The sequence below is a fragment of the Amnibacterium sp. genome, from assembly GCF_051956055.1.
In the GTDB taxonomy this organism is placed as follows: domain Bacteria; phylum Actinomycetota; class Actinomycetes; order Actinomycetales; family Microbacteriaceae; genus Amnibacterium.
In genome coordinates, this window is the sequence record NZ_JBQCGC010000072.1 from 1 (window position 1) to 53,967 (window position 53,967).

Consider the following 53,967-nt stretch of genomic DNA (forward strand, 5'->3'; position numbering starts at 1 on the left):
CCACCCCCTCCCGCGCCCGCCCCCCCCCCACCGCCGTGCTTGTTTCAGATCTTGTGCGGGCCCGCCGGCCGTCTCCCCCCCACGACGAAGGTCAGGCGAGGAGCGCGCGGGTGCGGCGGACGCGGTCCGTCCACCACGCGACGCGGTCGGCGGGTGCGGCCCAGCGGTCGAGCAGCGCCGCGGACGGCACGACGCGGCGGACGGGGATCGCGCCGTCCACGGGCAGCAGCGGCTCCTCCACCACGTCCGCGGCCAGCAGCGCCGCCGTGCCGAGCCCGCAGTCGTAGGGCAGCCGCGGCAGGGCCGCGGCCAGGTGGGCGCCCATCGACAGGCCCACGGAGGTGTCGAGGGCGGAGGAGACGACCGCCGGCCGCCCGAAGCGCTGCGCCATCCCCAGCGCCGCCCGGATCCCGCCGAGCGGCGCGGCCTTCACGATCACCACGTCCACCGCGGCGGCCGCCGCGTCCGGGCGTTCCGCACGCCGGATCGACTCGTCGGCGGCGATCGGGATCCGGAGGTCCTTGACCCGGTGCCGCAGCTCGTCGAGCTCCGGCACGCTCGCGCACGGCTGCTCGACGTACTCGAGGTCGGAGGGGGCCAGCGCGCGCAGCGCCCGCTCGGCCTCGTCGACGTTCCAGGCGGCGTTCGCGTCGATGCGGACGCGACCGAGCGCGCCGAGCGCGGCGCGGACGGCCCGCACGCGCGCCACGTCGTCCGCGAGCGTCGAGCCGGGTTCGGCGACCTTCACCTTCGCGGTGCGGCACCCCGGGAAGCGCGCCAGCACCTCCGGCACCCGATCCGCGGGTACCGCGGGCACCGTCGCGTTCACCGGGATCTCCGTCCGGTGCAGCGCGGGGGTGGGGGACCAGCCGTACTCGATCGCCGCGGCGAGCCAGCGCACCGCCTCCGCGTCCCCGTACTCCGGGAACGGGGCGAACTCCGTCCACCCCTCCGGCCCCTCGAACAGCGCCGCTTCCCGGACGGTGATCCCGCGGAACCGCGTCACCATGGGCAGCGCGACCACCCGCAGGGTCGACAGCAGGTCCTCGGTCTCCGGCAGCACCCCCTCATCATGTGCCCGTAGCCTGAGCCGCATGCCCGTCTCGGAACTGTTCGACCCTGAGGCGTGGGTCGCATCGGACGTCGCGCGGGACTTCACCGACATCACCGCGCACCGCAGCCCGGACGGGCGCATCGTGCGGATCGCCTTCGACCGCCCGGAGGTGCGCAACGCGTTCCGTCCGCGCACGGTCGACGAGCTGTACCGCGCGCTCGAGGACGCGCGCACGGACAGCCGTGTCGGGGTCGTCCTCCTGACCGGCAACGGGCCGAGCCCGAAGGACGGGGGCTGGGCGTTCTGCTCCGGCGGCGACCAGCGCATCCGCGGCGACGACGGCTACCGCTACGAGGGGGAGGAGCAGGCGGCCTCCGGCGGCCGGCTGCACATCCTCGAGGTGCAGCGCCTCATCCGGTTCATGCCGAAGGTCGTCATCGCCCTGGTGCCCGGCTGGGCCGCGGGCGGCGGCCACTCGCTGCACATCGTCTGCGACCTCACGATCGCCTCGGCTGAGCACGGCCGGTTCAAGCAGACCGACGCCGATGTGGGCTCGTTCGACGCCGGATACGGCAGCGCGTACTTCGCGCGCCAGATCGGCCAGAAGGCCGCGAGGGAGATCTTCTTCCTGGCCCGCGAGTACTCGGCGCAGCGCGCGTACGAGCTCGGTGCCGTGAACGCGGTCGTGCCGCACGCCGACCTCGAGCCGACCGGGATCGAGTGGGCGCGCGCGATCCTCGGCAAGTCGCCGACCGCGATCCGGATGCTCAAGTACGCGTTCAACGCCGTCGACGACGGCCTGGTCGGGCAGCAGCTCTTCGCCGGCGAGGCCACCCGCCTCGCGTACGGGACGGAGGAGGCGCGGGAGGGCCGCGACGCGTTCCTCGAGAAGCGCGACCCCGACTGGTCCGGTCACCCGTACCGGTTCTGATGCGCGACCTGGCTCCGGTCCCGGACGATCCGGCGACGCTGGTCCCCGCGGTGCGCGCCGCGCTCGACGGCACCGGCCCCGCCGTGCTCCCGCTCGCGCCGGGAGACGCGCCCGACGGGGTCCAGGAGCGCGTGCCGCTGCCGGTCGCGGTCGTCGTCCGGACCTCGGGGACGAGCGGGGTGCCGAAGGCGGTCGCCCTGTCCGCGGGTGCGCTGCTCGCCTCCGCGGCCGCCACGGAGAGCGCGCTCGGCGGCCCGGGCGAGTGGGTGCTGGCCCTGCCAGGGCACTACATCGCGGGGGTGCAGGTGATCGTGCGCGCCCTCACGGCGGGGACCGAGCCGGTGCCGCTCCCCGCGGGCCGCTTCACCGCATCGGTCTTCGCGGAGGCCGTGCTCGGGCTGCCGGTGGACCGCCGCCGCTACACGGCGCTGGTGCCCACCCAGCTGCACCGGCTCGTCGAGGCGGCGGAGGCGGGCGACCACCGGGTCCGGGAGGCGGTGCGCGCCCTCGACGCGGTGCTGATCGGCGGGGCGCGGCTCTCGGCCGACCTCGCCGAGCGGGCGGATGCTGCCGGGATCCGCGTGCGCCGCACCTACGGGGCCTCGGAGACGGCCGGCGGGTGCGTCTACGACGGCGTCCCGCTCGCGGGGGTCGAGGTCCGGGTGCACGAGGGGGAGGTGCAGCTCTCCGGCCCCGTGCTGGCGGAGGGATATCTCGGGGATCCGGAGCGGACGGCCGCGACCTTCCTCGAGGAGCCCGGTCGCCGCTGGTACCGGACCGGTGACGCCGGGGAGTGGGACGGCGAGCGGCTCACGGTCACGGGCCGGCTCGACGACGTGGTCATCACGGGCGGTGAGAAGGTGTCGCTCGGCCTGGTCGAGCGCGCGGTGCAGGCGCTGCCGGGGATGGGCGATGCGCTGGTGGTGCGCGGCAGCGACCCGGAGTGGGGTGACGTGCCCGTCGTGATCACGACCGCGGACGCGGATCTCGACCGGTTGCGCGACGCGGTCGGCCGGCGCCTCGGGCGCGTGGCGGCGCCCCGCCGGCTCGTCGTGGTGCCGGTGATCCCGCTGCTCGCCTCCGGCAAGCCCGACCGGCGCGCGCTCGCGGCGCTCGCCGCCGATGCGACGCCTCCTGCTGCCCTCCCCGGCGACTCCTGACCCGCGGCGCCGGAGGGCACGCGTCGCCGAGCGGGGCACGAGCACGGCGCGTCATACGGACGATCCCTAGGATGTGCGGCCGTGGCGAAGGCGAGTGCGACCAGACGACCTCCGGTGCGGCGGCGGCCGGGCGCCCCCGCGAAGGCGGCCGCCGCGCGTCCCGCAGGGGTGCGTGGGTGGATCGGCGCCTCCCGCCCGAGGACCCTCCCGCTCGCGATCGCGCCGGTCGCGCTCGGCACCGGCGCGGTGTGGGCCCAACGGCTCCCCGGGCAGTACTGGCTCGCGTTCCTCGCGCTCGCCGTCGCGCTGCTGCTGCAGATCGGCGTGAACTTCGCGAACGACTACTCGGACGGCGTCCGTGGCACCGACCGCTACCGCGTCGGCCCGGCGCGGCTCACCGCCTCCGGTGCCGCGAAGCCGCGGACGGTGCTCGCGGCCGCGATCGTGTGCTTCGCGCTCGCGGCGGTGGCCGGCCTCGTGATCGTGATCGTCACCCGGCAGTGGTGGCTGCTCGCGGTCGGTGCGGCCGCGATCGCCGCCGCCTGGTTCTACACGGGCGGCAAGCGCCCGTACGGCTACGCGGGGTTCGGGGAGATCGCCGTCTTCCTCTTCTTCGGCGTCGCGGCGACCGCGGGCACCAGCTTCGTGATCGCCGGTGTCGTCACCGCAGAGAGCTGGTTCTGCTCCCTCGCGATCGGCTGCATCGCCTCCGCCGTCCTGGTGGTCAACAACCTGCGCGACATCGAGCAGGACGCGGCCGCGGGCAAGCGCACGCTCAGCGTCCGGATCGGGGCGACCGGCAGCCGGATCCTGTTCGGCGTCCTGATGGGGATCCCGTTCCTGGTCGTCGGGTACCTCGCGATCTTCTACCCGCTGGCGTCGCTCGTGTTCCTCGTGCTGCTGCTCGCCGCGCCTGCGGTCCTGATCACGGCGACCGCGAAGACGGCGCGCGAGCTGATCCTCGCGCTCAGCCTCACCGGCCTGACCGCGCTCGTCTACGGCCTGGGGCTCGCCGCCGCGCTGTCGTTCTGACCGTCGACGGCCTCGTCCTCGGTCGTCTCGTCGACGGCCTCGTCCTCGATCGCCTCGTCGGAGATCGTCCGGCGGGAGTCGCTGCGCTCGGCGAGCCCCGTCGCCATGGAGGAGCGCTGCCGCACGAGCAGGATCATCGAGAGGGCGAAGCCGATCACGGCCGCGATGACAGCCGACAGGATCGGGTTGCCGCTCAGCGCGTAGATGACGACGAGGGGCACCACGAACACGAGCAATCGCAGCGCCGTGTAGGCGGCGAAGGCGAGCGCGAAGCTGTTCCGGTTCCCTGCCATGACGGGAACGAGTGTAGGCACCGGTCCGGCGGCCACCGGCACGGGGCGGTCTCAGCGGATTCGAATCCGCGGGGCGGGATCCGCACGCAGCACACCCCTCGCGCGCACGTACAGTTGCCGCCATGGCGCGGGTGCTGGTGTTCGCGGTGGTCGCGGCGGCGGTGCTCACCGTCTTCGCGGTCGTGGACTGCGCCCTCACCGAGCGGGCGAGGGTGCGGGCGCTGCCGAAGTGGGGCTGGCTGCTCGTCGCGCTGCTGCTGCCGGTCGTCGGACCCCTGCTGTGGCTCGTGATCGGCCGCGGCCCGTCCGCGCGACGCCGCGCGATGCGGGTGATCGGCCCGGACGACGACCCGGACTTCCTCCGGCGGCACGGCGCCCGCCCGCTGCCAGCGCCGCGGCCCGACGAGGCGCGGTGGCGGGAGCTCGAGCAGGAGCTCGCGAACCTCGACTCGGACAGCGACGACGAGGGCGACAGCGGGCGTCGCTGAGCACGCGACTACGCTCGAGGGCGGCATGACTGACCCGTCTCCCGCCGGTGCCGCCGCGGCCCGGCTCCTCGCGCGGCTGACCGGTCTCGGCCTCCGGCACGTCGTGGTGTCGCCCGGGTCGCGTTCGCAGGCGCTCGCGCTCGCGGCCGCCGCGCTCGAGCGGCGGGGCGCGCTGCGGATGCACGTCCGCATCGACGAGCGCGTGGGCGGGTTCACCGCGCTGGGGCTCGCGGCCGAGTCGGGGGCACCGGTGGCGGTCGTCGTCACCTCCGGCACCGCCGTCGTCGAGCTGCATCCCGCCGTGCTCGAGGCCCACCACGCGGGCGTCCCGCTCCTCCTGCTCACGGCCGATCGACCCGCGGAGCTGCGGGGCACGGGTTCGAACCAGACGACCGTCCAGCCCGGCGCGTTCGGGGTGGGCGCCGTGGAGGTGCTCGACGTCCCGGCCCCGGAGGGGGAGGCCGACGTCGCCGCGGCCGAAGGCGTCGCGGAGCGCGCCTGGTCCATCGCGGTGGCGATGCGGCAGCCCGTGCAGGTGAATCTCGCGTACCGCGAGCCGCTGTCCGGTGCCCAGGAGGCGGTGGGGCCGCTGGGCGGCCCGATCGCCGACCCGGCCCCTCCTGCAGCGCCCCTGCCCGTCGAGCCCGGCCCGCGGACGGTGGTGATCGCGGGCGACCGCGCGGGCGAGCAGGCGGAGGCCTTCGCGCGCGCCCTCGATGCGCCGCTGCTCGCGGAGGTGTCGAGCGGCGCCCGGTTCGGGCCGCAGGTCGTCGGCGCCTACCGCGCCCTGCTCGACGAGCCCGAGTTCGGGGGCCGCGTCGAGCGGGCCGTGGTGTTCGGCCACCCGACCCTGTCGCGGCAGGTCCCCGCGCTCCTCGCGCGACCGGACGTCGAGACGGTGCTCGTCGGGCCCCCGGGCGGCGAGTGGTTCGATCCGACCCGCGGCCGAGCCGTCCGTGCGGCAGCGGTCGTCGCGACCGCCGCCGAGAACGACCGGTCCTGGCGCGGCACGTGGGTGAGCGCCTCGCGGCGGCTGCTGGAGGCGACGGACGACCTGCCGTACGCCGGCCACCCGGAGGCTCCCGGGGCCCGCGAGCTCCGGGAGCATCAGCGCGCGGAGCTCGCAGCGCTCCGGGCCCCGATCACCCGCCGCGTGCTCGTCGATGCGCTGTGGCGCGCGACGTGGCCGCACGACCGGCTGGTGCTCGCCGCGAGCCGCCTCATCCGCGAGCTCGACGCGGTCGCTCCCGGGAAGCGGATCCGGGTGCTCGCGAACCGCGGGCTCGCCGGCATCGACGGCACGGTCTCGACCGCGACCGGGGTCGCGCTGGCGCTGGCCGAGTCCGGGCGCCCGGGGACGACCCGGGTGCTGGTCGGCGACCTCGCGCTGCTCCACGACGCGGGAGCGCTGCTCCGGGCGCCGGGGGAACCGGAGGTGCGGCTGCAGGTCGTCGTCGGGGATGACGGAGGCGGCTCGATCTTCGACTCGCTCGAGGTCGCCGGGTCGGCGCATCCGGCCGACTTCGAGCGCGTCCTGCGCACGCCGCGCCAGGTCGACTACGCGGCGCTCGCCGCCGCGTACGGCTGGGAGCATCGCCGCATCGAGAACCGCGGCGATCTCGACCGCGCGCTCACGGCTCCGGCTCCCGGCCGTAGCCTGCTCCACGTCCCCCTCGCCTGATCTCGGCGGGTCCTGGGGGTTCGGGACCACCTCGCCGATCAGTGCGGAGCGACGACCGCCGCGCGCAGGGCCTCCTGGATCGGCTGGAGCTTCCACGCCGTCTCCTCGAGCTCCTGGTGCGCCTCGGAGGCGGCCACCACGCCCGCGCCCGCGTAGGCGCGCACGCGGTCCGGCCCTTCGATCTCCGCAGACCGGAGCGCGATCGCCCACTCGCCGTCGCCGTTGCCGTCGATCCAGCCGACCGGGCCGGCGTAGCGGCGGCGGTCGAACGGTTCGAGCGCCCGGATCGTCGCGAGCGCCTCCGTGCGGGGTGCGCCCGCGACCGCCGCGGTCGGATGCAGGAGCGCCACGAGGTCGAGCGCGCCGGCGCCCGCCCGGACCCTCGCGGTCGCATCGGTGGCGAGATGCCAGACGTTCGGCAGCGCGAGCGCGAACGGGCGCCCGATCATCAGGTCCTCCGTCGTCCCGCCGAGTGTGAGGAGCAGGCTGTCGACGGCGAGCGCGTGCTCGAAGCGGTTCTTGGGGGAGTCGAGCAGCGCGGCGCGGTTGAGGTCGTCGACCACCGGGTCGTCCGAGCGGGGCGCCGTGCCGGCGAGCACCCGGGAGGTCACGAGACCGCCGGTCACCGTCGCGAGGGTCTCCGGGCTCGCGCCGAACACGCCGTCCACCGCGAAGACCCACGCGCCGCGATACCGCTCCGCGAGCGCGTCGAGCGCGGCGCCGACATCGAAGCCGTCCGCCTCGATCCGCACGTCGCGGGCGAGCACCACCTTCTCGAGCCCACCGCCTCGGATCCGGCGCACGGCCTCGGTGACCGCTCGCTCGTAGGCCTCGGGCGCGAAGGCGGGGGCGTCGACCTGCGGCGTTCGGGAGGAGGAGGGCAGCCCGAGGTCGGGCACGTCGACGCGGAAGGCGCCGCCGGGCAGCTCCACGACCACGACCCTCGGCACGAGCAGCACGCTGTCCGCGGCCGAGTCGTCGGCGAACGCGAACGCACCGAACGCGAGGAGCGCTGCGCCCGCGACGTCCGACTCGACCTGTGCGGCCGCGACGAGCGCGCGCCAGCGGCCGATCGCCTCCTGGATGCGGGCGGGTCCGCGGAGCACCAGCCGCGCGGCGGTCCCGAACCCGGTGCGGGACGCGCCCTCGTGTCGCCACACCGCGGTCGGGGCACCGAATCGGGCGGCCGCCAGCTCCCGCTCGTCGGCGGCCGAGGCGACTCGCCTGATCGTGACGGGGAATGGGGTCACCGCCTCCGCCAGCATCCGCTCAGGCTACTTGGGTGGCTCGACTACCATCTGCAAGCGTGTCCGCGGCCGATCTGAGCAAGACGCCGGCCGATGTCGCAGCGATGTTCGACCAGGCCTCGCGTCGCTACGACCTCATGAACACGCTGCTGTCCGGCGGCAATGCGCAGCTGTGGCGCGCGGCGACCGTCCGAGCGGTCGCGCCGAAGGCGGGCGAGCGCATCCTGGACCTCGCGGCCGGCACCGGCACGTCGAGCGAGGCCCTCGCCCGCACCGGGGCCCGCGTCGTCGCCGCCGACTTCTCCAAGGGGATGCTCGCCGTCGGGCGCGCCCGGCACGCGGACGACCAGCGCATCGAGTTCGTGTTCGCCGACGCCCAGGCGCTGCCGTTCGGCGACGACGAGTTCGATGCGGTCACGATCTCGTTCGGCCTGCGCAACGTCGCCGAGCCCCATCGGGCGCTCGCCGAGATGTTCCGCGTCGCGAAGCCCGGCGCCCGCATCGTGATCTGCGAGTTCTCGAAGCCGCCCGTCGCCCCCGTCCGCGCCGCCTACTTCGCGTATCTCGACCACGTGATGCCGACGGTGTCCAGGATCGCATCGTCCAACGCTCCCGCCTACGGCTACCTCGGCGACTCGATCAAGGCGTGGGCGGACCAGACGACGCTCGCGGCGTGGCTGCGGGAGGCGGGGTTCCGGCAGGTCCGGTATCGGAACCTGACCGGCGGCATCGTCGCGCTGCACCGCGGGGTGAAGCCCTCCGCCGGCGTCTGGGCGAGCGAGTGACGGCCCTCGGCAGCGCGGCCGGCCGCAGCGCGGCGCTCGCAGCGCAGCTGCGCTTCTCCGAGCGCCTGTTCGCCTCCCGCGACGACCGCGCCATGGCCGCGCGCATCGATGCCGGCCTCGAGCAGGTCGAGGCGGGCATCCTCGAGCAGGTCGCCTTCCACGACCAGGTCGCCGACGTGCGCTCGCGCTACCTGCTCGCCGCAGGGGGCAAGCGGGTCAGGCCCCTCCTCACGCTGCTCACCGCCCAGCTCGGTGACGGCGTCACGGACGACGTCGTCACGGCGGCGCAGGCGGTCGAGATCCTGCACGTCGGCTCGCTGTACCACGACGACGTCATGGACGAGGCGCCGGAGCGGCGGGGCGTGCCCTCCGCACAGCACGTGTGGGGCAACTCCGTGGCCATCCTCACCGGCGATCTGCTGTTCGCGCGGGCGAGCAAGCTGATCGCGGGGCTGCAGGGTGACGGGATCCTCGCCCAGGCGGCGGTGTTCGAGCGGCTCGTGCTCGGGCAGCTGCATGAGACGGTCGGGCCGCAGGCGGACCAGGATCCGGTCGACCACTACCTGCAGGTGCTCGCGGACAAGACGGGTGCGCTCATCGCCGCGGCCGCCGAATGGGGCGCCTCCTACGCGGGTGCCCCCCGCGAGTACCGCGCGCCGCTGTCCACCTTCGGACGCCGGATCGGCGTCGCGTTCCAGCTCATCGACGACGTCATCGACCTCGCCCCGGATGAGGCGGACACGGGCAAGAACCCGGGCACCGACCTCAAGGCGGGTGTCCCGACGCTCCCGCTGCTCCTCCTCCGGCGCCGCGCGGCCACGGACGGCGAGGCGCGGGAGCTGCTGGCCCGCGTGGACGGCCTCGACGCCGACACCCCGGACGACGTCGTGGCCCGGGTCGTCGCGGAGCTGCGCGCGCACCCGGTGACCGAGGAGACGAGGGCGGAGGCGCTGCGCTGGTCCGCCTCCGCGAAGGCGGCGCTCGACGTGCTGCCGGCCGGGACCGTCCGACGCGCGCTGGTCCGGTTCGCGGACCTGCTCGTCGACCGCTCGGCCTGACCGCCCACCCGGCGGCGCAGGATCGCAGCGCCGCCCGAAAGGAACCCCGAATGACGACGCTGCGCCTCGCGATCGTGGGCGCCGGCCCCGCCGGCATCTACGCCGCCGACATCGCGAAGAAGGCCGAACGCGGCTTCGACGTGTCGATCGACCTGTTCGAGCGCCTCCCGGCGCCGTACGGGCTCGTCCGGTACGGCGTCGCACCGGACCACCCCCGCATCAAGGGCATCATCGGCGCCCTGCGCGAGGTGCTCGACGGCGGAGCGGTCCGGCTGTTCGGCAACGTGGACTTCGGCACTGACATCACGCTCGAGGACCTGCAGCAGCACTACCACGCCGTGATCTTCGCGACCGGCGCGATCCGCGACGCGGGGCTGGACGTGCCGGGCATCGATCTGCCCGGGTCCTACGGCGCGGCCGACTTCGTGTCCTGGTACGACGGGCATCCCGACGTCCCCAGGGAGTGGCCGCTCGACGCGAGGGAGATCGCGGTGATCGGCAACGGCAACGTCGCGCTCGACGTCGCCAGGCTCCTCGTGAAGCACCCCGACGACCTGATGCCGACGGAGCTCCCGGCGAACGTGGAGGCGGGTCTCCGCTCCTCCCCGGTCACCGACGTGCACGTGTTCGGCCGCCGCGGGCCCGCGAACGTGAAGTTCACGCCGCTCGAGCTGCGCGAGCTGGGCGAGGTCCGCGACGTCGACATGGTCGTGCACGACGAGGACTTCGACTACGACGACCAGGCGCGGACGGCCGTGGCCGCGAACAAGCAGGTGATGGTCATGGACCGGATCCTGCAGGGCTGGCGGAAGCGCGAGACGGGCGCCGCGAGCCGGCGGCTGCACTTCCACTGGTGGGCGAAGCCGGTGGAGATCCTCGGTGACGGGAGGGTCGAGGCGATCCGCTGGGAGCGCACGGAGCCGGACGGCCGCGGCGGTGCGCGCGGCACGGGCGAGTTCCGTGAGCAGGCCGTGCAGGCCGTGTACCGCGCGGTCGGCTACTTCGGGTCGCCGCTGCCGGGCATCCCGTTCGACGAGCTGCACGGGGTGATCCCGAACCACGAGGGCCAGGTCCTCGGCACCGACGGCGCGCTCCTCCCCGGCGTCTACGCGACGGGCTGGATCAAGCGCGGCCCGGTCGGGCTGATCGGGCACACCAAGTCCGACGCGATGGAGACGATCGAGCACGTCCTCACCGACCAGGGCATGTGGTGGAGCCCGGCACACCCCGACGAGCAGTCGGTCGTCGACCTGCTCGCGTCCCGGGGCGTCGAGTACACGACGGTCGAGGGCTGGCATGCGCTCGACCGGGCGGAACTCGCGCTCGGTGAGCCCGCGGGGCGCACCCGGATCAAGATCGTCCCGCGCGACGAGATGCTCGCCGCCTCCCGCGGCTGATCCCCCTCGCGGATCCGGATTCCTCGCGCGGATCCGGAGATGCTGCTCGACACGCCGCAGCGGAGGCGCTCGCCGCGGGGTGTCGCCGAGGATCTCCGGATCCGCGAGGTCAGCCGGCGACGGTGTCCGAGGTGTCGGCGATGCGGTCGACGCGCTGGTATTGGGAGGCGCCGTCCGTGCCCTCGCCGACCAGCGACCAGGTGCCAGGGAAGTCGACGTGCGGGTTCTCGAGGATCTGCGGGACGCCGACGACCTCGTCGGGCAGGGAGACGTCGTGGATCTGCGTCTCCGGCGCGACGCCGTCCACCATGTCGACGGGCAGGAACTCGACTCTGAGCGACCGTGTCATGCTCGGACGCTAGGGCCCCTGCGCTGCGCGCTCGCTCGGAGTCCTTCGGACCCCGCGAGCACCGACTCCGCCCGCATCGAGTCCTTCGGCAGGACGGAGGAGCATGAGCAGGACACGACGCGGCCCTGGATCCTGCCGTTGCTCGACGGTCCTGCTCATGTGCTCCACGGCTGACGCGGCGGCGCTGCGTCTCAGCCCAGCAGGTGCTCCGCGAGCAGATCGGCGAGGTTCGGCGGGAACACCGTCTCCGCCGTCGCGCGCAGCTCCTCCAGGGTCCACCACCGGAGGCCGAGCAGCGCGCGTCGCTCCAGCTCGGTCCAGCCGTCTCGGGACGGCGCGAACGCCGGCACCCGGGCGACGAAGAACTGCTCCCGCTGCTCGATGAGGCGTCCGTCGAACGGGAACACGGAGGACCGGCGCGCGACCGGGCCGTGCAGCACCGCCACCCGGTGCCCGGTCTCCTCCAGCGCCTCCCGGGACGCCGCTTCCTCCGCGGTCTCGCCCGGTTCCATCCCGCCGCCCGGCGTGAACCACCACGAGCCCGCAGCCGGATCCGCCGGATCGCCGCCCTGCACGAGCAGCACGCGACCGCCGGGGTCGATGAGCAGCAGCCGGGCGGCGTTCCGCACGACGGGTCGCGGCGGCGTCTTCATGCCCTCAACGCTACGGGGGCCCTCCGCGGCTCATGGGGCTGCGCGCACCGGAGGATCAGCCGCGGACGGCCCCCGGAGGGGCATGCAGCGCTACTGGAGGGAGGCCGTGAGGCGCGCGACGTTGTCGAGCACGGCGGTGCGGAGCGGCCGCGCCTCCCACTCCTCGAGCGTGAGGCGACGGCTCTGCTGCCGGTACCCCTCCTCGAGCTCCCGCAGCTCGTCGACGAACTCGCGGCCGTGGATCATCAGCGAGACCTCGAGGTTGAGCGTGAACGAACGCATGTCGAGGTTGCTGGACCCGATCACGGCCACGTCCTCGTCGATCGTGAAGTGCTTGGCGTGCAGGATCGTCGGCTTCCGGTACAGCCAGATCACGACCCCGGCCTTCAGCAGCGTCTCGTAGTAGCTGCGCTGCGCGTGGAAGACGACGGCCTGGTCGCCGATCTCGCTCACGAACAGCTCGACCTGCACCCCGCGCTGCGCCGCGGTGGTGACCGCGTACAGCATCGAGTCGTCGGGCACGAAGTAGGGGCTCACGAGCACGATCCGGCGCTGCGCCGCGTAGATGAGGCCGTTGAACAGCCGCAGGTTGTTCTCGCCCTCGAAGCCCGGCCCGCTCGGCACGACCTGGCAGTCGAGGTCCTGATCGCCGACGGGGCCCACCACCTGGCGGGCCGCACGCTCGAGCAGCACATCGGTCTCGGTGAACCAGTCGGTGAGGAAGATCGTGTTCAGCTCGGCGACGACGGGGCCCTCGAGCCGCACCATGAGGTCCTTCCAGCGCAGGCCCCTCCTCCGGTTCGTCCACCGGTCGTACGTGCGGTCGATCATGTTCTGCGAGCCCATGAAGCCGACGCGCCCGTCGATCACGAGGACCTTGCGGTGGTTGCGCAGATCTGGCCGCTGGTAGCGCCCGCGCCACGGCTGCACGGGCAGCAGCAGATGCCATTCGGCGCCCATGGTCTTCAGCCGCCGGAGGGTCCGGCGGTATCCGCGGACCCGGAGGGACGCGATGTGGTCGAGCAGCACCCGCACGGTGACGCCGCGGGCGACCGCCTCCTCGAGCGCGTCGAAGAAGGACGCCGTCGTCGCGTCGAGGGACAGGATGTAGAACTCGACGTGCACGAACGTCTCGGCCGAGCGCACCGCCTCCGTCATCTCGGCGATCGAGCGCTCGTAGTCGCCGAGCAGTCGGGCGCAGTTCCCGCTGAGCAGCGGCATCGCGCCGAGCCGGCGGTTCAACGCCGTCAGGGACGCGAACCATGTCGGCCAGCTCGGGCGCTCGGTCGCGAGCTCGATGCCCTCCGTCGCGTTCATGACGTACCGGTTGATCTGCGCCTGCTTCCTCCTGCGGCGGAGCGGGAGGCGCGTGCTGCCGAACAGGAGGAACGCGATCAGACCGACGTACGGCACGAAGAAGATCGCGAGCAGCCATGCCGCGGCCGTGGCGGGGCGCCGGTTCTTCGGCACGAAGACGACGGCGAGCACGCGGATCGCGATGTCCACGACGACGATCACGGAGGGGATCGCCAGTGACAGACCGGCACCCATGCCCCGGATCCTATGGGCCGCCCCTGCGCAGGTCGGCACCCGAGAACGGGCGCCACGAGAGCACTTCAGCAGGAAGAACCGAGCCCGTCGGCAGGAAGAATCCGCTTCAGCAGCAACGGCGTGCCGAATCCTTCCTGCCGGACGTGATTCTTCCTGCTGTCGTGCTCGGCCCGCAGCCGGGTCAGCGGAAGTTGATGAACTGCAGGTCCAGGTCGAGATCGGCCCGCTTCAGGAGGGCGATCGTCGCCTGGAGGTCGTCGCGGCTCTTCGACGTGACGCGCACCTCGTCGCCCTGGATCTGCGACTTCACGCTCTTCGGTCCCTCGTCGCGGATCAGCTTCGTGACCTTCTTGGCGTTGTCGCTGTCGATCCCGTTCTTCAGCTTCGCCTCGATGCGGTACTCCTTGCCGGAGGCGAACGGCTCGCCGGCGTCGAGCGACTTGAGCGAGATGCCGCGCTTGATGAGCTTCGACTGGAGCACGTCGAGCACCGCGCGCACCCGCTCCTCGGTCGCGGCCTTCAGCAGGAACTGCTCGCCCTTGAGCTCGAGGGAGGCGCCGACGCCTTTGAAGTCGTAGCGCTGGTCGATCTCCTTGCGGGCCTGGTTGGCGGCGTTGTCCGCCTCCATCGGGTCCACCTTGCTGACGACGTCGAACGAGCTATCGGCCATGGGACCAGGAGTGTAGGAGGCTGACGGGATGAGCGACTGGATCGAGCTGAACCGGGCGAACTGGGACGAGCGCGCCGCACCGCACGCGGCCTCGCCCGACTACGCCGTCGACCGGTTCGTCGACGACCCGGCATACCTCTCGCACGTGGTCCGGTTCGACCTGCCGCGGCTGCCGGACCTGCACGGTCGGCGCGCGCTGCACCTCCAGTGCCACATCGGCACGGACACGCTCTCGCTCGCGCGGCTCGGTGCGGCCATGACCGGGCTCGACTTCTCCGCTCCCGCGCTCGCGGAGGCCAGGGCGCTCGCCGCGCGGGCGGGCGCGGACATCCGCTACGTGCGCTCGACCGTCGGCGACGCGCTCGGGGTGCTCGAGCCCGGCGCGTTCGACGTCGTCTACACCGGCATCGGCGCCGTGTGCTGGCTCCCCGACATCGCCGAATGGGCGCGGATCGTCGCAGCGCTCCTGCGCCCGGGCGGCGAGCTGTTCCTCCGCGACGGGCACCCGATGCTGTGGGCGATCGACGAGACCCGGATGGACGCGCTGACGGTCCGCTACCCGTACTTCGAGACCGCCGAACCGGTGGTCTTCGACGAGCCCGGTACCTACGTGGCGACGGAGCACGAGTTCGCGCACACGAGAAGCGCCTCCTGGAACCACGGGCTCGGCGAGCTCGTGTCGGCGGTCCTGGGGGCAGGGCTGCGCCTGACGCTGCTGGAGGAGCACCGCAGCGTGCCGTGGGAGGCGCTGCCTGGCCGGATGGTCCGCACGGAGCTGGACGAATGGCGGCTCGCGGAGGGGCAGGACCTCCTCCCGCTTACCTACACCCTCCGGGCGGTGAAGGAGGGCTGACGCCCCGCCCGGCGGCGTGGTTTCAGGAGGCTCTCCGCGTCGCGTATCCTGCTTGGGCGCCTCGGGTCAGCCTGCACATGGCTGGCCCGAGCAGCCAGGCGGGTTACCCAAGCGGCCAAAGGGATCTGACTGTAAATCAGCCGGCTCAGCCTTCGGGGGTTCGAATCCCTCACCCGCCACTGCGGCCCTGTGCTCCGATCGAGCGCAGGGCCGCAGTGCGTTCCGAGGTCAGTCGTCGCCGTCGACCGGGTCGAACTGCTCGACCAACGGCTTCTTGTGGTCGGGATCCTCGCCGAAGGCGTCCGGGAGGCCCTCCGGGTTGCCCGTCACCGGGTCGTTCTCGGATCGCGATGCCTCGTCGCGGTCAGGTGCGTCGCTCATGGCCCGGACGGTACGCCGCCGCCCCGAGCGCGCGATGGGTGCGCGGTTCAGCGCCGCGGGCGGCCCAGGAGGTAGGAGACGGTCATCCCGACGCTGAACAGGAGGGAGGTGACCCCGATCCGGTTCCGCCACACGTCCGCGGACCGTTCGCGGTACGAGTAGGACAGCTCCGGATGCTCCTGCCGGTCACGGGAATGGTCTGCCGCGGACCATAAGGGTACGGAATCCGGCGAGGCGGTCGCCATCAGCCGGGCCGGACCTCGGTGACGACATCGGTCGGGTCCGTGAGCAGCGTGATGCGGTCGGGCCGGAACTCCAGGGTGAGCATCTCGTCCGGACCGGCGATGCGGGCGTGGAGGCCGGCCGCGGCCACCTCCTGCTCGGCGGCCCCGGACGGCAGCCCGACGAGGGCGGCGGAGTGCTCCGCCGCCCAGGCCCGGGTGTCGATCGGCATCAGTTCGCCGGTCCCTCCGTCAGCGTCACCGTGATCGTGTGGCTCGACCCGGCGGTGTCCGTGTAGGTGACGGTCACGTGGTCGCCGGGGGCGTGGCGCGAGATCACCTTCGAGAGGTCGGATCCCGAGGTAATCGTCGTGGTCCCGACCTTCGTGATGGTGTCCCCGGCGCTCAGACCCGTGCCCGCCGCGGCGGTCCCGGGCAGCACCTGGCCGACGACCGCACCGCTCGTGCTCGTGCTGCGGGTCGACTCCGTCGAGATCGAGACACCGAGGAAGGCGGGCAGGCCGATCGTGATCTCGGCGGTGCGGTCGCCCGCGATGATCTGCTTGGCGATGCCGACCGCGGTGCTGATGGGGATCGCGTAGCCGGTGACGTCGGCGCTCCCGGAGGAGGCCGCCGTGGTGACCCCGACCACCGCGCCGTTCGCGTTCTCTACGGCGCCACCCGAGTCGCCGGAGACGACGTCGGCGTTGATCTCGATCAGCCCGTGGAGCGTCTCCCCGGCCGTCGCCCCCTCGCTGGCGGTCGTGATCGTCTGGTTCAGGGCGCTCACCGTCCCGGCCGCGGCGCTCAGGCTGCCGGTGCCGTTCGCGTTCCCGACGGCCGTCACGGCGTCGCCGACCGCCGCGGGGCTGGAGGACAGGTCCGCCGGGGTGAGGCCGGACGCGTTCTGCAGCTGCAGGACCGCGATGTCCTTCGTGGCGTTGGTGCCGACGACGTCCGCGGTGTAGGTCCTCCCGGTCGACTGCACGGTCACCTGGATGGACGTGGCGCCGTCGATGACGTGGTTGTTCGTCAGGATCCGGCCGTTCGAGGTGAGGATGATGCCGGTGCCGGCGGACTCCCCGTTCTCGTACTTCAGCTGCGACACGATGGTGACGAGCCCGACCGCCTGGCTTGACGTCGCCGCCGTCGAGCCGGTGCTCGCCTTGGAACCGGAGCCGCTCCCCGCGCCGCCGAAGCCGCCCTGGGAGCCGAAGCCGTTCCCGCCGAAGCCGCCCTGAGGGCCGAAGCCCCCGCCGAAACCGTTGGAGGTGCCGCCCTGCTGGGGCTGCGACTGCGACTGACCGGCGTCCGCGCTGGTCGCGGTCGTGCTCCGCGCGAGGGCGAGCGAGGCCGCGGCGCCTCCTCCCGCCCCTGCCGTGAAGATGACGGCGGCTGCGACGCTGAGCGCGGCGATGCGGTGATGCTTCCGCCTGGCGCGCAGCGCCGCGTCGTCGTCGGGCGCGGCGGCGTCCTCGCCCGGCGCGGAGGAGGGGGTGTCGGTGGGCACGAAGGGAGCGCGCGGCTCCTGCTCGTCGTGCTCGGTCTGTCCGGGGTCGACGGGGCGGCGCTCGTCGTCGGGCGTGACGTCGAAGGGGTGCTGATCGTTCACGTGGACCATCAAACGCCTCCTGCCGAAGAGCGCCGTCTGGGCGGCCCAAGGGAATCGCTGGAGTCGGCTGGGAACAGTCTATGAGGGCGGGCGGCGATGGGCGGGCGGTCGGGCAGGCTGGGCGCATGGCGCATGAGGACCTGCTCGAGATCGCACGGGACGTGGCGAGGGAGGCGGGTGAGCTGGCGGCGCGCCTCCGGCGGGAGGGCGTCGAGGTGGCGGCGACCAAGTCGTCCCCGATCGACATCGTCACGGCCGCCGACCGGGCCACCGAGGACCTCATCCGATCCCGCCTCGCCGACCTCCGCCCCGGCGACGGCTTCCTGGGCGAGGAGTCCGGCGCCGAGCGCGGCACGACGGGGCTCACCTGGGTGGTGGACCCGATCGACGGGACCGTCAACTACCTCTACGGCCTGCCGAACTGGTCCGTCTCCATCGCGGTGGTCGAGGGGGACCCGGACCCGACGACGTGGACGGCGCTCGCCGGAGCCGTCGATGCGCCGGCGCTCGGTGAGCTCTACACGGCTTCGGCCGGGGGAGGCGCATGGCTCGAAGGCCGGCCGCTCCGCGTGCGCGAGGCCGTGCCGCTCGACCGCGCCCTGGTCGCGACCGGCTTCCACTACACGCAGGCGATCCGTGCCAACCAGGCGCGGGTGGCGCAGCCGCTGCTCGCCCGCGTCCGCGACCTCCGGCGCGCCGGCGGCGCTGCGATCGACCTCGCCTACCTCGCCGCGGGGCGCCTCGACGCGTACTTCGAGCAGGGGCTCAACCCGTGGGACCAGGCGGCCGGTGCGCTGCTGGTCCAGGAGGCGGGCGGCGTCGTCCGGGGGCTCGACGAGGAGCGGCCGACGAACCGCATGACGATCGCCGGCAGCGCCGGAGTGGTCGAGGAGCTGCGTGCGGCGCTGCTCGAGCTCGGCGCGTGACGGGCGTCGGAGGAGGGTCCAAGGCGCCCGCCGTAGCGTCTGGGCGATGAGCAGGAACGCGGACGATCCCGTCCAGTCCGACCCGGAGGTGGACCCGTCCGAGCGGCTGGACACCGACTACAGCCCTTCGAGCGAGCGGGAGACCGAGGCGCTCCAGGACGACCAGGGGGGCAGTCCCGCGCTGGACGACCCCGACATCGACCGCGATGCGATCCGCGTGCTGCCCGGGACTGGCGACTACACCGACGACGGCGATGTCGACGTCGACCCGGGCGAGATCCACATGCCCCGGATGCCCGGCCGCAGCGACGCGCGCCCGGAGGGCTGAACCGGCCCGGATCCTCAGCGGACTCTCGAGAACGCCGGTGCATGATGCAGGGTCATCCGTCGCGTGAGGGGGTGCCGTGGGCTCGGAGGATCTGACGGTCGCCCGGCTGCGCCGTCCCGGTCCCAACGAAGCCCGCGTCCTCCTGGTCGCCGGCCGGTCCTGGCTCGACGCGGGCTCCGCTCCGGATGAGCACCGCGTGCCGGTGAGACTGCTCGACCGGCTGTGGCTGTCCGCCCGCCGCGGGATCGAGCTCGACGTCGTCTGCGACGTGCGACGCGTGCTGCGGGTGCTCGACTCGTTCGCCCACGCCTGGGACGTCGCGGCGTACGACGCGGTCGTGCTGCTGCCGGACCTCGGCCGCCCGCCGCTGCCCCCGAAGCTCCAGCGGGTCGTCGAGCGCGTCGCCTCGGTGACGCGCGTCCTCGTGGTGAGCGACGCCACGGCCGGATCGGGCGCCTTCTCGGCTCCCGCCTCCGCACGGTCGGGCAGGCAGGAGATCCGGATCGCGCCCGAGCCGGGGGCGTGTCCGGCGACGATGGTCGCCGAGACCGCCGGTGCCGCGCTGCTCGACCTGCTCGACCCGACCGCGGGCATGCGGGTCCTCGAAGCGCGGGTTCCCGAGACGGCGGCCCAGCACCTGCAGCGCATCGCGATGCTCGCCTCCTCCGCGTTCGCCGTCGGCTCCGCCGCGATCGCGGTGCTGACCGGCGGGCGTGCGCGGACGCTGGCGGCCGTCGGCCCCGTGCTGGTCGATCAGGCGTGCGTCCGGGCCGCCGCGGTGCGGCCGGTCCTCGTCCTCGACGCCTGGCACGACGCGCACCTCGCCCGCGACGCGCGACCGCCGAGCGAGGTGCGGTTCTTCGCCGCCCACCCGCTCGAGCTCATGGACGGCTCCGCGATGGGGACGCTGTCGGTGTTCGACACCGAGCCGCGGACCGCGGAGGAGTTCGACGCCGAGATCCTCCGCGACCTCGCAGTGCTGGCGAGCGCCGAGCTGCAGTACGCAGGGGCCGGCGCCTGACCGAAGGGGGTGCGCATCGCCGTCGCGGCGGTGTGCCAGCATGCCTGGACCGGGTGCTGCCCGCCCGGTGATCCGCCCCGTCGAGGAGCCCGATCCGATGCCCGAGGTCACGCCGCCCGCTGTCGCGGGCCGGTACCGCATCGGCGAGGTGATCGGGCGCGGCGGTCGCGCGACGGTCTACGAGGCGCAGGACCCGCTGCTCGGGCGGAAGGTCGCGTTGAAGCTGTTCACCGCCACGGCGACGTCGCCGGACGAGGTCCGGCTGCAGGAGGCGGAGGCGCGTCTCGTCGCCGGGCTCGACCACTTCGCGCTCACGACGCTGTTCGACGCCGGAGTCGACGTCAGCGATCCGGCCGGTCCGCGCATCTTCCTCGTCATGGAGCGGGTGGCGGGCGCCGACCTGCGCAGACGACTGCGTGAGGGGCCGCTGACCGCCGGGCAGGTCGCGACGCTCGGATCCGATCTGGCGCAGGGGCTCGAGGCGGTGCACGAGGCCGGGTTCCTGCATCGCGACATCAAGCCGGCGAACGTGCTGCTCGCCCGTCGCGGGCCGTCGTCGCGCATCCGCGGCAAGCTCACCGACTTCGGTATCGCGACGATCATCGGCGCCGCGGGCGACGGGGAGTTCACGACCGGTACCGTCGCCTACCTGAGCCCGGAGCAGGTGCTCGGAGGGGACCCCGCGCCCGCCTGGGACGTGTACGCGCTCGGCCTCGTGCTGCTCGAGGCGCTCACCGGTGCGCCCGCGTTCCCCGGCGGGGTCGACGAATCCGCCCTCGCGCGCCTCGAGCGGGATCCCGAGATCCCGGACTCGGTGCCGGAGGTGCTCGCGCGGGTGCTCGCGAGGATGACCGCGCGCGATCCCGCCGACCGGCCCAGCCCCGCGGAGGCGTCGGTCGCGCTGCAGGACGCCTTCGTGGACGGGCTGGTGCAGGCGAGACGCGTCGACCCGGAGGTGCTGGGGGACGCCGAGCCGGAGCGGCTCGCCGCCGTGCGCCGGGTCGCCGTGCTCGACACCAGGACCGACGAGTCGATCGAGCGCATCGTCCGGCTCGCCAGGCGACTGCTCGACGTGCCGCGCGTGCTCGTCTCGATCGTCGACGGGGACCGCGAGTGGTTCCTCTCCCACAGCGGCCTCGACGTCGCCCAGGTGCCGAGGAACGCCTCGTTCGCGGCCGAGACCGTGTCCACCGGGACCTCGTGGAGCACCGACGACCTGCGCGAGGACGCGCGGGCGGCCGGCCATCCGCTCCTCGAGGCGGACGCGGACCTGCGGGCCTACGCCGCCGCGCCCCTCACCACCTTCGACGGCTTCACGGTCGGCGCGCTCGTCGCGCTCGACCGCCGCGTCCGCGCCTTCACCGAGGCGGAGCTGGCGGACCTGGCCGACCTCGCGGCGGTGACCATGCGCGAGCTGGACCTCCGGGTGCTCGGGCGCCGCGTGCTCTTCGACCGCTGACCGAGGGGCCGCGGATCACGGGTTGCAGACGTCGCACCGATCCGCGCTCATCCGGAGCGCACCTCGTGGCCGGCTCGCGCGCTCGCCGCAGCGCCCGCAACCGAGGACGTCGGCTCGGATCCCACGGGTGGGCGAGCCGCAGACGGCGCACGGGAGGCCGCGCTCGACGTCGACCACGCCCCACCCGGGCGCGTCGCAGGCCGGGCACGGCCGGGTGAGGCGGTCGGCCATCCGATCCGCCAGGTCGGCCAGCACTGCTCGGCGATCCGGGTCGGCGAAGGCGCGGCGGTCCCGTTGGATGCGCGCCCCCGTGCCGAGGCTGAGCAGCTCCTCGAGCACGTCGGCGATCGCGGCGCGATCGCGGAGGCCGCCACGGTGCACGGCCGCGCCGTCCGCCAGGGTGCTGATCGTCACGGCGGCGTCGGGTGCCCCGAGTCGCGCGGCGGCCGCCAGCCCCTCCGGCACGCTGCCCACGTCGCTGAACGGGGAGGCGACGCGGGTCATCGCCGACTCGACGACCGTCATCCCGCGGACGCCGTCCTGGAACAGCAGCAGCTCGTGATGGTCGGCGAAGGGGCCGAAGTCGGCGAGGTAGGTCGCTTCGCTCGCGAGCGCGAACGGCTGCCCGGTGATCTCCATCGCCAGTGCCGCCTTCGCGGCAGCGGCGTCGGCGGGCGCGAGCAGCCGGGGGACCGTGCCGGTGAAGGTGCCGAACCGGTCGGTGTCGATGCCGTCCGCCGCCACGACCTGCGCCCCGAGACGGTGCTGGAACGGCGCCCGAGCCGTGGCCTCCTTGCCGTGCATCGTCCCGTAGGCGACGCGTGCTCCGCTGTACGGGCGCGGGCTCATCGGAAGTACTCGGGTCGGGAGACCTGGGTGTCCGAGACGAACATCACTCCGCTCGTGCCGATGAGCAGGGTGCGGAGCGCCTCGATCAGGTCGGGGGCGCGCTCGACGGGCAGCACGGTGATCGTCATCCCCAGTGCGTCGTGCTCGTTGAAGAGGTGCGGGCCGTTGTGCGGACCCGCATGCCCGAGCCCGGATACGCCGGCGATCGAGGTGTACCCCGTCGCGCCCGCGCGGACCACCAGGTCGCGCACCTCCGGGCCGAGCGTCGCGGGTGCGACGACCTCGATCCGCGTCATCGGGGTCAGCAGGGTCATGCGTCTGTCCTTTCCGGCGTCGAGAATCCGTACGTTCCGTACTCCTGCCACGGGTCCTGCGCGCCCGCACGGGCGTGGAGGGTGATCCAGTCGTTCGCGAGCAGGTCCCGGAGCACGTCGGTGCGGGCCACGATCGTCGCGACCCGATCGAGCGGCGCCTGGATCAGCACGCTGAGGCGCAGCGGGACGTGCAGCAGGCGGTCCCCGGCGGCCACCGACTGCCAGGGCAGCCCCGTGCGCAGGTCCCCGGTGCTCCCGGTCAGCACCCCCAGCGCGCCGACCGGGTTGTGCAGGCTCTTGTGCCCGGCGCCGTGCCGCTCCGGCTCGACGGTGGAGCAGTAGTACTGCGCGTTGATCCACTGCGCGACGATGAGGGGCGCGGTCATGATCGCCTCGAGCGCGCCGCCGTCGGGATCCGCTTCGGGCTCGTACGAATGGAGGAAGACGCGTCGGCCGAGGTCGGCGCCCCGGCTCACCGAACGGGGAGCGATGAGCATGGCGGCGTTGCCCGCGAGGCCCAGCTCCGGGTACATCTCCGCCCAGTCGCGGGCGCGCCGCCGCACGCTCCCGAGCGGCGTCCGCGCGTCCGCGCCCGGGAGCTGGAGCGCTCGCTCCCGGGTGAGCGCGTCGCCCGCGGCCTGCGCCATCCGGGCGAAGCGGTCGATCGCGGCCCGATGGGTCGGCGGGATGAGGTGCGGGTCGAGCACGGTGATCGCGTCGGTCGTCGTCTCGTGCTCCGCGGCGATGAACCAGGTCGATCCCGGGACGGTGATGCCACGGCGCTCGAGGCCGGCGCGCACCTCCGGATCGTTCAGGACCGCGGCGGCGGCCCTGGCGTTGGGAGCGCCCCCGTTGCCCCCGCACGCGCCGCAGTCCAGCGCCGAGCGGTACAGGTTGTTGGCCGTCTCGGAACGGTGCGCGGTGAAGACGACGAGCGGCGCGAACCGCGTCATCCCCATCATCCGGAGCGAGGCCTCCGCGAGGCGGATGCGATCCTCCGGGCCGAGCCGGTCGCCCAGGTCGAGCACGGTCTGCAGCGGGCGCACCGTCCGGCTCCGGACGGCGGCGCTGAGCCGCGCCGCGGTCGCCGGCGCGACGGTACGGGCAGTCGCCGCGTCGGCGCTGACGGCCCCGGCCGCCTCGGCCCAGCTCAGCGCCGCGGCGGGGGTGGCGCTCGCGGCTTTCACGCCGGAGGCTGTGGCGGCGCTCGTGCTGAGTGCGTCGACATGACGTCGGCGCTCCGCCTCGTGGACGGGCGCCTCCGTCGCGGGGGCCCCATCGGTGAGCAGGGCGGGGTACTGCGCGCGGTCGGCGCTGCCCGCGAGCGGCCGATAGCGCAGGGGGACCCCGAAGAATCCCGCGAAACCGAAGGTCTCAACGTCCGCGTCCCGCTCGAGGAGGCGCCGCAGCCCTTCCGACCGCGCGTCGATGCAGCACACGACCTGGACCCCCGGTGCTGCTCCGGCACGGTGCGTTGCGTCGGCGAGCGTCCGGAACAGCTGGTCGCGGTAGGTGATCTCGGTCGCGGTCTGCCAGAGCAGCAGGCGGGTCGCAGGGTCGAGCAGCGCGGCGACCCGCAGCACGGTGCCTCGTGCCGACGCCGCGAGACGGAGGGAGGTCGACAGCCGGGTGGTGATCCGCCGAAGGTCCTCGCTCGGCGCTTCGAGTGGTGCCGGTTCAGCCTCGGGCACGATGCCGAGCGCCGCAAGGAGCGCGAGTCGGATCGCGACGACGTCCGTGAGCGTGATGCCCCGCGTGGCCTCGGATCGCTGGGCGATGAGCGAGCTCCAGCCCGGCAGCGCGTGGATCTGAGCCTGCAGCACCGGGTCCGCGGCCTCCAGGGGGAGCCCGATGCCGTCCAGAACGGCGGTGATGGCCGCCTCCGGGTCGGGCGGGAGCGCAGCGAGCCTGCGGCGGCCGGCTGCGGACAGGCGTCGATCCCGTGTCGCGAGGCGGAGGAAGGCGCTGAAGGCGGGCTGATCCGCGTCGCGCGGCGCCCAGGGGGCATCCCCGAGCAGCACGGACAACCAGCTCGAGGTGAGGTCGTCCACGGCGCTGAACGCACGCGGGATGGACCTCGGCGTCGCCGCTTCAGCCTCCAGCAGGTGGGCGACGGCGATGTCGAGGGCACTGACGTCGCCGCCCGTCCGAGACACCGCGGGGATGGCGAGCAGCTCGGGCACGACGCGTCGGATCGCCTGCTCGATCGCCTGCCGGTCGAGCGAACCGGCCTGGAGGGCGTTGCGGTAGTCGCTCTCCGCTCGGGTCATCGCCGGGCCGCCGACGAGGCTCTCGGCGACGAGTTGCTCGACCGGACGGTGCGTGTGCGCCCCCATGGGATTGACCGCGATGAAGGATTCGAGCGGCCAGGTGGGAGTGAGGGCGTGCGCTGCGCGCCCGATCCGGGCACGGACGTCCAAGGGATGTGCAGTCGTCATTCCGCGTCCTTCGGTACGAGGTGGTGGGTGAGGGCGGCCAGCGCGGGGCGGGCGCGGCGAGCGCGGCGGACGGGAGGCAGGTCGCTCCCCGCGACGCGGATCAGCAGCCCGTAGAGCGGAGCCGCGTGGCTGGGGCGAAGGAGCGGGAGTGCGCTGAGCGCCACGACCAGCGCGGCCACGGGCAGCAGGAACCACCACGGCACGGCCGGTCCCTGCGCGGGCGCACCCGCGGCGAGGAAGCGCTCCATGGCGTGAGCGGCGAACGCGTAGGCGATCCCGGCGGAGGCCGTGGCGATCGCGGCGAGCAGCCGGCGGCCGGCCGGCGTCCTCCGGATCAGGATCGGACGGAGCACGACCGTGCCCGTCACGCTCCCGAGCGCGGCGAGCACGAGGGCGCTCGCATCCTCGGAGCCGGCGAGCAGGATCCCGGTACCGACCGCGCCCGTGGCCACGATCGCGGCAGCCGCGGTACCGACCGTGCGCCCGACCGGCGACAGCGGTGCAGCACGCGGGCGGGCGTCTCGGACGCGGATCGCGTCGATCTGGCTGCCGGCCCGGAGGAAGAGCTCCGCCTTGTACCAGCCGTGCCCGATCAGGTGGATGAGCGCGGCGGCGGGAGCACCGACGGCGAGCGCCAGCACCATGAACCCCATCTGCGCCGTCGTCGAGGCCACCAGCCGGCTCTTGAGGTCGGGCCGGACGAGCATGCCCGCTGCGCCGAGGAGCACGCTGAGCGCGCCCGCGACGAACAGCAGCGGGAAGGCGAACCCGGCCTCCGCGAGCACGACCCCGAACCGCACGACGAGGAACGTCGCGGCATTGACGACGCCCGCGTGCATGATCGCCGAGACCGGCGTCGAAGCCGCCACCGTCGTCGGCAGCCATCGGTGGAACGGCGCCTGCGCCGAACGCGAGAGGGCGGTGAGCACCAGTGCGAGGCCGGCCGCGGTGATCCCTCCCACCGGCAGCTGCGCCGCCGTGGCCGGCAGGTCCCGCCAGCCGAGGTCACCGCCGTGGAGCCGGACCAGGACGAGGGTGGGGGTCCACAGCGCGGCGTCGCCGACGACGAAGGCGAGCGCGGTGCGGCGGATGCCGAGCACGGCCTGCGGCACCGGCCGATAGGTGGCCAGCAGCAGGACGAGCGCGGCCCCGGTGACGCTCCAGCCGACGGCGAAGGTCAGGACCGTGGGGGCGACCGCGACCGCGAGCGCACCTGCGGTCAGCACGTTCACCCAGCCGATCCACCAGCGCTGGCGCGGGTCGGCGCGGAGGTGCCGCAGAGCGAACCCCTGCACCACCGCGCTGAGCGCCGCCACGAAGCCCGCCGCTGCGAGGCCGAACCGGTCCGACGCCCCGAGCGGACCGGCGAGCGCCTGCGGAAGCGCGAGCGCCGCGGTCGCCAGCACCGCGGCCGTGGCGACGAGGGTCACCGCGGTCCGTGCGATCGGGTCCGGCCGGGTCGGGATGGCGGCGGCGGCCGCACCGATGAGTGGCGGGAGGACGAGGACGAGAGGGGTGATGGTCATGCCGGCTCCGCTCAGTCGGGAGATCGAGTAGGACGACCGTATCCGGAAATAAATGTCCGGAAAAGCGTGACCGGCGTGTCGCGGTACAATCGGTCGGTGGCTGGCTGGACGTTCCTCACCAACCACGCGCACGTGCTGCTCTGCATCGCGAAGCAACCGGATGCCCGGCTGCTGGACATCGCCGTGACCGTCGGCATCACCGAGCGGGCGGGTCAGCGCATCGTCACGGAGCTCGAGGACGCGGGCTATCTCCGCCGGGAGCGGGACGGACGCCGCAATCGGTACGTGCTCGAGCCGCGCATGCCCATGCGGCACCCGATGGATCGGGAGCACGACATCGGCGAGCTCCTCGGGCTGCTGGGCGACATGGACCGGCACGGGCCGACCGCCGACGCGTGAGCGCCCCCTGCCCCGGCATGCCGAGTCCGGGGCAGGAGGCTCCTCCGCGCGGCGGCGTACTGTCGACGCAGCGGGCCCCGTTCCGGGAAGGGGCGGCGGGGAGGCTCGGACGTGACGCCCTCGGTGGACCCGGACCGCCTCCTGCCCGTGGACCCGGCGACCCGGGCCGTCGCGCGTGACCTCTACGCGGCCGTCGCCGACGCGCCGATCCTCTCCCCGCACGGGCACGTGCCCGCAGGCCTCCTGCTCGAGGACCGCCCGTTCGGCGACCCCGCCGAGCTCTTCATCACCCGGGACCATTACGTGACCCGGCTCCTGCATGCGAACGGCGTCGACCTCGACGCCCTCGGGCTCGGCGCCGCCGCCGATCCGCGGGCGGTCTGGCGTGCCCTCGCGGCGCACGCCGACTCGTTCGCCGGCACGGCGTCGGCCTACTGGATCCGCGACGAGCTCGCGACGGTCTTCGGGATCGATTCGGCGCTCGAGGCGGACACCGCGGACCGGATCTACGACGAGGTCGTCGCCCGTCTCGCCGAGCCGGCGTTCCGTCCTCGGGCGCTGTTCGACCGGTTCCGGATCGAGGTGCTCGCCACGACGGACGACCCCCTCGACGACCTCGCGGCGCACGCGGCACTGCGAGCGGATCCGTCGTTCCGCGGCCGGGTGCTCCCCACCTTCCGCCCGGACCGGTACCTCGACCCGGACGTCGTCGGCTTCGCCGACGCCGTGGAGCGGCTCCTGGCCGTCACCGGCGAGCCCGACTCGTTCGCGGGCTACCTCCGCGCGCTGGAGCAGCGCCGCGCGCACTTCGTGGCGCACGGTGCGGTCTCGCTCGACATCGGGGTGGCCGAACCATGGACCGTCGATCTCGACCCGGGAACGGCGTCCGCCCTGTTCGACCGGGTCCGCGCCGGAACGGCGTCGTCGGAGGACCGGCGCGCGTTCCGCGGGCACCTGCTCGTCGAGATGGCGAGGATGTCCGTCGACGACGGGCTCGTGATGACCCTGCACGCCGGGGTCCTGCGCAACCACAGCTCGGCGACGTTCGCCGCGTTCGGCGCCGACACGGGCCATGACATCCCGATCGCGACCGAGTACACCCGCGGCCTCCGCCCGCTCCTGGAACGGTTCGGGCTCGAACCCGGCTTCCACCTCGTGCTGTTCGCCGTGGACGAGACGGTCTACTCGCGCGAGCTCGCACCCCTCGCCGGGTTCTACCCCAGCGTGTACGTGGGCGCGCCCTGGTGGTTCCTCGATGCGCCCGACGCGATGCAGCGCTGGCGCTCGGCGGTCACCGAGACCGCCGGGTTCTTCCGCACCTCCGGGTTCGTCGACGACACCCGGGCCTTCCTCTCCATCCCCGCGCGGCATGACGCCGCCCGGCGCGCGGACAGTGCATTCCTCGCGAGGTATGTGCAGGAAGGCCGGATCGATCTCGGCACCGCCCGGCGCATCGCCCGCGCACTCGTGGACGACGTGCCGCGGACGGCGTTCAAGCTGGGCGACCGCCGGTGAGCGCGAGCCCGCCCAGGCTCTCCCGGTCCGTCGTCCCGATCCCGGCCCCGCCCGTCCGCATCGTCCACCTCGGACTCGGCGCCTTCCACCGCGCGCACCAGGCCTGGTACACCGCGCACGCCGGCGACGCTGCGGCATGGGGGATCGCCGCGTTCACCGGACGACGCCCGGACGTCGCCGCCGTGCTCGCCGAGCAGGACGGGCTCTACACGCTGATCGAGCGCGGACCCCTCGGTGATCGCGACGAGGTCGTCGGCAGCGTCGCGGCGGCGATCGACGGTGCCGACACCCGCCGCTTCGTCGAGCTGCTCGGCCGTCCGACGACGGCCGTCGTGACGCTCACCGTGACCGAGGCGGGGTACCGCCTCGACCCGGCCGGCATCCCGGACCCGGACGACGCCGAGCTCGCCGGGGACCTCGCCGCGCTGCGCCGAGCCGTCCGGACCGCCGCGGCCCTCGACGGTCTCGCTCCGGCGACCGTGATCGGCCGGCTTCTCGTCGGGCTGGAAGCGCGCAGGCGGGCCGGAGCCGGACCGCTCGCCGTCGTGCCGTGCGACAACCTCCCGGGCAACGGTGCGGTCGTCCGCCGGGGTGTGCTCCGGGCCGCGGAGGAGGTCGGCGCCGAGCTCGCCGCCTCGGTCGCCGCGTCGGTGTCCTTCGTGAGCACGTCGGTCGACCGGATCACCCCGCGGACGACGGAGGCGGACGTCGCGGCGCTCAGCGCCCGCGCCCGATGGGTGGACCGGTCGCCCGTCGTGACGGAACCCTTCTCCGACTGGGTGCTGAGCGGGGAGTTCCCCGCAGGGCGACCGGCATGGGAGGACGCGGGTGCGCGCTTCGTCGACGACATCGAGCCCTGGGAGCGGCGGAAGCTCTGGCTGCTGAACGGTGCGCACACCCTGCTCGCACTCGCCGGGCCGCCCGCGGGCCACTCGACCGTCGCGGCCGCCATCGGCGATCCCGTGCTCCGCTCCGCGGTCGAGCGGTTCTGGGACGAGGCCGGCCGTCACCTCCCCGAGTCGTCGGATCCCGCGGCGTATCGGGCCGCGCTGCTCCAGCGCTTCGCGAACGCCCGCATCGAGCACGGGCTGGCGCAGATTGCGGAGGACAGCAGGCGCAAGGTGCGGCTGCGGATCGTCCCCGTCGCGGAGGCGGAGCGCACGGCGGCCCGCTCGGCAGCCGGGTGCGCCTTCGTGCTCGCCGCGCTCCTCGATGCCGAATCGAGGGACCTGGCACCCGTCCCGACCTCGCAGCTCGCCGAGCTCTCCCCGCGGCTCGCCGCGGACCGCCCCTTCGTCGACCTGGTCGCCTCGCTCCGGCGCCGCTGACCGCGGCGGGCTGCTGGATCCGCTTCCGGAGACCGCGCCGCCCCGCGCGCCCTCAGCCCCGAGACGCGGCCCGGACCCCGGGCGCCCGGCCGCCGACGAAGGCCTCCTCCGCGGGCTCGACGTCGTCGGCGTACACCTCCGCGTCGTCCTCGGGCAGGAATCCGATCGCCGCCGCCTCGTCGAGGGACCACCACCTGCGGGTGTTCCTCGAGATGCCCCACACCACGCGGTGCCCGGTCCACTCCGCAGTCATGGCGGCGACCGCGAGCCGGACGAGGTCGTCCGGCGACAGCCAGGTCGCGAGCATCCGCGAGGACGTCGGGCGGGGGAAGCAGGAGCCGATCCGGAGGCTGAGGGTCCGCATCCCGAACTCGTCCGCGTAGTAGGAGGCGAGGGCCTCCATCGCGACCTTGCTCACGCCGTAGAAGCTGTCCGGCCGAGCGGGGACGTCGGCGGGGAGGACGCCTGCTCCCCTCCGGGTGAAGCCGACGGCGTGATTGCTGCTCGCGACGACGACACGTCGGACGCCGGACACGCGCGCCGCCTCGAGCACCGTCCGCGTGCCCACGACGTTGGCGGCCAGGCACTCCTCCCACGACGCCTCCGGGGTGGACGCACCGGCGAGGTGGAGGACGCCGTCCACGCCGCTGCACGCCTCCGCCATCCGCTCGGGCGACGAGACGGACCCGAGCAGGAAGTCGGGCTGCGGTCGTGTCGGCGGCACGACGTCCATCCCGCGGGTGGCGAACCCCGCCGCCGCCAGCCCGTCGAAGGCGAGGGAGCCGAGCGCACCGGCGGACCCGGTGATCAGCACCCGCCCTCGTGTGCTCGAGCCCGATGTCGTGTCGACCGCTTCCGGCATCGCTCGAACCTAGCGCCGAGCCCGCACCTCCGGCCCTCGCGAGGTCAGACCTCCGGGATCGTCAGGGGCGCGCGCAGCGCCTGCTGGGCCGGGAGCGGCGCCCCCAGGAGAAAGCCCTGGGCCGCGTCGCAGCCGAGGGCTCGGAGGGTCGCGAGCTGCTCGCGCGTCTCCACCCCCTCGGCGATGATCTGGAGGCCGAGGCTGTGCCCGAGGGCGAGGATCGCGCGCAGCATCGACGTGCCCACCGCGCCTTCCCGGCGGATGAAGGACTTGTCGATCTTCAGCTCGGTCGCGGGGAGCTCCTGCAGCTGCGAGAGGGAGGAGTAGCCACTGCCGAAGTCGTCGATGGCGACTCCGACGCCCTGGGCTCGCAGGGCCGTCAGCGCGTCCTGCACCCGCGGCCGGTCGACGATCAGCGAGGACTCGGTGATCTCGAGCCCGAGGAGCCAACGGCGCGCGGGCGACGCTTCCAGCCGCGACAGGACGGCCGCGGGGTAGTCGGGTCTGGCGAGCTCCCTGGTCGACACGTTGACCTGCAGGCGCAGAGGGTCGGGGGCCCTCCGCTGCGCCTCCTCGATGAACGTAGTCGCCTGCTCGAGGATCTGCGCGCCGATCGGGTGGATGAGGCGGTTGTCCTCCGCGAGCGGGATGAACGTCGACGGCGGAACCGGGCCGAGCTCGGCGTGCTCCCATCGGGCGAGCGCCTCGTACCCGCACAGCGCGCCGGTCCGGAGGTCGTACTGCGGCTGGAACTGCGGGACGATCCGGCCGTTCGCCACCGCGTCGTGCAGGTCGGTGTCGAGCCGGAGGGCGAACTCCCCCCGGAGCATCCCTTCCTCCGCGCTGCCGTGGCGCCGCCGCTTCGCGTGGTACATCCGCGAGTCTGCAGCCATGAGCAGCTCGGCGGCGCGCGCGGACGGCTGCGGTCGGCCGGTCGTCGTGGTCGCCCAGCCGATCGACATCGTCGCGTAGACCTTCTGCCCGCCGGCATCGATGGGCGCCCGCAGCGCTTCCTCGAGCCGGCGGACGAATGCTTCGACCTCGGCGTCGTCGCCGACATCCGAGAGGACGACGATGAACTCGTCGCCGCCCGCCCGTCCCACAAGGTTTCCGGGACCGGCGATCGCCTTCAGGCGCCTTCCGATCTGCCGCAGCAGTTCATCCCCGCCGTGGTGACCGCGCACGTCGTTGACCCGCTTCAGATGGTCCACATCGCCGTAGACGACCGCCACGCGAGCGCCGTCGTCCCGCGAGAGTCGTTCCTCGAGCGCGCGCTCCAGCGCTGCCCGAGCCATGAGCCTTGTCAGGCCGTCCTCGTCGGCGTCCCGCTGGATCTGCTCGATCAGCGAGGCCTTGTCGAGCGCCACCGCCGCGAGGGCCGCGATGTCCGTGAGGCGGTCGGCGAGCGTGGGTGGGAGTACGGCCGGAACGCCCGCCCTCCAGTACGCCAGCAGGAGGCCGTGCGGAGGCCGGTTCCCGGCCACTACCGGGGTGGCCACGTACCCGGCGATCTGGAACGTCTCGAGATCCCGTCGCGCGAAGTCCGATGCCGTCTCGTCGTTGACGACGAGCTGACGTGGGAACGCGATCAGATCCGCCAGCTCCGGGTACTCCGTCGGCGTGGTCGTGTACGACTTGGCCGCAGCTTCCAGGTCGGCGGGCCAGCCGGCGGTGGCCGCCATCCGCAGCTGCACGCCCCGGGTCCCGAGCAGGGCGACGGCCGATCGATCGAATCCCAGCTCGAGCACGATCTCCGCGAGCATCGCCGCGACGTCGTGCCGGAGCGTCGCCGTGGCGAGGCGGCGCGCGACGTCCAGGAGGAGCTCGGTCGTCTCCCGTCGTTCCTGGTCGGACCGGCGACGGAGCACCTGATCGGTGACGTCCGTCTGCGAGCTCACGAACTGCGTCACGGTGCCGGTCTCGTCCATGAGCGGGCGGATCGCGATGTGGTTCCAGAACGGCTCGCCGTCGGCCCGATAGTTCAGGATCTCCGCGTCGAACGGGCGAGCGGCGTCGAGCGCCGACCGCATGTCGGCGACGACAGCGGGGTCCGTGTCCGGCCCTTGGAGGAGCCGACAGTTCCGACCGAGCAGATCCGACACGCGGTACCCGGTGGTGTCGAGGAACGCCGAGTTCGCGTACAGGATCCGCTGGTCGGCGTCGGTGATCAGCGATGCGTCCGGGAACTGGTCCAGCGCCCTCGCGACGTCACCGTCGGGGAGCCGGTGCTGCTCCTGCCGCGAAGCCATGCTCCTCCTCTCGTCCTCGTCTTCGCCCTCGTCCCCGGAGCCGGAATGGTTCCGTCCCGGGGTGGATCGTGTCGCGCTCCTCGCCGCGTGAAGGTGGGCGTTCCTCCCGCGTACGCGCGGCAGGGCTGCAGCCCCCGCCCGGCTCGGCCGCGACCCGCGTCCGGGACGCCTGCCTCCGGCGGCCGGCAGTCACCCCGCACGTCACACGAAATGGTGACATCGGTCCGATCTCGTCGTCGACTATCTTCTGCTCGCGACGAACGGCAATGGTGTCGTTCCCGCTTTCACGAATCGGCAAACCCAGCGCGAGCTGGCGACGCAAAGCCACGGAACCCTCGAGGTCCGCCGGGCTACCGAACGAATCGAGTACCGCACATGTTGCTCCACAGTCCCCGGGATTCCGCTGACTCCGTCGGGGCCGCGCGATGAGCGCCCTCCAGAGTTCTCTCCGCCCCGGCGCGCGCGACGTGCTGCGGACGATGCTGAAGAACGCGCGAGCCGCCGGATCGTCCGAGGTCCAGGACCTCGAGGCGAGGCCCGACGCCGTGGCGGGGCTGCACCGATCAGGCCCCCGGCCATATCGCGTGCTCATGTACGGCGGCGGTGTGCTGGAGGGGCGTGGGCTCCGCGACCACAACCTCGGGCTCCCCGGTCGCGTCGCCGATGTGCTGGCCGCACGGTCGGGCCGCGGCGTGGACCTCGACGTGGTCGCCGCCCCGGACGCGACCGCGAAGGCCGCCTTGCAAGGGCTCAAAGGCCTGCGGCTGCGGCGGTACGACGCGGTCGTGGTGATGCTCGGGGAGCACGCCGCCGAGGCGCGGGTGCCGGAGGCGAAGTGGCAGATGCAGTTCGCCGCCCTCGCCGATCTGCTGCTCAACGAGACCGCCAAGACCACACCGATCGCGCTCTGGGATTCGGCGCACGTGTCGTACCCGCTCGGGATCGACTGGCGGACCCGACCCGTGTTCGAGGCAGCGACGAGGTTGGGGGCGATGACGGAGCAGATGTGCGCGCTGACATCGCGCATCCACTACCGGGAGCTCTCCGCCCCGATCCGCCAGCCGGAGTTCGCGAGCCGCTTCTCGCCGTCCACCTACGAGGAGTGGGCGAACGACATCGTGACGCCGCTCTATCTGCGGATGGTGGAGGTGCAGGGTCACGTCACGCCCGAGTCGCCGCTCTCCATCAGGAACCTGCCGGACGACGAGCGGATGCGGCAGCGAGCGCTCGAGTCGCTTCGGATCGAGCCGGGCTCGGACACCTTGATGGAAGCCGTGGTGCGACAGGCGAAGCTGATGTTCGGCGTGTCGCACGCGTCGATCAACATCATCGACGACGCGGTGATGTGGCAGAAGGCCACCACGGGCGTGCCGGCCCTGCTCCCTCGCGACCAGACCGCGTGCACCCACACCATCCAGCAGGACGGCCTGGTGCTGATCAACGACACCTCGCAGGATCCGCGGTTGGCGGACAGCCCGCTCTTCACCGGGCCCGACGCGCTGCGGTTCTACGCGGGGTTCCCGATCCGCACCTGGGACGGCTATCGCATCGGCACGCTGTGCATCGCCGATCGGGAGCCGCGAGAGATGCGCCCCGCCGAGCTGCGGCCACTCCGCGACTTCGCCGGACGCGTGGAGCAGGAGCTCTGGTCCGCGGCGCTCCGGTCCGGTCGGCGGGGCCGAACCCGGATCCGCACCCGGACCCGGACTCGCCAGCCGCGAGGGACCTCGCTGATCAGCCGCCTGCGCCCCGCCGACTGATCGGTCGCGGCGGGGCCCACCGCACACCGTGCGGCGGGTCCCCGCCGTCGAGTGATGCCGCAATCGGCTCGCCACATTGAGGGGGCGGTCACGGCTGTATCGCCCGCAGCAGAAGGGCATCGGCGGCAGCGTGCGCTGCCGCGATGATGTCGGCGTCCGCAGCATCCGTGCCCGTGCCGGCTTCGACCGCGGCGTTGATGCTCAGCACCGCCATCCGCACGAGCACCACCCTCGCGGGGCTGCGATCGGGCAGGAGGGGCTCGAGCAGATCGCTGAGCCGGTTCAACGGGTCGCCGATGCGGTCTCCCTCCGTGTCGGCGAGTACCCGGCCGATCAAGGGGTTCGCCCGGAGGAAACGGATGCCCTGCAGCTTCTCCTCGGAGAACGAGTCCACCCAGCGCAGCACGGCTTCGCGGAGCAGGTCCGGGGTCCGCGGCTGCCGCTCGCACCACGCGACGAGCTCGGCCGCCTCCGAGCCCCGCTGCTCGAACACCGACCGGAGGATCGCCTCCTTGTTGGGGAAGTGGTAGTAGAGCGACGCCTTGTTGATGCCCAACGCATCGGCGATCTGCCGGAGCGAGGTCGCCTCGTAGCCCTGCTCCGTGAACAGCGTCATGGCCACCCGCAGGGCGTTCGCCCGGGTCGTCGCTCCATCACGACGGCGGCCGGCGGGGGCGTCTGCGCTCGTCACCGGAGCAGCCTACCGATCGTTAGGCTTGACCACCTACCTAACGATCGGTAGGTTCACTCATCGCCACCACGAAGGAGCGCCCATGAGCGGCTACACGGTCACGCGGGAGTATCCCTACGCCGTCGAGGAGGTGTGGCAGGTGCTCACCGATCCGGGCTGGGTGGCGAGGTGGACCGCCACGGGCCGGGGCGGCCGCCCGGAGGGATTCGCTCCGGAAGTCGGTCGTCGGTTCCGCTTCGTGGGCAGGCCGACGATCGGCTGGTCCGGCGTGGTCGCCTGCGAGGTGCTCGAAGTGCAGGCGCCGCACCTGCTCCGCTACAGCTGGAACGGCGATGAGGACGGCGACGTCACCGAGGTCACCTGCCGCCTCGAGCCGAGCGCCAGCGGCGCGCGCTTCACCTGGGCGCACACGGGCTTCACCGGTCTCGGGGGCTTCGCGATGTCCAGACTGCTCGGACGCGTGCGGCGGACCATGCTCACCGACGGCGTGCCTCCGGTCCTCGCCGAGTATCGAGCCGCCCGGACGGAATCCTGAAGGGCTCGCGGATCGTCTTGCCGAGTCGAAGGGCTTCCGCCGCCGCGGTGGCGTGCTGCTCGCTCTCCGGAGCGCTGGACTCCTCCATGCCCCTCACGGCATGGACGTCCCAATCGTCCGAGCTGAGTCGAACGGCCGGGCCGGGCCGACGCTGTCTCCCTCGCCGAACCGGCACGGCAGCAGGGTCCTGATCGGCTCCACGTCCGGGTCGTCGAGCAGCTCGATCAGCGCGATTGCCGCGGCGTGGCCCAGCTCGTAGCCGGGCGGCGACGAGTGGACGAGCGGGGGCTCGCAGAAGGCCGCCACCTTCGACGCCATGCCGACGCCGAGGACGGACACGTCGCCGGGGATCGTCCTGCCGCTCGCCCGGATCCCGCGGAGCAGGCCGGGTGCGGCCTCGTCGTTCATGATCGCGACGGCGGTCAGGTCCGGGTGCTCGGCGAGCAGGGCGGCGGCGAGCTCCGTGCCGCTCGCCGGGTCGCGCCGACATGGCGCGACGATCGCGTCGAACCCGCGGTCGGCGCACCAGTCGCGGTAGGCGGCCTCGACGCGCACGGGCGGCGCGTAGGCCGACTCGCCGAGCACGTGCTGGGGCTCCAGTACGAGCGCGATCCGCTCGTGGCCGAGCGCGGCGAGGTGGTCGAGGTTCTCCCGGACCGTCTTCTCGAAGTCGATGTCCGCCCAGGCGAGGCCGCTCGGGTCGGCGGTCCGCCCGATCAGCACGAATGGGGTCTTCGTCTCCTCCAGCGTGGGCACGCGCGGGTCCTCGAGCTGGACCTCCATCGCGAGGACGCCGTCGACGAGGCCGCCGTCGAGGTAGCCCCGGAGAGCCGTCGGATCGTTCGCTACCGGCCACACCACGAGGTGGTGGTCGCGTTCCGCGGCCGCGGTCGAGGCGCCGTGGACGAAGTCCATGGACGCGGCGTTGAACCGCAGATCGAGCTGGGGGAACAGCAGCGCGATGATCCGCGAGCGCTTGCTGGCGAGCGCGCGCGCGACCACGTTCCGGGTGAAGCCGAGCTCCGACATCGCGCTCTCCACGCGACGCCGGGTCTTGTCCGAGACCCGCTTCGTGCCGTTCACGACGAACGACACGGTCGCGATGGAGACGTTCGCGTGCTCGGCCACGTCCTGCATGCGCACCATCGGCGGTTCTCCTCGTCGAGACCCTAGCGCTCGACACGCCCAGGTAAAGCGCTTAAAAAAAATCATTGACAGCCGGCGAGCAGTACGCGAATGATGCTCCGCAACGCCCGACCGGACGGCGCGATCGATGGGGATCGGAGAACGATGCGGCTTCACTCGATGCAGAGTGAGCGCTCACATCAGCGCGCGGTCGACCACAACCGCCGACCCGTCGGGCGACCGTCAACGCACTACGGGACACCGCCTTCGCGGTGCCGAGGATCCGTCGCGTCCTGACGCGCGGACACGTCCCGTCTTCCCGCAGCAAAGGAGCTCACCGATCATGAAGACCCCCAGGATCGTCGCGGTCGTCGCCGCCGCGGCGCTCGTTCCCATCGGCCTCACCGCCTGCTCCTCCGGATCGGGAGGCGGTGGCGGGGGAGGCGGGACGAAGCTCACCATCGAGGACTACTACACGGCGTCGTACAACCCGATCTACCAGACCTGCGCGAAGCAGGTGGGGGCGACGGTGACGATCAATCACGTCGCCGGCGCGGGGCTCATCGCCAAGGTGCTCCAGCAGGCCTCGTCCCGGACGCTGCCCGACGTGCTCATGCTCGACAACCCCGACGTGCAGCAGATCGCCTCCTCCGGCGCGCTCTCGCCCCTCAGCGACTACGGGCTGAACGCCGACGGGCTCGTGCCGGCGGTGAAGGCCGCGAACTCGTACAAGGGCGACCTGTACGGGCTCGAGCCGGTCACCAACTCGATCGCGCTGTACTACAACAAGAAGCTGCTCTCCGACGCCGGCGTCACCCCGCCGAAGACCTGGGACGAGCTGCGCGCCGCCGCGAAGAAGCTGACCAAGGGCAAGACCTACGGCTTCGCGATGAGCAATATCAACACCTACGAGGGCACCTGGCAGTTCCTGCCGTTCTTCTGGTCCAACGGCGGCGACGAGAAGGACATCGCCACCCCGCAGGCCGCGCAGGCGCTGCAGTTCGTGCTCGACCTGCAGAACGACGGATCGATGTCGAAGAGCTCCATCACCTGGGCGCAGGCCGACGTCGACAACCAGTTCATCGCCGGCAAGGCCGCCATGATGATCAACGGCCCGTGGCAGCTGCCGTCGCTGAACGCCGCGAAGGGCCTCGAGTTCGACAGCGTGCCCATCCCCACGCGCACCGGCGACCCGACCGTCGCCCCGCTCGGCGGCGAGGCCTTCACCGTCCCGCAGACCGGGAACAAGGACACGATGAAGCTCGCCGGCAAGTTCGTCGGCTGCCTCGCATCGGAGAAGATGCAGTCCACGATCGCGGGAGTCACGGGCAACGTGCCCACGAACGAGACGGCCGCCGACGCCTGGGCGAAGACGCACCCGCAGGTCGCGTCGTTCGTGACCACGGTCAAGACCGCCCGCGCTCGTACGGGCGAGCTCGGACCCGACTGGCCCAAGGCCGCCACGAAGATCTACACCGCCGTCCAGCTCGCCCTGACCGGCAAGGCCTCCCCCTCAGCCGCGCTCCAGCAGGCGCAGTCGCAGAGCCAGTGACCACCGGGGAGGGGGCGGGTCCAGCCCCCTCCTCCCATCCGATCCGAGGGAAGGAGCAGCATGACCGTGTCAGCACAGGCAGGGGCCCGCGGAGGCCCGCTGGTCACCACCGGACGACCGGGCCGCGCGAGGGCCCGCCTGCTCGCCGGCGTCTCGCGATGGTTGTTCATCGCACCCGCCGTGCTGTTCGTGGCGGCGTTCTTCGGGTACCCGGTCGTGAAGAACATCCTGATGTCGTTCCAGGACTACACGACGAGGACCTTCTTCACCGGCGAGGCGCCGTGGGTCGGGTTCGCGAACTACGCCCAGACGTTCACGAGCGCGGTCTTCGCCACGACGCTCGTGAACACGGCTCTGTTCACCGTCGGCTCGATCGTGGCGCAATTCGCGATCGGGCTGGGGCTCGCGCTCTTCTTCCGCCGCAACTTCCCGCTCGGCGGCTTCCTCCGAGGGCTGCTGCTCTTGCCGTGGCTGCTCCCGCTCATCGCGTCGAGCGCGGTGTGGAAGTGGATGCTCGACCAAGACAGCGGTGCGCTCAACCAGTTCCTCGGCCTGTTCGGGGTGCCGAGCATCCCGTGGCTCGTGAGCCCGAGCCTGGCGCTCGCCGCCGTCATCGGCGTGAACATCTGGCTCGGCATCCCGTTCAACACGACGATCTTGTACAGCGGGCTGCAGTCCGTGCCGCCGGAGCTCTACGAGGCGGCGTCGCTCGACGGCGCCACAGGCGTGAAGGCCTTCCGCTACGTGACATGGCCGTCGATCCGCTCGGTCGTGAGCGTCGTCATCGTGCTCGGCATCGTCTACACGCTGAAGGTCGTCGACATCATCCTCGGACTCACCGGTGGGGGCCCAGCGAACTCCACGCAGACCCTCGCGACGAACGCGTACCACCAGTCGTTCGTCAACTTCGAGTTCGGCATCGGCGCCGCGATCAGCAATGTGCTCATCGTCGTGTCGTTCGTCTTCGCGGTGGTTTACATCTCCATCTCCCGGAAGGCGGCCGACGAATGACCTCCACCACCGTCCGCGTCCCGCTGCCGCGGCGCCACCGCAGCCGCGCACGCGCCATCCCGATGACCGCGCTCGGAATCCTCTTCCTCGGGCTCATGGTGTTCCCCGTCTACTGGATGGTGAACACGTCGCTGCAGGCGACGGCCGGCGCCGCGACGGCGACCTGGTTCCCGACCAACCCGACCTTCGACGGCTACATCGCCGCCTTCCAGCAGCAGAGCGCCAACTTCGTCTCGAGCATGATCATCGGGCTCGGCACCGTGGTCGTCACCCTGCTCGTCGCGACGCCGGCCGCGTACGGACTCGCCCGCTTCCGCATGCGCGGCACGCGGGTGTTCCTGCTCGTGCTGCTCGTGACGCAGATGATCCCGACGATCGTGATCGCGAACGCGCTCTACACCCTGTTCAACGACGTGGGTCTGCTGAACACCTACGTCGGGCTGATCCTCGCGGACAGCGCGGTGCAGATCCCGTTCTCGATCCTGCTCATGCGGGCCTTCATGGAGTCGATCCCGCCGAGCCTGGTCGAGGCGGCGCTCGTCGACGGGGCGAACGACCTCCGCGCCTTCATCTCCATCGTGGTGCCGATCAGCCGCAACGCGATCGTGACCGCCGCGCTCTTCACGTTCCTCGGGGCGTGGGGCGACTTCCTGATCGCGCTGACCCTGACGTCGACTGACGCCGTCCGGCCGATCACGCTCGGCATCTACAACTACATCGGCTCGAACGTGACGAACTGGGGGCCGGTCATGGCGACCTCCGTGCTCGCCTCGCTGCCGGCCGCGGTCCTGCTCATCGTCGCCCAGCGGTACATCGCCGCCGGTGCGCTCGGCGGGGCCGTCAAATGACCTCCCCCGCGGAACGCGGAGGGACACGAGGAAGGACGGTCCGCATGGGCTGGAACGAACGACCGCTGCGCGTGGTCGTGTGGGGTGAGAACCGTCACGAGCAGGTGGAGGAGCACGTCCGCGCGACCTACCCGGACGGCATGCACGAGACGATCCGGCAGGGGATCGAGGGGTACCTCGGCGCCGCCGTCGAGGTCTCCACCGCCACGCTCGACCAGCCGGAGCACGGCCTCACGGCGGAGCGGCTCGCGTCGACCGACGTGCTCGTCTGGTGGGGGCACGCGGCGCACGGCGAGGTGCGGGACGACGTCGTCGAGCGGGTGCACCAGCGGGTGCTCGAGGGCATGGGACTGGTCGTGCTGCACTCCGGGCACTGGTCGAAGCTGTTCGTGAAGCTCATGGGCACCACCTGCACCCTCCGGTGGCGCAGCGAGCACGACCGCGAGCTGGTGTGGACCGTGAACCCCACGCACCCGATCGCGCGGGGGGTGCCGAACCCGATCGTGATCCCCGAGCAGGAGATGTACGGCGAGTTCTTCGACGTGCCCGTCCCCGACGAGCTGATCTTCATCAGCTCGTTCTCGGGCGGCGAGGTGTTCCGGAGCGGAATGACCTTCCGCCGCGGCCACGGGAAGATCTTCTTCTTCAGCCCTGGCGACCAGGACTTCCCCGTCTACCACCACCCGGACGTGCGCCGGGTGATCGCGAACGGCGTCGACTGGGTCGCCCCGGCGCTGCCGGCCCCGGCGCTGCCCACCCTGCTCCGCTACGACTCCGGCGAGTTCTTCGACGGGCACGACTACCGCGGCGCCATGAACGAGGAGGACCGGGTGAGCCACTCGTGAGCGCGCCGCTGCGACTCGTCCTCGTCGGCGCCGGGCAGATGGGCCGCGCCTGGATCGGCGCGATCGACCGATCGGAGGACGCCGAGCTCGTCGGGCTGGCCGACCTCGACCCCCGCGCGGCCGCTGACGCGCTCGCGGCTCGCGGCCGCCTGGTGCCGACGGGACCGGACGCCGTGGCGCTCGCGCGGAGCGAGAGCGCCGACGCGATCGTCGACGTCACGGTGCCCGTCGCGCACCTCCCGGTGAACCTCGCCGCCCTCGACGCCGGGTACCCGGTGCTCTGCGAGAAGCCCGTCACGCCGACGGTCCGTGACGCGCTGATCCTCGTCGCCGCCGCCGAGACGACCGGCAGGCTGCTCATGGTCAGCCAGTCCCGGCGCTACTACGCGGCGCTCGACGAGCTGCGGCGGCGGGCGGCGTCGCTCGGCGGGATCGGGCTGCTCAGCACCGAGTTCCTGAAGGCGCCGCACTTCGGCGGGTTCCGTGAGGAGATGGACCATCCGCTGCTCGTCGACATGGCGATCCACTCCTTCGACGTCGCCCGTGCCGTGATCGGACGGGTGCCGCTGACCGTCGACTGCCGGTCCTTCAACCCCTCCTGGAGCTGGTTCCGCGGCGATGCGGCGGCTACCGCGGTCTTCGAGTTCGAGGGCGGCGCCCGGTTCCAGTACTTCGGCAGCTGGGTCGCCCCCGGGCTCGAGACCTCCTGGAACGGCGTCTGGCGCGCGGGTACGGAACGCGGCACCGTGACCTGGGACGGCGAGTCATCGGTCGAGGTGCAGGACGGGGACCGCGCCGTCGAGCACCTCGACGTCCCGCACGCCGCGCACGAGTCGATCGAGGGGTCGCTTGCCGAATTCATCGGCGCGGTCCGATCAGGGGACACGCCGTCGGGCGAGATCCACGAGAACGTGTGGACCCTGGCGATGACCGAGGCCGCGGTCCGGTCGACCGAGACCCGGAGCACGGTGGATATCGGCGCTCTCATCGACGACGCCCACGCGCAAGCCATCGCCACGGACCTCCGGGACGACCTGCGGGCCGTCCTGGCGTCGTGGTCGAGCCCGCGCGAGCACCTGCTCGCCACGGCGGTGCGCGCGTGAGCGGCACCGTCCGCGGTCCGCTCGCGCCGAGCGAGGCGGCCCGGGTCGCGTTCCGCCCGGTCGGCGTCGACGGGGTGACCGTCACCGGCGGCTTCTGGGCGGAGCGGCTTTCGGTGAACGCGGCCGTCTCCATCCCCGAGGGCTGGCAGCAGCTGCACCGGGCCGGGAACGTCGGCAACCTCGAGCGGGCGGCCGGCGGCGGGACGGGCCGGGCGGTCGGCGACATCTTCGCCGACTCCGACGTCTACAAGTGGCTCGAGGCCGCCGCGTGGGAGATCGCCCGGACCGGTGACGGGGCGCTGCGGGAGCGCCAGCGGGAGCTCACCCGGCTGGTGGCGTCGGCGCAGGCCGAGGACGGCTACCTCGACTCGATGGTCCAGCTGCGAGGCATCGCGCGGTACTCCGAGCTCGGCTGGACGCACGAGCTCTACTGCGCCGGCCACCTCATGCAGGCCGCCGTGGCACAGGTGCGGGGAACGGGCGACACGGCGCTGCTCGATGTCGCCGTTCGGCTCGCGGACCACTTGGTGGCGACCTTCGGACCGGACGGCTCGCACGAGCTCGACGGCCACCCGGAGATCGAGACTGCGCTCGTGGAGCTCTACCGCGAGACCGGCACGCGCGCCTACCTCGATCTCGCCGGGTGGTTCGTCGACGCCCGGGGTCATGGGACCGTCGCCGCCTACGGGCGCGACTCGACCTACTTCTCCGACCGTGTCCCCGTGCGCGAGGCGACCTCGGTCGAGGGTCACGCGGTGCGAGCCGTCTACCTCGCCTCGGGGGCGGCGGACGTGGCCGTCGAGACCGGCGACGACCGGTTGTTGGATGCGGTCGCGGGCCAGTTCGCCTCCATGACGGCGACGAAGCAGTACGTGACCGGCGGCCTGGGCGCACGGTGGGAGGGAGAGGCGTTCGGCGACCCGTTCGAGCTGCCCTCGGACCGCGCCTACGCCGAGAGCTGCGCGGCGATCGGCGGCCTGCAGTGGGCCCACCGGATGCTCGTCGCGACCGGGGACGAGCGCTACGCGGACCAGGTCGAGCGGATGCTCCTGAACGGGATGCTTCCCGGCGTCTCCCTGCGCGGCGGCGAGTACTTCTACGTCAACGCGCTCCAGGTGCGCAACGGCGCGGAGCCCGACGATCAGCGGAACCCGGTGAACGGCCGCCTCGGCTGGTTCAGCACCGCGTGCTGTCCGCCGAACATCATGCGCACGCTGGCAAGCCTGGGTGCGTACGCGGCGACCACGGGCTCCGGTGACGGCCCGAGTCTCCAGCTGCATCAGTACGTGCACGGCACGGTCCGAGCGGCGGGCTTCGTGCTCGATGTCGAGACGGACTACCCGCGTGACGGGCGCGTGACGGTGACGGTGCGCGATGCGCCCGTGGAGGAGGCGGAGCTCGCGTTCCGCGTGCCCGGGTGGGCGCAGGGCGCGACCGTCGACGGCGCTTCCGTCGAGCCGGGCCTCGCCGCACGGCGACGGCGTTGGACCGCCGGCGATCGAGTGGTGCTCGACCTGCCGATGGAGCCTCGGCTCATCGCGGCGGACGACCGCATCGACGGCATCCGCGACTCGGTCGCTATCGCAGCGGGCCCACTCGTGTTCGCGGTGGAGCAGGCCGATCTGCCCGACGGTGCCGAGATCGACGATCTGCATATCGACCCGGAGGGGCCGCTTCGGAAAGGGGAGCCCGACGCGACGCTCGCGGTCCCGACCGTGGCAGCGGCCGGGTGGGTGCACCGACATGGGCCTCGGATCGATCCCTATCCTCCGGCGGGTGGCGGCGCACCCGAGCGCCGGAGCGTCGCGTTCCGCGCCGTCCCCTACTTCGCGTGGGCGAATCGGGGCGCGGACGCGATGCGCGTCTGGATCCCCGCGCGCTGACGCTGCACGGAGGGGGCGGATATCGCCACACGCCGCGCGGAGGCGCTCTCCCGCCTTCCCTCACCTCCCCGGCGTGTTCCGACCTGAGGCCGACCGGTACGCGGATCTCGGGACCGCACCGGTTCAGCTGCGCGGGGTGCGGGCGTCCCCGGTCGCCGACGACGAGCGGAGGGCGCGGTGCACCGCTGCTGCCAGCGGGTCGGCTTGTCGTCGGTAGTCGGCGGCGCCCAGAACGGGGTCGCTCGCGCGCATGGGGACGACCACCGCACCGAGCTCCACCGTGTGCACGTCGGGGAACCGGGCGGCGACCTCCGCGATCGTGCGGTTCAGTCGGGCGTACCACGGTCGCAGGACGAGCACCGACGGGTGCGTGCCCGCGGGTACGGGGAGCAGTGCGAGCACCAGCGGCATGTCCGAGTCGGCTCGGATCCGCTCCAGCATCGCGCTCAGCCGGGTGCGCCAGCCACGCAGCGTGAGGCGCTCCAGCGTCTCGGTGAGCGCAGGACTCCAGACGCCGACCGCGAAGGTGTGAGTGCCTGCTCCGCCGAGCGAGTCCGCCGTCTCGTCCACGCGGACGTGGGGGCGGGCCCTGTTCTCGAGGATCACGCCGCGTCCCGTCAGCTCGGCCATTCGGGCCGCGAGAGGGCCGTCGATCGCGTCGGCGCGCGTCCTCACCCCGTACCCCACCGTGACCCCCTCGCCGAAGAGCAGGATGCGCATGGGGTCGTTGCCGACGACGAGCGTCCGAGGCGGCATCTGCCCCGGACCGGCGGTCGGCGGCCGGCCGACCGCCTCGAGCACCTCCCGGCAGTAGCGGCTCACGAGCAGCCGGCAGCGGACTGCTCCCGAGAGTCGATCGAGCAGCGGCAGGAACGGCGCGGGCAGGCTGGATGCGCGCATTCGTGCATCGTATGGGGGCAGCGAGTGCACCCTCGGACGACGCGTCGGCGACGAACCGGGTGGTGGTCGGTCGAGCCGGGGCGCTGAAGAGGGCGAAGCGCCCCCAGGGTCACGAGCCCGGAGGTGGGGGTCCTGGGACAGGACGATCGGCCCGGAGCTGCAGCAGCTCCGGGCCGATCGGGAAACCCGGAGAACCGGGCCTGACGTAGCGGGGGCGGGACTTGAACCCGCGACACCACGATTATGAGCCGTGTGCTCTAACCACCTGAGCTACCCCGCCGCGAGGGCCGCCGCGCCGCAGGGTGTGCGGTGGCCGGTCCGAGCCCCGAAAGAGGATTGAACTCTTGACCTTCTCCTTACCATGGAGATGCTCTACCACTGAGCTATCGGGGCGCATGCCGATCCCGTCGCCGGGCCGGAAGCGACGACGACTCTAGCATCCCGCCTTCGGCGCCCTCGATCCGTGACACGGCGTCGCGGACGCACCGCCGGCGGCCGCTTCGTGCTGCGGGCCGTGTCGTGGTCGACGGGTCTCGCCGTGCTGCCCGTGGCCTCCCTCGGGCGCTCCCGTCGGCTGTCGGAGGGCAGTGGCATCGTCCCGCCATGGAGCCGACACGCCGCGACACGCGCGTCCGCAGCCCGCCGATCCGCGCCGTTGCGGGCGACACGCTGAGAAGTCGCAGACACAACATGTAGGGGCTCGTTTCTGTCGCCGCCCCGGTATATGGTGGTTCTACTCGCTCAGGGAGCGGGGGCCGCTCATGGGCGGAAGCAGTCACACCCGCCGTCGACTGGGGAAGGTCGACGGCAGCGAGCGGAAGGAGCAGTCATGAACTTCGACACGGAGAGCATCGACGGCTACGCGATTCCGGTCGACCCGATGGATCTGCTGCAGTGCGACAGCTGCCAGTGACACGGTCGAGCACCGATCGCTGACCACGGTCACGAAGGGCCCCTGCGAATCCCGATCGCAGGGGCCCTTCGCCGTCTCGGAGGCCCGTTCGAGCGGCCCCTCCGAGCCGAGCACTTCGGCAGGCCGGATGTGCTTCAGCAGGCTCGGCGCGCGCTCAGCGGCCTGCTGGAGTGCGCGCAGCCTGCCGACGTGCGCGCAGCCTGCTGAAGCGCGCACAGCCTGCCGAAGCGCGCGTTCAGCGGCCCGCCGAAGTGCGCACAGCCCGCTGAAGCGCGAGGGGTCGACGCGACCCGGTCAGGCGTTCAGCGTCGCGAGCTCCTCCTCGGTGAGGTGCAGCTCCGCGGCGGCGGCCGAGTCGCGGATGGTCTCCAGTCGGGACGCGCCGGGGATGGGGATCACGACCGGGGCGAGCGACAGCTCCCACGCCAGCGCGACCTGCTGCGGGCTCACGCCGCGGTCGTCGGCGACGCGCTGGAACGCGGCGTTCCTCCCGCCCAGCTCCGCGGCGCTCCCGATGCCGCCGAGCGGGCTGTACGGGAGGAATGCGAGGCCGAGCTCCGCGCACCGCTGCAGCTCGCCGAGCGAGGACCGGAACGACGGGGAGAACTGGTTCTGCACCGACACGATGCGGCCGTCGGTCAGCTCCATCGCCTGCTCGATCTGGTCGACGTCGACGTTGGAGAGCCCGGCCATGCGGATCACGCCTTCGTCGAGCAGGTGCACGAGAGCGCCGACGGATTCGGCGAACGACACCCGGGGGTCCGGCCGGTGGAACTGGTACAGGTCGATGATCTCGACTCCCAGCGCGTCCCGCGACGCCTCAGCGGCCTCGATCAGGTGGCGTGCGGAGCCGTCCTGCGTCCACGAGCCGTCGCCCGGGCGCAGGTGGCCGCCCTTCGTCGCGACGAGGACGTCGCTCCTGTCGCCCTCGTAGGTCTCGAGCGCGCGGGCGATCAGCCGCTCGTTGTGCCCGACCTCGCCGGCGAGCAGGTGGTAGCTGTCGGCGGTGTCGATCAGGGTCACGCCCGCGTCGAGCGCGGCGTGGATGGTCGCGATGGAGCGCGCCTCGTCGGGGCGACCCTCGATGGACATGGGCATCGCGCCGAGCCCGACGGCGCCGACGGAGCGGGAGCCGATCAGGCGGGCGGGAAGGGAGGTCTTCGTCATGCTCCGAAGTCTGGTCCCGTCGGTTCGGGCATCGCCTGGGCGGTGCGCGCACCTGGCTACGATGCAGGCGTGACCGTCACCGCCGACCTCGAGGGCAGGGTGTACCCCGACACCGAGCCCTATCTCGTGGGGCGCGAGAAGGTCCGCGAGTTCGCTCGCGCCGTCGGCTCCTCCGACCCGCTGAGCCTCGATCCGGAGGCGGCCAAGGCCGCCGGCTACTCCGACGTCGTCGCGCCGCCGACCTTCGCCGTCGTGGTGCAGGAGCAGACGCTCGCTCAGCTGCTCGCGGACGAATCGGCCGGCGTCGACTTCTCGCGCGTCGTGCACGGCGAACAGCGGTTCCGCTTCACCCGGCCGATCGTCGCGGGCGACCTGCTGACCGCGTCGATGACCGTCACCGGGGTCAAGACCCTCGGTGGGAACGCCATGGTGACCTCCGAGTCCGCCGTCCGGGACGCACGCGGCGAGCACGTCGTGACCGCGATCTCGACCCTCGTCGTCCGGGGTGACGCATGAGCGCGGAACGGCTCGAGGTCGGCGACGTCGTCGCGACCGGCTCGTTCGAGATCGACCGGGACGACCTGGTGCGCTACGCGGGCGCCTCCGGCGACTTCAACCCGATCCACTACCGGGACGACGTGGCGACGGCCGCGGGCCTCCCGGGCGTGCTGGCCCACGGGATGCTCACGATGGGGCTGGCGGTGCAGCCGGTCGTCGAGCGGTTCGGGGCGGATCGCGTGCTCGACTACGGTGTGCGCTTCACCCGTCCGGTGCCCGTGCCCCCGGAGGGGACCGTGCTGCTCGAGCTCGAGGCGAAGGTCGGGCAGGTGGAGGCCGAGGAGGCGCGCATCGACGTCACCGCGAAGGTCGGCGGCCAGACCGTCCTCGGCCGTGCCCAGGTGCGCGTGGCGCTGAGCGGTCCGTTGCCGGGCGCCGCCGGTGCCGTCTAGCGGCGGGAGCGGACGATGAGCGTGGAACCCGCTGCGGGGGAGGACCTGCGGCTCGCCGCCCTGACGACGCTGCGCGTCGGAGGCCCGGCACGCCGCATCGTCGTCGCGACGACGAAGGACGACGTCGTGCAGACCGCGCTCGGCGCCTGGGCGGACGACGAGCCGCTGCTCGTGCTCGGAGGCGGGTCGAACGTCGTCATCGGCGACGACGGCTTCGACGGCACCGTGCTGGTCGTGGCGACGAGGGGGATCGAGCGCCTCCAGGGCGCCGCGCCCACACCGGCCGGCCCGCCGACGAGCCCCGCCGAGCGCCTCCGGGCGCTGGAGCGGTCCCTCCGGCCCGCTCAGCAGCGGGAGGAGGTGCGCGTCCGCGTGCAGGCGGGGGAGCCCTGGGACGCGCTGTGCGCCGAGGCGGTGCGGCAGGGCTGGAGCGGCATCGAAGCGCTCTCCGGCGTCCCCGGCTCGTGCGGTGCCGCCCCCATCCAGAACATCGGCGCCTACGGGCAGGAGCTCGCCGCGACGCTCGCCGCCGTCGAGTTCCTCGACAAGGAGACCGGCACGGTCCGTCGCATGCCCGCCTCCGAGCTGCGGCTCGGGTACCGGACCAGCATCTTCAAGCAGGGGCTCACGGGCGTCGTGCTCGCCGTCGAGCTGCTGCTGCACCGTGCGCTTGGGGTCGGCCCGGTGCTCAGCTCGCCGGTCGCGTACGCGCAGCTCGCCGACGCGCTGGGCGTGCCCATCGGCGGCCGGGTGCCGATCGGCGCCCTCCGCGACACGGTGCTCGAGCTGCGCCGCTCGAAGGGCATGGTCGTCGACCCGGAGGACCCGGAGTCGGTCAGCGTCGGCTCGTTCTTCACGAACCCGATCGTGACCGAGCGGTTCGCCCGCACCCTGCCGCACGACGCGCCCCGGTGGCCCACCTCCGGTGACGAGCCCGACGTGGTCGTTCCGCTCGGGGCCGCGCTCCCGCCCCGGCCCGCGAGGGACGGGGAGCCGCGCGTGAAGCTCTCGGCCGCGTGGCTGATCCAGCACGCCGGCGTGCAGCGGGGGTTCCGGCTGCCCGGCTCGGACGCGCACATCTCCCGCAAGCACACGCTCGCGATCGTCAACGGCGGCCACGCGACCGCCGGTCAGGTGCTCGAGCTCGCGCGGTACATCCAGCAGCGCGTGCTGAGCGAGTTCGGGGTGGTCCTCCAGCCCGAGCCGACCCTCGTCGCCACCGCGCTCTGAGCCGTCGCGGGCCCCGTCACCCGTTCCTCCGCACCCAGCGGAAGGTGAGCCGCGCCGCCACGAGCCCGACCACCGTCCAGGCCGCGAGGACGAGCGCCGTCGTACCGAGATCCCAGCCGCCCGACTGCTCGACGGAGGCGAAGGACTCCGGGAGGAAGACGGAGCGCATGCCCTGGGCGACCCACTTGACCGGGAACACCGACGCGATCGCCTGCAGCCAGCCCGGCAGGTCCGCGAACCGGAGGTAGACCCCGGACACGAACTGGAGGACGAGGAGGATCGGGACGATCACCGCGCTCGCGGACCGTCCGGATCGGGGCAGCCCGGCGATGCCGATTCCGAGCACGGCCGCCATCAGGATCGAGAGCGGGAAGAGCCAGGCGAACCGCAGCCAGTGCGTCCCGTCGGAGGGCAACGCGACGCCGAACGCGAGGTGCGCGACCCCGAGCAGCAGCACCAGCTGGATCGCGCCGGTGACGAGGACCATCCCCGCCTTGCCGATGAAGTAGCTGACGGCGGGCAGCGGGGAGCCCCCGAGCCGTTTCAGCGTGCCGTCGCTGCGCTCCTGCGCGATCTGGATGCCGAGGTTCTGCACCCCGGAGAGCACGATGCCCGCGGCCACGAGACCCGGCAGGTAGGACGCGGCGACGCTGATCCCGCCGGAGCCGTCTGGCGCGGTCCCCACCTTCCCGGTGGCGCTGAACGCCGCGGCGAAGATCGCGAAGATCATCGTCGGGAAGAGGAACGTGAAGAAGAGCGTGTCCCGCTCGCGGAAGTACTGGCGCACCTCCCACCCGATCCGGAGTGCGCCGAGCCGCGCCGTGCGGGCGACCGAGCCCGCCCGGGCGGTCGGGGTGTCGACCGCGGACGTCAGGCTCGTGGTCATGCGTCGGCCTCCTGCCCGATGAGCCGGAGGTACACGTCCTCCAGGCTCGGGCGCCGGATCTCGACGCCACGGGGCTCGCCGCCCGCGGCGGCGACGAGGCGGGCGACGAGGGTCGCGGGCTCGGTGGTGCGGACCTCGTGCGCGCCGTCCGCATCGGTCCAGCGGACGATCGGGATGCGGGCGTCCGCCGGCCCGATCTCGTCGATTGGGGCGAGGTCGACGAGGCGCCCGCCGGCGATCACGGCCGCGCGGTCTGAGAGCTCCGCGGCCTCGTCGAGGTAGTGGGTGGTGAGGAGGATCGTGGTGCCCTCGTCGTGCAGCTCACGGATCAGCGCCCAGAACTGCCGACGCGCCTCCGGGTCGAACCCCGTCGTGGGCTCGTCCAGGAAGAGCAGCTCCGGGCGCCCGATGATGCCGAGGGCGACGTCCAGCCGCCGCCGCTGGCCGCCGGAGAGGGTGCGCACCCGCAGGTCCCTGGCAGCGGCGAGGCCGACGGCCTCGAGGGTCTCGTCCACGTCGCGCGGACGGGGATAGTAGGCCGCGAAGTGGGCGAGCAGCTCGCGGGTCCTGGCGGTGCCGGGCTCCGTCTCGCTCTGCAGCACGATGCCGAGCCGCTCCCGCCACGCCGTGCCTGCCGTGGCGGGGTCGCTGCCGAGCACGCGCACGGTGCCGCCGCTTCGGCTCCGGTAGCCCTCGAGGATCTCGATCGTCGTGGACTTCCCGGCGCCGTTCGGCCCGAGCAGCGCGAACGTCTCGCCGCGCCCGATGGTGAACGAGACGCCGTCGACCGCGACCCGGTCGCCGTAGCGTCGGAGCAGCCCGTCCACCTCGACGGCGGGGCTCTGCGATGTCATGGCAGCATGCTCCCCGCTCCGGCGGTCGAGCGGCAGTGCCTGCGGGAACCGATTCCGACTCCGTCGGCCGGCGGACGCGATCAGGCCCCTGCCCTCCCGAGCAGCGGCCGGAGCGCGGCGGCGGCGCCGGTGAAGACGCCGGCGACGAGGATCGCCCAGGCAGCCACCACCGCGTAGCCCTGCGCCGGGTCGAGGAACGGATACGGGACCCAGCCGTCGGTCGCGCCGCGGACGAGGACGACCGCGGTCCAGACGAGCGGGTACACGAGCACGACCGGCAGGAGCCGGAGCGGGGGCAGGCGGCGGTCCCGCGCGAGCAGGAGGTCGACGAGAGCGGCGACGGGCGTCACGAGGTGCAGCACGAGGTTCGCCCACGGCAGGGGGATCCCTCCGGCGGCGCCCAACGGCGCCAGCAGGACCCAGAAGACGATGTCGACGAGCACGAGGTAGGTCGCCGTGCACCAGCGGACCACCGCCCAGCCGGACGACACCGGCGTGCCGCGAAGCAGTCGGACGGCGCCGGCGACCGCCACGACAGCGCCCAGCACGTTCGACTGCACGGTGAAGAAGCCGAAGAAGTTGAGCGGGTTCACCGGCCACACGGCGGCGAGCGTCGCGCTGATCGCCGCCGCCACCAGGAATGCGATCACCAGCCGTGCTCCGGCGGTCACGCGTCCGCCTCCGCGGATCCGCAGATCCTCAGCGACCCGCGGCCCGGTCGGGTCCGCGCTCGGCATGTCGGTGGACATCTGCGGATCCGCGGCCGTCAGCCGAAGAAGTCCGCGAGGCGCGCGACGCCCTCCGCGAGCGACTCGTCGCCCAGCGCGTAGCTGAGGCGGAGGTAACCGGAGGGACCGAACGCCTCCCCGGGGACCACCGCGACCTCGAGGCGCTCGAGCAGCAGGTCGGCGAGCTCGAGGGTCGTGGTCGGCGTGGTCCCGCCCCACTCGCGGCCGAGCAGCGCCGTGACGTCGGGGTAGACGTAGAACGCGCCCTGCGGGGTGGGGGTGCGGAACCCGGGGATCCCGTTGAGCCCCGCGACGATGGCCCGCCGCCTGCGGTCGAACGCCTGCCGCATCGCCTCGATCGGCTCCGTCGGGCCGGTCAGGGCCGCGATCGCGGCGCGCTGCGCAACGTTGTTCACGTTCGACGACAGGTGGGACTGCAGGTCGTTCGCACCCTTGATCGCCGCGGCCGGGCCGATCATCCAGCCGACGCGCCAGCCCGTCATCGCGTAGGTCTTCGCGACGCCGTTCACGAGCACGGTCTGGTCGGCGAGCTCCGGCACCGCCTCGACGATGGAGACGGCCTTCACCCCGTCGTAGACGAGGTTCTGGTAGATCTCGTCCGTCATCACCCAGATGCCGTGCTCGAGGGCCCACTCGCCGATCGCCGTCGTCTCCTCCGGCGTGTACACGGCCCCAGTGGGGTTGGAGGGGGAGACGAACACGAGGAGCTTCGTGCGCGGCGTGCGCGCGGCCTCGAGCTGCTCGACGGTGACCTTGTACTCCTGGTCGGCGCCCGCGAACACCTCCACGGGGACGCCGCCGGCGAGCTTCACGACCTCCGGGTACGTGACCCAGTAGGGCCCGGGGATGATGACCTCGTCGCCGTCGCCGACCAGCGTCTGCACGGTCTGGTAGACGGCGTGCTTGCCGCCGTTCGTGACGATCACCTGCGCGGGCGATACCTCGAGCCCGCTGTCGCGCAGGGTCTTCGCCGCGATCGCCTCCCGGAGCTCCGGCAGGCCCGACGCGGGCGTGTAGTGGTGGTTCCGCGGGTCACGCGCCGCCCGCTCGGCCGCCTCGACGACGTGCTGGGGGGAGTCGAAGTCCGGCTCGCCCGCCGCGTAGCTCACCACCGGGCGTCCGGCGGCCTTCAGCGCCTTCGCTTTCGAATCCACCTTCAGCGTCGCGGACTCGGCGATGCCGGCGATGCGGGGCGAGATCGGGGCGGGAGCGGTGCGAGGCACGGTCCCGAGCGTACCGGCGCGTCGCCCCGGATGCTCGGGCCGCGTACGGCGGCGATCAGGTGGGCGTCAAGGCGGGCGCGCGACCATCGGAGGGCGCCGAGGTCCGGCGCGGGAAGAAGGAGAACGTGCTGCTCGAAGGCAAGTCCATCGTGGTCACCGGGGGCAACTCCGGCATCGGGAAGGCGATCGTGCTCGCCATGGCCGCGGAGGGGGCGAACCTCGTCGTCGACTACGTCGCGCACGAGGACGCCACGGAGCAGCTCATCAAGCAGGTCGAGGCCGCGGGCGGGAAGGCCGTCGGCGTCGAAGCGGACATCTCGAAGTCGGACGACCTCCACCTCATGATGCAGACCGCGATCGACTCCTTCGGGCGGCTCGACGTGCTCGTGAACAACGCCGGCATCGAGACGCGGCAGTCCCTCCTCGACACGACGGAGGAGGACTACGACAAGGTGATGGCGGTCAACATGAAGAGCGCGTTCTTCGCCTCCCAGGCCGCCGCGAAGCGGTTCATCGCGCAGGGGCAGGGCGGACTCGTGCTGAACATCTCGTCGGTGCACGAGGACTGGCCGATGCCCGGCAACATCGCCTACTGCGTCTCCAAGGGCGGGATGCGCATGCTGACCCGCACGGCCGGCGTCGAGCTCGGGCCGCACGGGATCCGGATGGTGAACATCGCGCCAGGTGCGGTCGACACCCCGATCAACGCGTCCACCACCTCGAACAAGGACCTCCTCGGGAAGCTTGAGGACGCGATCCCGCTGCGCCGCCTCGCCGAGTCGAGCGACATCGCGGACGTCGCCGTGTTCCTCGCGTCGGGGCGCGCGTCCTACATGACCGCGACCACCGTCGTGGTCGACGGCGGCATCATGCAGGGCAGCGTCGGACTCTGACCTCGGCGCGCCCGCTGCTCCCGCGGGCCCCGCTGCTACACTTGCGGCGCCCGCGGGGACGTGGCGTGCCTGCGCGCTCGCTCCCACGAGCAGCCCTAGGGCGGTGGCTCAATTGGTAGAGCAGCGGTCTCCAAAACCGCAGGTTGCAGGTTCGAGTCCTGTCCGCCCTGCGAAGGCGATCCCGGTAAGGGTCGTGTTCATCAGGAGAACAGCGGCGAG

Annotated in this window: 52 protein-coding genes, 4 tRNA genes and 1 riboswitch; of the genes, 30 read left to right on the top strand and 26 right to left on the bottom strand. The window is 72.8% G+C overall.

The annotated features are described in order from the left end of the window. Nucleotides 1-91: 91 nt before the first annotated feature. Nucleotides 92-1,063 carry an o-succinylbenzoate synthase gene (locus ACTHLI_RS10120; protein WP_440183262.1) on the bottom strand — a complete coding sequence of 324 codons (972 nt, stop codon included), beginning with the start codon at nucleotides 1,061-1,063 and terminating at the stop codon, nucleotides 92-94. Between the two features lie 31 nt (nucleotides 1,064-1,094). Here ACTHLI_RS10120 and ACTHLI_RS10125 point away from each other — a divergent pair, with 31 nt between their 5' ends. The 3 genes from ACTHLI_RS10125 (at nucleotide 1,095) to ACTHLI_RS10135 (ending at nucleotide 4,177) form a co-directional block, all read left to right on the top strand. Continuing rightward, nucleotides 1,095-1,985: a 1,4-dihydroxy-2-naphthoyl-CoA synthase gene (locus ACTHLI_RS10125; RefSeq protein WP_440183264.1), complete on the top strand. Its 891-nt coding sequence runs from the start codon at nucleotides 1,095-1,097 to the stop codon at nucleotides 1,983-1,985. Continuing rightward, complete coding sequence (locus ACTHLI_RS10130; RefSeq protein WP_440183266.1) at nucleotides 1,985-3,145, top strand: AMP-binding protein; 1,161 nt, start codon at nucleotides 1,985-1,987, stop codon at nucleotides 3,143-3,145. Before ACTHLI_RS10125 ends, ACTHLI_RS10130 begins: the two co-directional genes overlap by 1 nt. An 81-nt stretch (nucleotides 3,146-3,226) precedes the next feature. Then, nucleotides 3,227-4,177 carry a 1,4-dihydroxy-2-naphthoate polyprenyltransferase gene (locus tag ACTHLI_RS10135; RefSeq protein WP_440183268.1) on the top strand — a complete coding sequence of 317 codons (951 nt, stop codon included), beginning with the start codon at nucleotides 3,227-3,229 and terminating at the stop codon, nucleotides 4,175-4,177. Here ACTHLI_RS10135 and ACTHLI_RS10140 read toward each other — a convergent pair. Continuing rightward, a complete protein-coding gene (locus tag ACTHLI_RS10140; protein ID WP_440183270.1) occupies nucleotides 4,141-4,470 on the bottom strand; it encodes a DUF4229 domain-containing protein in 330 nt (109 codons plus the stop codon). The two genes, ACTHLI_RS10135 and ACTHLI_RS10140, sit on opposite strands and share 37 nt — an antisense overlap. Nucleotides 4,471-4,592: 122 nt before the next feature. Between ACTHLI_RS10140 and ACTHLI_RS10145 the strand changes: the two genes are divergently transcribed. Next, nucleotides 4,593-4,958 (top strand): PLDc N-terminal domain-containing protein, encoded by a 366-nt coding sequence (locus ACTHLI_RS10145; protein WP_440183271.1) that lies wholly within the window; start codon nucleotides 4,593-4,595, stop codon nucleotides 4,956-4,958. Nucleotides 4,959-4,983: 25 nt separating this feature from the next. Beyond that, complete coding sequence (menD, locus tag ACTHLI_RS10150; RefSeq protein WP_440183272.1) at nucleotides 4,984-6,639, top strand: 2-succinyl-5-enolpyruvyl-6-hydroxy-3-cyclohexene-1-carboxylic-acid synthase; 1,656 nt, start codon at nucleotides 4,984-4,986, stop codon at nucleotides 6,637-6,639. Between the two features lie 38 nt (nucleotides 6,640-6,677). On the opposite strand, the gene ACTHLI_RS10155 is transcribed toward menD, so the two are convergent. Continuing rightward, nucleotides 6,678-7,904, bottom strand: a complete 1,227-nt coding sequence (locus ACTHLI_RS10155) for an isochorismate synthase (protein WP_440183273.1) — start codon at nucleotides 7,902-7,904, stop codon at nucleotides 6,678-6,680. A 41-nt stretch (nucleotides 7,905-7,945) separates the two neighbouring features. Here ACTHLI_RS10155 and ACTHLI_RS10160 point away from each other — a divergent pair, with 41 nt between their 5' ends. The 3 genes from ACTHLI_RS10160 to ACTHLI_RS10170 are packed head-to-tail and all read left to right on the top strand — an operon-like array spanning nucleotide 7,946 to nucleotide 11,126. Beyond that, a complete protein-coding gene (locus ACTHLI_RS10160) occupies nucleotides 7,946-8,671 on the top strand; it encodes a class I SAM-dependent methyltransferase (protein ID WP_440183275.1) in 726 nt (241 codons plus the stop codon). Continuing rightward, nucleotides 8,668-9,729 carry a polyprenyl synthetase family protein gene (locus tag ACTHLI_RS10165; protein WP_440183277.1) on the top strand — a complete coding sequence of 354 codons (1,062 nt, stop codon included), beginning with the start codon at nucleotides 8,668-8,670 and terminating at the stop codon, nucleotides 9,727-9,729. The genes ACTHLI_RS10160 and ACTHLI_RS10165 overlap by 4 nt, the downstream gene beginning before the upstream one ends. Nucleotides 9,730-9,779: 50 nt before the next feature. Beyond that, nucleotides 9,780-11,126 carry an FAD-dependent oxidoreductase gene (locus ACTHLI_RS10170; protein WP_440183279.1) on the top strand — a complete coding sequence of 449 codons (1,347 nt, stop codon included), beginning with the start codon at nucleotides 9,780-9,782 and terminating at the stop codon, nucleotides 11,124-11,126. Nucleotides 11,127-11,235: 109 nt separating this feature from the next. Here the strand turns inward: ACTHLI_RS10170 and ACTHLI_RS10175 are convergent, their stop codons facing one another. From ACTHLI_RS10175 to ACTHLI_RS10190, 4 genes are all read right to left on the bottom strand, one after another. Then, nucleotides 11,236-11,475, bottom strand: a complete 240-nt coding sequence (locus ACTHLI_RS10175; RefSeq protein WP_440183281.1) for a hypothetical protein — start codon at nucleotides 11,473-11,475, stop codon at nucleotides 11,236-11,238. A gap of 191 nt (nucleotides 11,476-11,666) precedes the next feature. Continuing rightward, a complete protein-coding gene (locus tag ACTHLI_RS10180) occupies nucleotides 11,667-12,128 on the bottom strand; it encodes an NUDIX hydrolase (RefSeq protein ID WP_440183283.1) in 462 nt (153 codons plus the stop codon). A 90-nt stretch (nucleotides 12,129-12,218) separates the two neighbouring features. After that, nucleotides 12,219-13,679 (bottom strand): cardiolipin synthase, encoded by a 1,461-nt coding sequence (gene cls / locus ACTHLI_RS10185; RefSeq protein WP_440183285.1) that lies wholly within the window; start codon nucleotides 13,677-13,679, stop codon nucleotides 12,219-12,221. Between the two features lie 181 nt (nucleotides 13,680-13,860). Next, nucleotides 13,861-14,349, bottom strand: a complete 489-nt coding sequence (locus ACTHLI_RS10190) for a YajQ family cyclic di-GMP-binding protein (RefSeq protein ID WP_440183286.1) — start codon at nucleotides 14,347-14,349, stop codon at nucleotides 13,861-13,863. Nucleotides 14,350-14,377: 28 nt separating this feature from the next. On the opposite strand from ACTHLI_RS10190, the gene ACTHLI_RS10195 reads away from it, so the two are divergent. Both ACTHLI_RS10195 and ACTHLI_RS10200 read left to right on the top strand, forming a co-directional pair. Continuing rightward, the gene (locus ACTHLI_RS10195; protein ID WP_440183287.1) at nucleotides 14,378-15,202 is read left to right on the top strand and encodes a class I SAM-dependent methyltransferase; all 825 of its coding nucleotides are present in this window, start codon (nucleotides 14,378-14,380) and stop codon (nucleotides 15,200-15,202) included. A 97-nt stretch (nucleotides 15,203-15,299) separates the two neighbouring features. Beyond that, nucleotides 15,300-15,381, top strand: a tRNA-Tyr gene (locus ACTHLI_RS10200). Nucleotides 15,382-15,430: 49 nt separating this feature from the next. Here the strand turns inward: ACTHLI_RS10200 and ACTHLI_RS10205 are convergent. The 3 genes from ACTHLI_RS10205 to ACTHLI_RS10215 all read right to left on the bottom strand — a co-directional run bounded on the left by ACTHLI_RS10205 (nucleotide 15,431) and on the right by ACTHLI_RS10215 (nucleotide 17,425). Further along, nucleotides 15,431-15,583 carry a hypothetical protein gene (locus tag ACTHLI_RS10205; RefSeq protein ID WP_440183289.1) on the bottom strand — a complete coding sequence of 51 codons (153 nt, stop codon included), beginning with the start codon at nucleotides 15,581-15,583 and terminating at the stop codon, nucleotides 15,431-15,433. Nucleotides 15,584-15,827: 244 nt separating this feature from the next. After that, on the bottom strand, nucleotides 15,828-16,037 hold the full coding sequence (locus ACTHLI_RS10210; protein ID WP_440183291.1) for a hypothetical protein: 210 nt from the start codon (nucleotides 16,035-16,037) through the stop codon (nucleotides 15,828-15,830). Further along, on the bottom strand, nucleotides 16,037-17,425 hold the full coding sequence (locus ACTHLI_RS10215; RefSeq protein ID WP_440183293.1) for a S1C family serine protease: 1,389 nt from the start codon (nucleotides 17,423-17,425) through the stop codon (nucleotides 16,037-16,039). Before ACTHLI_RS10215 ends, ACTHLI_RS10210 begins: the two co-directional genes overlap by 1 nt. Nucleotides 17,426-17,541: 116 nt before the next feature. Between ACTHLI_RS10215 and ACTHLI_RS10220 the strand changes: the two genes are divergently transcribed. The 4 genes from ACTHLI_RS10220 to ACTHLI_RS10235 all read left to right on the top strand — a co-directional run bounded on the left by ACTHLI_RS10220 (nucleotide 17,542) and on the right by ACTHLI_RS10235 (nucleotide 21,150). Further along, the gene (locus ACTHLI_RS10220; protein ID WP_440183295.1) at nucleotides 17,542-18,342 is read left to right on the top strand and encodes an inositol monophosphatase family protein; all 801 of its coding nucleotides are present in this window, start codon (nucleotides 17,542-17,544) and stop codon (nucleotides 18,340-18,342) included. 46 nt (nucleotides 18,343-18,388) lie between these two features. Beyond that, on the top strand, nucleotides 18,389-18,670 hold the full coding sequence (locus ACTHLI_RS10225; protein WP_440183296.1) for a hypothetical protein: 282 nt from the start codon (nucleotides 18,389-18,391) through the stop codon (nucleotides 18,668-18,670). 196 nt (nucleotides 18,671-18,866) lie between these two features. After that, nucleotides 18,867-19,691, top strand: a complete 825-nt coding sequence (locus ACTHLI_RS10230; RefSeq protein WP_440183298.1) for a hypothetical protein — start codon at nucleotides 18,867-18,869, stop codon at nucleotides 19,689-19,691. A 97-nt stretch (nucleotides 19,692-19,788) separates the two neighbouring features. Then, nucleotides 19,789-21,150 carry a protein kinase domain-containing protein gene (locus tag ACTHLI_RS10235; protein ID WP_440183300.1) on the top strand — a complete coding sequence of 454 codons (1,362 nt, stop codon included), beginning with the start codon at nucleotides 19,789-19,791 and terminating at the stop codon, nucleotides 21,148-21,150. Nucleotides 21,151-21,165: 15 nt separating this feature from the next. On the opposite strand, the gene ACTHLI_RS10240 is transcribed toward ACTHLI_RS10235, so the two are convergent. Genes ACTHLI_RS10240 through ACTHLI_RS10255 form a run of 4 tightly spaced genes read right to left on the bottom strand, consistent with a single transcriptional unit; the run spans nucleotide 21,166 to nucleotide 26,277 of the window. Continuing rightward, nucleotides 21,166-21,999: a DUF6671 family protein gene (locus ACTHLI_RS10240; protein ID WP_440183301.1), complete on the bottom strand. Its 834-nt coding sequence runs from the start codon at nucleotides 21,997-21,999 to the stop codon at nucleotides 21,166-21,168. After that, nucleotides 21,996-22,313 (bottom strand): P-II family nitrogen regulator, encoded by a 318-nt coding sequence (locus ACTHLI_RS10245; protein ID WP_440183303.1) that lies wholly within the window; start codon nucleotides 22,311-22,313, stop codon nucleotides 21,996-21,998. The genes ACTHLI_RS10240 and ACTHLI_RS10245 overlap by 4 nt, the downstream gene beginning before the upstream one ends. Then, complete coding sequence (locus tag ACTHLI_RS10250; RefSeq protein WP_440183304.1) at nucleotides 22,310-24,751, bottom strand: putative inorganic carbon transporter subunit DabA; 2,442 nt, start codon at nucleotides 24,749-24,751, stop codon at nucleotides 22,310-22,312. Before ACTHLI_RS10250 ends, ACTHLI_RS10245 begins: the two co-directional genes overlap by 4 nt. After that, nucleotides 24,748-26,277, bottom strand: coding sequence for a proton-conducting transporter transmembrane domain-containing protein (locus ACTHLI_RS10255; RefSeq protein WP_440183305.1), 1,530 nt, complete (start codon nucleotides 26,275-26,277; stop codon nucleotides 24,748-24,750). Before ACTHLI_RS10255 ends, ACTHLI_RS10250 begins: the two co-directional genes overlap by 4 nt. Before the next feature lie 96 nt (nucleotides 26,278-26,373). On the opposite strand from ACTHLI_RS10255, the gene ACTHLI_RS10260 reads away from it, so the two are divergent. From ACTHLI_RS10260 to ACTHLI_RS10270, 3 genes are all read left to right on the top strand, one after another. Then, nucleotides 26,374-26,676, top strand: a complete 303-nt coding sequence (locus ACTHLI_RS10260) for a MarR family transcriptional regulator (protein WP_440183306.1) — start codon at nucleotides 26,374-26,376, stop codon at nucleotides 26,674-26,676. 111 nt (nucleotides 26,677-26,787) lie between these two features. Then, a complete protein-coding gene (gene uxaC / locus ACTHLI_RS10265; protein WP_440183308.1) occupies nucleotides 26,788-28,191 on the top strand; it encodes a glucuronate isomerase in 1,404 nt (467 codons plus the stop codon). Then, complete coding sequence (locus tag ACTHLI_RS10270) at nucleotides 28,188-29,519, top strand: mannitol dehydrogenase family protein (RefSeq protein WP_440183310.1); 1,332 nt, start codon at nucleotides 28,188-28,190, stop codon at nucleotides 29,517-29,519. Before uxaC ends, ACTHLI_RS10270 begins: the two co-directional genes overlap by 4 nt. A 52-nt stretch (nucleotides 29,520-29,571) precedes the next feature. Here ACTHLI_RS10270 and ACTHLI_RS10275 read toward each other — a convergent pair whose 3' ends face one another. Further along, nucleotides 29,572-30,381 carry an NAD-dependent epimerase/dehydratase family protein gene (locus ACTHLI_RS10275; RefSeq protein WP_440183312.1) on the bottom strand — a complete coding sequence of 270 codons (810 nt, stop codon included), beginning with the start codon at nucleotides 30,379-30,381 and terminating at the stop codon, nucleotides 29,572-29,574. A 44-nt stretch (nucleotides 30,382-30,425) separates the two neighbouring features. Then, complete coding sequence (locus ACTHLI_RS10280; RefSeq protein WP_440183313.1) at nucleotides 30,426-32,630, bottom strand: sensor domain-containing protein; 2,205 nt, start codon at nucleotides 32,628-32,630, stop codon at nucleotides 30,426-30,428. Nucleotides 32,631-32,913: 283 nt separating this feature from the next. Beyond that, nucleotides 32,914-32,988: riboswitch (cyclic di-GMP riboswitch) on the top strand. A 67-nt stretch (nucleotides 32,989-33,055) separates the two neighbouring features. Here ACTHLI_RS10280 and ACTHLI_RS10285 point away from each other — a divergent pair. Then, a complete protein-coding gene (locus ACTHLI_RS10285; protein ID WP_440183315.1) occupies nucleotides 33,056-34,390 on the top strand; it encodes a GAF domain-containing protein in 1,335 nt (444 codons plus the stop codon). 88 nt (nucleotides 34,391-34,478) lie between these two features. Here the strand turns inward: ACTHLI_RS10285 and ACTHLI_RS10290 are convergent, their stop codons facing one another. Next, the gene (locus tag ACTHLI_RS10290; protein WP_440183317.1) at nucleotides 34,479-35,081 is read right to left on the bottom strand and encodes a TetR/AcrR family transcriptional regulator; all 603 of its coding nucleotides are present in this window, start codon (nucleotides 35,079-35,081) and stop codon (nucleotides 34,479-34,481) included. Nucleotides 35,082-35,163: 82 nt separating this feature from the next. Here ACTHLI_RS10290 and ACTHLI_RS10295 point away from each other — a divergent pair, with 82 nt between their 5' ends. Beyond that, a complete protein-coding gene (locus tag ACTHLI_RS10295; RefSeq protein WP_440183319.1) occupies nucleotides 35,164-35,616 on the top strand; it encodes an SRPBCC family protein in 453 nt (150 codons plus the stop codon). Nucleotides 35,617-35,709: 93 nt separating this feature from the next. Here the strand turns inward: ACTHLI_RS10295 and ACTHLI_RS10300 are convergent, their stop codons facing one another. Next, nucleotides 35,710-36,762, bottom strand: a complete 1,053-nt coding sequence (locus ACTHLI_RS10300) for a LacI family DNA-binding transcriptional regulator (RefSeq protein WP_440183320.1) — start codon at nucleotides 36,760-36,762, stop codon at nucleotides 35,710-35,712. A gap of 322 nt (nucleotides 36,763-37,084) precedes the next feature. Between ACTHLI_RS10300 and ACTHLI_RS10305 the strand changes: the two genes are divergently transcribed. Genes ACTHLI_RS10305 through ACTHLI_RS10330 form a run of 6 tightly spaced genes read left to right on the top strand, consistent with a single transcriptional unit; the run spans nucleotide 37,085 to nucleotide 43,983 of the window. Further along, a complete protein-coding gene (locus ACTHLI_RS10305) occupies nucleotides 37,085-38,293 on the top strand; it encodes a sugar ABC transporter substrate-binding protein (protein ID WP_440183322.1) in 1,209 nt (402 codons plus the stop codon). A gap of 60 nt (nucleotides 38,294-38,353) precedes the next feature. After that, the gene (locus ACTHLI_RS10310) at nucleotides 38,354-39,304 is read left to right on the top strand and encodes a carbohydrate ABC transporter permease (RefSeq protein ID WP_440183324.1); all 951 of its coding nucleotides are present in this window, start codon (nucleotides 38,354-38,356) and stop codon (nucleotides 39,302-39,304) included. Beyond that, nucleotides 39,301-40,152: a carbohydrate ABC transporter permease gene (locus ACTHLI_RS10315; protein WP_440183326.1), complete on the top strand. Its 852-nt coding sequence runs from the start codon at nucleotides 39,301-39,303 to the stop codon at nucleotides 40,150-40,152. Before ACTHLI_RS10310 ends, ACTHLI_RS10315 begins: the two co-directional genes overlap by 4 nt. Nucleotides 40,153-40,196: 44 nt before the next feature. Beyond that, nucleotides 40,197-40,997 (top strand): ThuA domain-containing protein, encoded by an 801-nt coding sequence (locus ACTHLI_RS10320; RefSeq protein ID WP_440183328.1) that lies wholly within the window; start codon nucleotides 40,197-40,199, stop codon nucleotides 40,995-40,997. Continuing rightward, nucleotides 40,994-42,100 (top strand): Gfo/Idh/MocA family protein, encoded by a 1,107-nt coding sequence (locus ACTHLI_RS10325; RefSeq protein WP_440183329.1) that lies wholly within the window; start codon nucleotides 40,994-40,996, stop codon nucleotides 42,098-42,100. Before ACTHLI_RS10320 ends, ACTHLI_RS10325 begins: the two co-directional genes overlap by 4 nt. Then, nucleotides 42,097-43,983: a glycoside hydrolase family 127 protein gene (locus ACTHLI_RS10330; protein WP_440183331.1), complete on the top strand. Its 1,887-nt coding sequence runs from the start codon at nucleotides 42,097-42,099 to the stop codon at nucleotides 43,981-43,983. Before ACTHLI_RS10325 ends, ACTHLI_RS10330 begins: the two co-directional genes overlap by 4 nt. Nucleotides 43,984-44,106: 123 nt before the next feature. Here the strand turns inward: ACTHLI_RS10330 and ACTHLI_RS10335 are convergent, their stop codons facing one another. From ACTHLI_RS10335 to ACTHLI_RS10350, 4 genes are all read right to left on the bottom strand, one after another. Further along, the gene (locus tag ACTHLI_RS10335) at nucleotides 44,107-44,883 is read right to left on the bottom strand and encodes a hypothetical protein (RefSeq protein ID WP_440183333.1); all 777 of its coding nucleotides are present in this window, start codon (nucleotides 44,881-44,883) and stop codon (nucleotides 44,107-44,109) included. Between the two features lie 206 nt (nucleotides 44,884-45,089). After that, nucleotides 45,090-45,163: transfer RNA gene (locus ACTHLI_RS10340), tRNA-Met, on the bottom strand. 41 nt (nucleotides 45,164-45,204) lie between these two features. Then, nucleotides 45,205-45,276: transfer RNA gene (locus ACTHLI_RS10345), tRNA-Thr, on the bottom strand. A gap of 814 nt (nucleotides 45,277-46,090) precedes the next feature. Beyond that, nucleotides 46,091-46,963 (bottom strand): aldo/keto reductase, encoded by an 873-nt coding sequence (locus tag ACTHLI_RS10350; RefSeq protein WP_440183335.1) that lies wholly within the window; start codon nucleotides 46,961-46,963, stop codon nucleotides 46,091-46,093. A gap of 69 nt (nucleotides 46,964-47,032) precedes the next feature. On the opposite strand from ACTHLI_RS10350, the gene ACTHLI_RS10355 reads away from it, so the two are divergent. From ACTHLI_RS10355 to ACTHLI_RS10365, 3 genes are read left to right on the top strand one after another with little or no spacing between them, the layout of a single operon-like run. After that, the gene (locus ACTHLI_RS10355) at nucleotides 47,033-47,479 is read left to right on the top strand and encodes an FAS1-like dehydratase domain-containing protein (protein WP_440183336.1); all 447 of its coding nucleotides are present in this window, start codon (nucleotides 47,033-47,035) and stop codon (nucleotides 47,477-47,479) included. Continuing rightward, nucleotides 47,476-47,913, top strand: a complete 438-nt coding sequence (locus ACTHLI_RS10360) for a MaoC/PaaZ C-terminal domain-containing protein (protein WP_440183337.1) — start codon at nucleotides 47,476-47,478, stop codon at nucleotides 47,911-47,913. Before ACTHLI_RS10355 ends, ACTHLI_RS10360 begins: the two co-directional genes overlap by 4 nt. Nucleotides 47,914-47,928: 15 nt before the next feature. After that, entirely contained in the window at nucleotides 47,929-49,143 is a 1,215-nt protein-coding gene (locus ACTHLI_RS10365) for a UDP-N-acetylmuramate dehydrogenase (protein ID WP_440183339.1), read from the top strand. A 16-nt stretch (nucleotides 49,144-49,159) separates the two neighbouring features. On the opposite strand, the gene ACTHLI_RS10370 is transcribed toward ACTHLI_RS10365, so the two are convergent. The 4 genes from ACTHLI_RS10370 to ACTHLI_RS10385 form a co-directional block, all read right to left on the bottom strand. Next, nucleotides 49,160-50,029: an ABC transporter permease gene (locus tag ACTHLI_RS10370; protein WP_440183341.1), complete on the bottom strand. Its 870-nt coding sequence runs from the start codon at nucleotides 50,027-50,029 to the stop codon at nucleotides 49,160-49,162. Further along, a complete protein-coding gene (locus ACTHLI_RS10375) occupies nucleotides 50,026-50,883 on the bottom strand; it encodes an ABC transporter ATP-binding protein (protein WP_440183342.1) in 858 nt (285 codons plus the stop codon). The genes ACTHLI_RS10370 and ACTHLI_RS10375 overlap by 4 nt, the downstream gene beginning before the upstream one ends. 80 nt (nucleotides 50,884-50,963) lie before the next feature. Further along, a complete protein-coding gene (locus ACTHLI_RS10380; protein WP_440183344.1) occupies nucleotides 50,964-51,632 on the bottom strand; it encodes a Pr6Pr family membrane protein in 669 nt (222 codons plus the stop codon). Nucleotides 51,633-51,649: 17 nt separating this feature from the next. After that, a complete protein-coding gene (locus tag ACTHLI_RS10385; protein ID WP_440183345.1) occupies nucleotides 51,650-52,855 on the bottom strand; it encodes a pyridoxal phosphate-dependent aminotransferase in 1,206 nt (401 codons plus the stop codon). 59 nt (nucleotides 52,856-52,914) lie between these two features. Here ACTHLI_RS10385 and ACTHLI_RS10390 point away from each other — a divergent pair, with 59 nt between their 5' ends. Both ACTHLI_RS10390 and ACTHLI_RS10395 read left to right on the top strand, forming a co-directional pair. Next, nucleotides 52,915-53,748: a glucose 1-dehydrogenase gene (locus ACTHLI_RS10390; protein ID WP_440183346.1), complete on the top strand. Its 834-nt coding sequence runs from the start codon at nucleotides 52,915-52,917 to the stop codon at nucleotides 53,746-53,748. Between the two features lie 97 nt (nucleotides 53,749-53,845). Next, nucleotides 53,846-53,918: transfer RNA gene (locus ACTHLI_RS10395), tRNA-Trp, on the top strand. The last annotated feature ends 49 nt before the right edge of the window (nucleotides 53,919-53,967 follow it).

What these genes read in the sequence shown, in the direction of transcription:
- ACTHLI_RS10125 (WP_440183264.1), top strand. Translation starts at nt 1,095, where the DNA reads ATGCCCGTCTCGGAACTGTTCGACCCTGAGGCGTGGGTCGCATCGGAC.
- ACTHLI_RS10130 (WP_440183266.1), top strand. Translation starts at nt 1,985, where the DNA reads ATGCGCGACCTGGCTCCGGTCCCGGACGATCCGGCGACGCTGGTCCCC.
- ACTHLI_RS10140 (WP_440183270.1), bottom strand. Translation starts at nt 4,470, where the DNA reads ATGGCAGGGAACCGGAACAGCTTCGCGCTCGCCTTCGCCGCCTACACG.
- ACTHLI_RS10145 (WP_440183271.1), top strand. Translation starts at nt 4,593, where the DNA reads ATGGCGCGGGTGCTGGTGTTCGCGGTGGTCGCGGCGGCGGTGCTCACC.
- menD (WP_440183272.1), top strand. Translation starts at nt 4,984, where the DNA reads ATGACTGACCCGTCTCCCGCCGGTGCCGCCGCGGCCCGGCTCCTCGCG.
- ACTHLI_RS10155 (WP_440183273.1), bottom strand. Translation starts at nt 7,904, where the DNA reads ATGCTGGCGGAGGCGGTGACCCCATTCCCCGTCACGATCAGGCGAGTC.
- ACTHLI_RS10170 (WP_440183279.1), top strand. Translation starts at nt 9,780, where the DNA reads ATGACGACGCTGCGCCTCGCGATCGTGGGCGCCGGCCCCGCCGGCATC.
- ACTHLI_RS10175 (WP_440183281.1), bottom strand. Translation starts at nt 11,475, where the DNA reads ATGACACGGTCGCTCAGAGTCGAGTTCCTGCCCGTCGACATGGTGGAC.
- ACTHLI_RS10180 (WP_440183283.1), bottom strand. Translation starts at nt 12,128, where the DNA reads ATGAAGACGCCGCCGCGACCCGTCGTGCGGAACGCCGCCCGGCTGCTG.
- cls (WP_440183285.1), bottom strand. Translation starts at nt 13,679, where the DNA reads ATGGGTGCCGGTCTGTCACTGGCGATCCCCTCCGTGATCGTCGTCGTG.
- ACTHLI_RS10190 (WP_440183286.1), bottom strand. Translation starts at nt 14,349, where the DNA reads ATGGCCGATAGCTCGTTCGACGTCGTCAGCAAGGTGGACCCGATGGAG.
- ACTHLI_RS10195 (WP_440183287.1), top strand. Translation starts at nt 14,378, where the DNA reads ATGAGCGACTGGATCGAGCTGAACCGGGCGAACTGGGACGAGCGCGCC.
- ACTHLI_RS10205 (WP_440183289.1), bottom strand. Translation starts at nt 15,583, where the DNA reads ATGAGCGACGCACCTGACCGCGACGAGGCATCGCGATCCGAGAACGAC.
- ACTHLI_RS10210 (WP_440183291.1), bottom strand. Translation starts at nt 16,037, where the DNA reads ATGCCGATCGACACCCGGGCCTGGGCGGCGGAGCACTCCGCCGCCCTC.
- ACTHLI_RS10215 (WP_440183293.1), bottom strand. Translation starts at nt 17,425, where the DNA reads ATGGTCCACGTGAACGATCAGCACCCCTTCGACGTCACGCCCGACGAC.
- ACTHLI_RS10220 (WP_440183295.1), top strand. Translation starts at nt 17,542, where the DNA reads ATGGCGCATGAGGACCTGCTCGAGATCGCACGGGACGTGGCGAGGGAG.
- ACTHLI_RS10225 (WP_440183296.1), top strand. Translation starts at nt 18,389, where the DNA reads ATGAGCAGGAACGCGGACGATCCCGTCCAGTCCGACCCGGAGGTGGAC.
- ACTHLI_RS10235 (WP_440183300.1), top strand. Translation starts at nt 19,789, where the DNA reads ATGCCCGAGGTCACGCCGCCCGCTGTCGCGGGCCGGTACCGCATCGGC.
- ACTHLI_RS10240 (WP_440183301.1), bottom strand. Translation starts at nt 21,999, where the DNA reads ATGAGCCCGCGCCCGTACAGCGGAGCACGCGTCGCCTACGGGACGATG.
- ACTHLI_RS10245 (WP_440183303.1), bottom strand. Translation starts at nt 22,313, where the DNA reads ATGACCCTGCTGACCCCGATGACGCGGATCGAGGTCGTCGCACCCGCG.
- ACTHLI_RS10250 (WP_440183304.1), bottom strand. Translation starts at nt 24,751, where the DNA reads ATGACGACTGCACATCCCTTGGACGTCCGTGCCCGGATCGGGCGCGCA.
- ACTHLI_RS10255 (WP_440183305.1), bottom strand. Translation starts at nt 26,277, where the DNA reads ATGACCATCACCCCTCTCGTCCTCGTCCTCCCGCCACTCATCGGTGCG.
- ACTHLI_RS10275 (WP_440183312.1), bottom strand. Translation starts at nt 30,381, where the DNA reads ATGCCGGAAGCGGTCGACACGACATCGGGCTCGAGCACACGAGGGCGG.
- ACTHLI_RS10280 (WP_440183313.1), bottom strand. Translation starts at nt 32,630, where the DNA reads ATGGCTTCGCGGCAGGAGCAGCACCGGCTCCCCGACGGTGACGTCGCG.
- ACTHLI_RS10285 (WP_440183315.1), top strand. Translation starts at nt 33,056, where the DNA reads ATGAGCGCCCTCCAGAGTTCTCTCCGCCCCGGCGCGCGCGACGTGCTG.
- ACTHLI_RS10295 (WP_440183319.1), top strand. Translation starts at nt 35,164, where the DNA reads ATGAGCGGCTACACGGTCACGCGGGAGTATCCCTACGCCGTCGAGGAG.
- ACTHLI_RS10300 (WP_440183320.1), bottom strand. Translation starts at nt 36,762, where the DNA reads ATGGTGCGCATGCAGGACGTGGCCGAGCACGCGAACGTCTCCATCGCG.
- ACTHLI_RS10305 (WP_440183322.1), top strand. Translation starts at nt 37,085, where the DNA reads ATGAAGACCCCCAGGATCGTCGCGGTCGTCGCCGCCGCGGCGCTCGTT.
- ACTHLI_RS10310 (WP_440183324.1), top strand. Translation starts at nt 38,354, where the DNA reads ATGACCGTGTCAGCACAGGCAGGGGCCCGCGGAGGCCCGCTGGTCACC.
- ACTHLI_RS10315 (WP_440183326.1), top strand. Translation starts at nt 39,301, where the DNA reads ATGACCTCCACCACCGTCCGCGTCCCGCTGCCGCGGCGCCACCGCAGC.
- ACTHLI_RS10320 (WP_440183328.1), top strand. Translation starts at nt 40,197, where the DNA reads ATGGGCTGGAACGAACGACCGCTGCGCGTGGTCGTGTGGGGTGAGAAC.
- ACTHLI_RS10335 (WP_440183333.1), bottom strand. Translation starts at nt 44,883, where the DNA reads ATGCGCGCATCCAGCCTGCCCGCGCCGTTCCTGCCGCTGCTCGATCGA.
- ACTHLI_RS10350 (WP_440183335.1), bottom strand. Translation starts at nt 46,963, where the DNA reads ATGACGAAGACCTCCCTTCCCGCCCGCCTGATCGGCTCCCGCTCCGTC.
- ACTHLI_RS10360 (WP_440183337.1), top strand. Translation starts at nt 47,476, where the DNA reads ATGAGCGCGGAACGGCTCGAGGTCGGCGACGTCGTCGCGACCGGCTCG.
- ACTHLI_RS10365 (WP_440183339.1), top strand. Translation starts at nt 47,929, where the DNA reads ATGAGCGTGGAACCCGCTGCGGGGGAGGACCTGCGGCTCGCCGCCCTG.
- ACTHLI_RS10370 (WP_440183341.1), bottom strand. Translation starts at nt 50,029, where the DNA reads ATGACCACGAGCCTGACGTCCGCGGTCGACACCCCGACCGCCCGGGCG.
- ACTHLI_RS10375 (WP_440183342.1), bottom strand. Translation starts at nt 50,883, where the DNA reads ATGACATCGCAGAGCCCCGCCGTCGAGGTGGACGGGCTGCTCCGACGC.
- ACTHLI_RS10380 (WP_440183344.1), bottom strand. Translation starts at nt 51,632, where the DNA reads ATGTCCACCGACATGCCGAGCGCGGACCCGACCGGGCCGCGGGTCGCT.